Origin of the sequence: Micromonospora sp. NPDC000207 (genome assembly GCF_040300925.1) — a bacterium.
GTDB lineage: Bacteria > Actinomycetota > Actinomycetes > Mycobacteriales > Micromonosporaceae > Micromonospora.
The window spans coordinates 1-50,235 of record NZ_JBEPEQ010000032.1 but is presented as its reverse complement, the minus strand read 5'-3'; the positions used below and the strand labels follow the sequence as shown (position 1 = coordinate 50,235).

The 50,235-nt window shown below is 71.9% G+C and carries 48 protein-coding genes, 1 tRNA gene and 1 pseudogene; 20 read left to right on the top strand and 30 right to left on the bottom strand.

Features of this window, described 5'->3' with window-relative positions; translation table 11 throughout:
- Nucleotides 1-1,797 (top strand): SCO7613 C-terminal domain-containing membrane protein (locus ABT336_RS10770; RefSeq protein WP_502891151.1); only part of this gene is annotated, 1,797 nt, incomplete at its 5' end.
- Between the two features lie 15 nt (nt 1,798-1,812).
- Here the strand turns inward: ABT336_RS10770 and purE are convergent.
- The 3 genes from purE to ABT336_RS10755 all read right to left on the bottom strand — a co-directional run bounded on the left by purE (nt 1,813) and on the right by ABT336_RS10755 (nt 5,671).
- Complete coding sequence (gene purE / locus ABT336_RS10765) at nt 1,813-2,304, bottom strand: 5-(carboxyamino)imidazole ribonucleotide mutase (protein WP_350896311.1); 492 nt, start codon at nt 2,302-2,304, stop codon at nt 1,813-1,815.
- A gap of 17 nt (nt 2,305-2,321) precedes the next feature.
- Nucleotides 2,322-3,482 carry a 5-(carboxyamino)imidazole ribonucleotide synthase gene (locus tag ABT336_RS10760; RefSeq protein WP_350896310.1) on the bottom strand — a complete coding sequence of 387 codons (1,161 nt, stop codon included), beginning with the start codon at nt 3,480-3,482 and terminating at the stop codon, nt 2,322-2,324.
- A gap of 107 nt (nt 3,483-3,589) precedes the next feature.
- The gene (locus tag ABT336_RS10755; protein ID WP_350896309.1) at nt 3,590-5,671 is read right to left on the bottom strand and encodes a thioredoxin domain-containing protein; all 2,082 of its coding nucleotides are present in this window, start codon (nt 5,669-5,671) and stop codon (nt 3,590-3,592) included.
- 152 nt (nt 5,672-5,823) lie between these two features.
- Between ABT336_RS10755 and ABT336_RS10750 the strand changes: the two genes are divergently transcribed.
- Together ABT336_RS10750 and ABT336_RS10745 are read left to right on the top strand one after the other, a co-directional pair.
- Nucleotides 5,824-6,258, top strand: coding sequence for a restriction system modified-DNA reader domain-containing protein (locus tag ABT336_RS10750; protein WP_350896308.1), 435 nt, complete (start codon nt 5,824-5,826; stop codon nt 6,256-6,258).
- A gap of 194 nt (nt 6,259-6,452) precedes the next feature.
- Nucleotides 6,453-7,130, top strand: a complete 678-nt coding sequence (locus tag ABT336_RS10745) for a hypothetical protein (protein ID WP_350896307.1) — start codon at nt 6,453-6,455, stop codon at nt 7,128-7,130.
- Between the two features lie 109 nt (nt 7,131-7,239).
- On the opposite strand, the pseudogene ABT336_RS10740 reads toward ABT336_RS10745, so the two are convergent.
- A pseudogene (locus ABT336_RS10740) lies at nt 7,240-7,395 on the bottom strand (DUF255 domain-containing protein); the annotation flags it as partial.
- A gap of 138 nt (nt 7,396-7,533) precedes the next feature.
- Between ABT336_RS10740 and ABT336_RS10735 the strand changes: the two are divergent.
- Nucleotides 7,534-8,580, top strand: coding sequence for a phosphatidylinositol-specific phospholipase C domain-containing protein (locus ABT336_RS10735; protein WP_350896305.1), 1,047 nt, complete (start codon nt 7,534-7,536; stop codon nt 8,578-8,580).
- Nucleotides 8,581-8,599: 19 nt separating this feature from the next.
- On the opposite strand, the gene ABT336_RS10730 is transcribed toward ABT336_RS10735, so the two are convergent.
- The 3 genes from ABT336_RS10730 to mca form a co-directional block, all read right to left on the bottom strand.
- Nucleotides 8,600-11,131, bottom strand: coding sequence for a putative bifunctional diguanylate cyclase/phosphodiesterase (locus ABT336_RS10730; protein ID WP_502891150.1), 2,532 nt, complete (start codon nt 11,129-11,131; stop codon nt 8,600-8,602).
- Between the two features lie 181 nt (nt 11,132-11,312).
- Nucleotides 11,313-11,615 carry a hypothetical protein gene (locus ABT336_RS10725; RefSeq protein WP_350896304.1) on the bottom strand — a complete coding sequence of 101 codons (303 nt, stop codon included), beginning with the start codon at nt 11,613-11,615 and terminating at the stop codon, nt 11,313-11,315.
- A gap of 51 nt (nt 11,616-11,666) precedes the next feature.
- Nucleotides 11,667-12,548 (bottom strand): mycothiol conjugate amidase Mca, encoded by an 882-nt coding sequence (gene mca / locus ABT336_RS10720; RefSeq protein ID WP_350896303.1) that lies wholly within the window; start codon nt 12,546-12,548, stop codon nt 11,667-11,669.
- A gap of 132 nt (nt 12,549-12,680) precedes the next feature.
- Between mca and ABT336_RS10715 the strand changes: the two genes are divergently transcribed.
- Both ABT336_RS10715 and greA read left to right on the top strand, forming a co-directional pair.
- A complete protein-coding gene (locus ABT336_RS10715) occupies nt 12,681-13,121 on the top strand; it encodes a DUF4307 domain-containing protein (protein ID WP_350896302.1) in 441 nt (146 codons plus the stop codon).
- 147 nt (nt 13,122-13,268) lie between these two features.
- On the top strand, nt 13,269-13,769 hold the full coding sequence (greA, locus tag ABT336_RS10710; RefSeq protein WP_350896301.1) for a transcription elongation factor GreA: 501 nt from the start codon (nt 13,269-13,271) through the stop codon (nt 13,767-13,769).
- 117 nt (nt 13,770-13,886) lie between these two features.
- On the opposite strand, the gene ilvA is transcribed toward greA, so the two are convergent.
- The 3 genes from ilvA to ABT336_RS10695 are packed head-to-tail and all read right to left on the bottom strand — an operon-like array spanning nt 13,887 to nt 17,711.
- Nucleotides 13,887-15,113: a threonine ammonia-lyase gene (gene ilvA, locus ABT336_RS10705; protein ID WP_350896300.1), complete on the bottom strand. Its 1,227-nt coding sequence runs from the start codon at nt 15,111-15,113 to the stop codon at nt 13,887-13,889.
- Between the two features lie 38 nt (nt 15,114-15,151).
- Nucleotides 15,152-16,552 (bottom strand): amidase, encoded by a 1,401-nt coding sequence (locus ABT336_RS10700; protein ID WP_350896299.1) that lies wholly within the window; start codon nt 16,550-16,552, stop codon nt 15,152-15,154.
- A 16-nt stretch (nt 16,553-16,568) separates the two neighbouring features.
- Nucleotides 16,569-17,711 carry a cystathionine gamma-synthase gene (locus tag ABT336_RS10695; protein WP_350896298.1) on the bottom strand — a complete coding sequence of 381 codons (1,143 nt, stop codon included), beginning with the start codon at nt 17,709-17,711 and terminating at the stop codon, nt 16,569-16,571.
- 78 nt (nt 17,712-17,789) lie between these two features.
- Here ABT336_RS10695 and ABT336_RS10690 point away from each other — a divergent pair, with 78 nt between their 5' ends.
- The 7 genes from ABT336_RS10690 (at nt 17,790) to ABT336_RS10660 (ending at nt 26,031) form a co-directional block, all read left to right on the top strand.
- On the top strand, nt 17,790-18,233 hold the full coding sequence (locus ABT336_RS10690) for an HIT family protein (RefSeq protein ID WP_350896297.1): 444 nt from the start codon (nt 17,790-17,792) through the stop codon (nt 18,231-18,233).
- Nucleotides 18,234-18,381: 148 nt separating this feature from the next.
- Nucleotides 18,382-19,044 (top strand): peptide-methionine (S)-S-oxide reductase MsrA, encoded by a 663-nt coding sequence (gene msrA, locus ABT336_RS10685; RefSeq protein WP_350896296.1) that lies wholly within the window; start codon nt 18,382-18,384, stop codon nt 19,042-19,044.
- Between the two features lie 302 nt (nt 19,045-19,346).
- Nucleotides 19,347-21,131 (top strand): N-acetylglutaminylglutamine amidotransferase, encoded by a 1,785-nt coding sequence (locus ABT336_RS10680; protein WP_350896295.1) that lies wholly within the window; start codon nt 19,347-19,349, stop codon nt 21,129-21,131.
- 2 nt (nt 21,132-21,133) lie between these two features.
- A complete protein-coding gene (gene ngg, locus ABT336_RS10675; RefSeq protein ID WP_350896294.1) occupies nt 21,134-23,035 on the top strand; it encodes an N-acetylglutaminylglutamine synthetase in 1,902 nt (633 codons plus the stop codon).
- Complete coding sequence (locus ABT336_RS10670) at nt 23,032-24,216, top strand: osmoprotectant NAGGN system M42 family peptidase (protein ID WP_350896293.1); 1,185 nt, start codon at nt 23,032-23,034, stop codon at nt 24,214-24,216. Before ngg ends, ABT336_RS10670 begins: the two co-directional genes overlap by 4 nt.
- 380 nt (nt 24,217-24,596) lie before the next feature.
- Nucleotides 24,597-25,511 carry a ribonuclease Z gene (locus ABT336_RS10665; RefSeq protein WP_350896292.1) on the top strand — a complete coding sequence of 305 codons (915 nt, stop codon included), beginning with the start codon at nt 24,597-24,599 and terminating at the stop codon, nt 25,509-25,511.
- A 10-nt stretch (nt 25,512-25,521) separates the two neighbouring features.
- Nucleotides 25,522-26,031: a GNAT family N-acetyltransferase gene (locus tag ABT336_RS10660; RefSeq protein WP_350896291.1), complete on the top strand. Its 510-nt coding sequence runs from the start codon at nt 25,522-25,524 to the stop codon at nt 26,029-26,031.
- A gap of 88 nt (nt 26,032-26,119) precedes the next feature.
- Here ABT336_RS10660 and ABT336_RS10655 read toward each other — a convergent pair whose 3' ends face one another.
- Both ABT336_RS10655 and ABT336_RS10650 read right to left on the bottom strand, forming a co-directional pair.
- Nucleotides 26,120-27,490, bottom strand: a complete 1,371-nt coding sequence (locus tag ABT336_RS10655; RefSeq protein ID WP_350896290.1) for a cystathionine beta-synthase — start codon at nt 27,488-27,490, stop codon at nt 26,120-26,122.
- A gap of 75 nt (nt 27,491-27,565) precedes the next feature.
- Nucleotides 27,566-27,922 (bottom strand): YkvA family protein, encoded by a 357-nt coding sequence (locus ABT336_RS10650; protein ID WP_350896289.1) that lies wholly within the window; start codon nt 27,920-27,922, stop codon nt 27,566-27,568.
- 179 nt (nt 27,923-28,101) lie between these two features.
- On the opposite strand from ABT336_RS10650, the gene ABT336_RS10645 reads away from it, so the two are divergent.
- The 3 genes from ABT336_RS10645 to ABT336_RS10635 all read left to right on the top strand — a co-directional run bounded on the left by ABT336_RS10645 (nt 28,102) and on the right by ABT336_RS10635 (nt 31,397).
- Complete coding sequence (locus ABT336_RS10645; protein ID WP_350896288.1) at nt 28,102-29,247, top strand: SGNH/GDSL hydrolase family protein; 1,146 nt, start codon at nt 28,102-28,104, stop codon at nt 29,245-29,247.
- A complete protein-coding gene (locus ABT336_RS10640) occupies nt 29,244-30,047 on the top strand; it encodes an SGNH/GDSL hydrolase family protein (protein WP_350896287.1) in 804 nt (267 codons plus the stop codon). Before ABT336_RS10645 ends, ABT336_RS10640 begins: the two co-directional genes overlap by 4 nt.
- A gap of 87 nt (nt 30,048-30,134) precedes the next feature.
- Nucleotides 30,135-31,397 carry an acetyl-CoA C-acetyltransferase gene (locus ABT336_RS10635; protein ID WP_350896286.1) on the top strand — a complete coding sequence of 421 codons (1,263 nt, stop codon included), beginning with the start codon at nt 30,135-30,137 and terminating at the stop codon, nt 31,395-31,397.
- Nucleotides 31,398-31,409: 12 nt separating this feature from the next.
- On the opposite strand, the gene ABT336_RS10630 is transcribed toward ABT336_RS10635, so the two are convergent.
- The 3 genes from ABT336_RS10630 to ABT336_RS10620 form a co-directional block, all read right to left on the bottom strand.
- Nucleotides 31,410-31,730 carry a hypothetical protein gene (locus ABT336_RS10630; RefSeq protein WP_350896285.1) on the bottom strand — a complete coding sequence of 107 codons (321 nt, stop codon included), beginning with the start codon at nt 31,728-31,730 and terminating at the stop codon, nt 31,410-31,412.
- Between the two features lie 202 nt (nt 31,731-31,932).
- A complete protein-coding gene (locus ABT336_RS10625) occupies nt 31,933-32,754 on the bottom strand; it encodes a Bax inhibitor-1/YccA family protein (protein WP_350896284.1) in 822 nt (273 codons plus the stop codon).
- Between the two features lie 109 nt (nt 32,755-32,863).
- A tRNA-Leu gene (locus ABT336_RS10620) sits at nt 32,864-32,944 on the bottom strand.
- 207 nt (nt 32,945-33,151) lie between these two features.
- Here ABT336_RS10620 and ABT336_RS10615 point away from each other — a divergent pair.
- Nucleotides 33,152-35,074, top strand: coding sequence for a hypothetical protein (locus tag ABT336_RS10615; RefSeq protein ID WP_350896283.1), 1,923 nt, complete (start codon nt 33,152-33,154; stop codon nt 35,072-35,074).
- A gap of 127 nt (nt 35,075-35,201) precedes the next feature.
- Here ABT336_RS10615 and ABT336_RS10610 read toward each other — a convergent pair whose 3' ends face one another.
- Nucleotides 35,202-36,536 (bottom strand): NAD(P)/FAD-dependent oxidoreductase, encoded by a 1,335-nt coding sequence (locus ABT336_RS10610; protein ID WP_350896314.1) that lies wholly within the window; start codon nt 36,534-36,536, stop codon nt 35,202-35,204.
- Nucleotides 36,537-36,887: 351 nt separating this feature from the next.
- Between ABT336_RS10610 and ABT336_RS10605 the strand changes: the two genes are divergently transcribed.
- Complete coding sequence (locus ABT336_RS10605) at nt 36,888-37,934, top strand: chymotrypsin family serine protease (RefSeq protein ID WP_350896282.1); 1,047 nt, start codon at nt 36,888-36,890, stop codon at nt 37,932-37,934.
- A gap of 136 nt (nt 37,935-38,070) precedes the next feature.
- On the opposite strand, the gene ABT336_RS10600 is transcribed toward ABT336_RS10605, so the two are convergent.
- The 11 genes from ABT336_RS10600 to ABT336_RS10550 form a co-directional block, all read right to left on the bottom strand.
- On the bottom strand, nt 38,071-38,625 hold the full coding sequence (locus ABT336_RS10600; protein ID WP_350896281.1) for a hypothetical protein: 555 nt from the start codon (nt 38,623-38,625) through the stop codon (nt 38,071-38,073).
- Nucleotides 38,626-38,756: 131 nt separating this feature from the next.
- Complete coding sequence (locus ABT336_RS10595; protein WP_350896280.1) at nt 38,757-39,317, bottom strand: hypothetical protein; 561 nt, start codon at nt 39,315-39,317, stop codon at nt 38,757-38,759.
- A gap of 52 nt (nt 39,318-39,369) precedes the next feature.
- Nucleotides 39,370-40,728 carry a DUF58 domain-containing protein gene (locus ABT336_RS10590; RefSeq protein ID WP_350896279.1) on the bottom strand — a complete coding sequence of 453 codons (1,359 nt, stop codon included), beginning with the start codon at nt 40,726-40,728 and terminating at the stop codon, nt 39,370-39,372.
- Nucleotides 40,728-41,732: an AAA family ATPase gene (locus tag ABT336_RS10585; protein ID WP_350896278.1), complete on the bottom strand. Its 1,005-nt coding sequence runs from the start codon at nt 41,730-41,732 to the stop codon at nt 40,728-40,730. Before ABT336_RS10585 ends, ABT336_RS10590 begins: the two co-directional genes overlap by 1 nt.
- Nucleotides 41,729-42,316 carry a hypothetical protein gene (locus tag ABT336_RS10580; protein ID WP_350896277.1) on the bottom strand — a complete coding sequence of 196 codons (588 nt, stop codon included), beginning with the start codon at nt 42,314-42,316 and terminating at the stop codon, nt 41,729-41,731. Before ABT336_RS10580 ends, ABT336_RS10585 begins: the two co-directional genes overlap by 4 nt.
- A gap of 138 nt (nt 42,317-42,454) precedes the next feature.
- Complete coding sequence (locus ABT336_RS10575; RefSeq protein WP_350896276.1) at nt 42,455-43,189, bottom strand: DUF4129 domain-containing protein; 735 nt, start codon at nt 43,187-43,189, stop codon at nt 42,455-42,457.
- An 84-nt stretch (nt 43,190-43,273) separates the two neighbouring features.
- Nucleotides 43,274-44,014 (bottom strand): uracil-DNA glycosylase, encoded by a 741-nt coding sequence (locus ABT336_RS10570; protein WP_350896275.1) that lies wholly within the window; start codon nt 44,012-44,014, stop codon nt 43,274-43,276.
- On the bottom strand, nt 44,007-44,690 hold the full coding sequence (locus ABT336_RS10565; RefSeq protein ID WP_350896313.1) for a dienelactone hydrolase family protein: 684 nt from the start codon (nt 44,688-44,690) through the stop codon (nt 44,007-44,009). Before ABT336_RS10565 ends, ABT336_RS10570 begins: the two co-directional genes overlap by 8 nt.
- A gap of 198 nt (nt 44,691-44,888) precedes the next feature.
- Nucleotides 44,889-45,971 (bottom strand): HAAS signaling domain-containing protein, encoded by a 1,083-nt coding sequence (locus ABT336_RS10560; RefSeq protein ID WP_350896274.1) that lies wholly within the window; start codon nt 45,969-45,971, stop codon nt 44,889-44,891.
- On the bottom strand, nt 45,968-46,300 hold the full coding sequence (locus ABT336_RS10555) for a PadR family transcriptional regulator (RefSeq protein WP_036374274.1): 333 nt from the start codon (nt 46,298-46,300) through the stop codon (nt 45,968-45,970). The genes ABT336_RS10560 and ABT336_RS10555 overlap by 4 nt, the downstream gene beginning before the upstream one ends.
- A gap of 346 nt (nt 46,301-46,646) precedes the next feature.
- Nucleotides 46,647-46,871, bottom strand: coding sequence for a winged helix-turn-helix domain-containing protein (locus ABT336_RS10550; RefSeq protein WP_350896273.1), 225 nt, complete (start codon nt 46,869-46,871; stop codon nt 46,647-46,649).
- A 470-nt stretch (nt 46,872-47,341) separates the two neighbouring features.
- Here ABT336_RS10550 and ABT336_RS10545 point away from each other — a divergent pair, with 470 nt between their 5' ends.
- Nucleotides 47,342-47,599, top strand: coding sequence for a DivIVA domain-containing protein (locus ABT336_RS10545; protein ID WP_350896272.1), 258 nt, complete (start codon nt 47,342-47,344; stop codon nt 47,597-47,599).
- Nucleotides 47,596-47,853, top strand: coding sequence for a hypothetical protein (locus ABT336_RS10540; RefSeq protein WP_350896271.1), 258 nt, complete (start codon nt 47,596-47,598; stop codon nt 47,851-47,853). Before ABT336_RS10545 ends, ABT336_RS10540 begins: the two co-directional genes overlap by 4 nt.
- Here ABT336_RS10540 and ABT336_RS10535 read toward each other — a convergent pair.
- The 3 genes from ABT336_RS10535 to ABT336_RS10525 form a co-directional block, all read right to left on the bottom strand.
- Nucleotides 47,850-48,509: an endonuclease V gene (locus ABT336_RS10535; protein WP_350896269.1), complete on the bottom strand. Its 660-nt coding sequence runs from the start codon at nt 48,507-48,509 to the stop codon at nt 47,850-47,852. The genes ABT336_RS10540 and ABT336_RS10535 overlap by 4 nt on opposite strands.
- Nucleotides 48,510-48,544: 35 nt before the next feature.
- On the bottom strand, nt 48,545-49,474 hold the full coding sequence (locus ABT336_RS10530) for a Ppx/GppA phosphatase family protein (RefSeq protein WP_350896312.1): 930 nt from the start codon (nt 49,472-49,474) through the stop codon (nt 48,545-48,547).
- A 121-nt stretch (nt 49,475-49,595) separates the two neighbouring features.
- Nucleotides 49,596-50,132, bottom strand: coding sequence for an amino-acid N-acetyltransferase (locus ABT336_RS10525; protein WP_350896268.1), 537 nt, complete (start codon nt 50,130-50,132; stop codon nt 49,596-49,598).
- Nucleotides 50,133-50,235 lie beyond the last annotated feature (103 nt).

The following is a 50,235-nucleotide window of genomic DNA, read 5'->3' as shown; positions in this document are numbered from 1 at the left end:
GCGGCCGGGGCAGCGCTGCTGGCCGCCCCCGGTGCGGTCGCCGCGCTCGCCGCCGGGTTCGGCAACTCCCCGCAGGTAGTGGTGACCTCGGCGCTGGCCGCCACGAGCCTCGGACTGGCGGTGGTCGGTGCCTTCCGCCGTCGGATCCCGCAGTACCTGCCGTACGTGAGCGCCGGCGTGGCCGTCGGTGCCACGATCAGCGCCCTGGCGAGCGTCTTCGCCGGTCTCCCCTTCGGGGTGTACGCCGCAGTGGCGGGTCTGCTCGGAGTGCTGGCCGAACTGCTGCGCGCGGCCACCGACCCGCCGGTCGAGACCGCCCGGCCGCTACACCGCTGGTCGATGCTGCTCGACGGGGCGCTGCGTCGCGGACCGGACGACGGTGCGCCCCGATGGCGGGTCAACCCGGCCGCCGGGGCGCTGGCCGCCGCCGCGCTCCCCATCGTCCTGGCCGTCGTCTCCGTCGCACCGGCGCTGCTGGCCGCGCTGGTGCAGCCGTACCGGACGCTGACCCGGATCTGGCAGGGTCCGCCGCCGGAGCTGCTCACCCCGCCCCCTGGTGCGGTGAACGCCACCCACGTGTTGACGGCGCTGCTGCTCACCGGCACTGCGGCGCTCGCCGCGACCGGGTTCACCGCCGGCCGGTGGGCCCGGGCCGTCCCGGTGGTGCTCCCCGGGGTGGCGGTGACGCTGCTGATCACCCCGGTCTCCCTCGGTCGGCCCTGGCCGGCGGGGGCGGCCGCCGGACTCGTCGTCTTCGCCCTCACCATGTTGGCGTTGGCGCTGGCCCGTCCCCCGTCCCGGCTGGAGCGGGCCCGTTCGCTGCGCTCGGCGCGGGTGTTGGCCTTCGTGATCGGGTTGGCCGCCGGAGGTGCCGGACTGGCCGGGGCGCTGGCCACCCAGGGACTGACCCTCCAGGCCCTGGGTGGTGGGGCCGCAGTGGGTACTGTCGTCGCCCTGTTCGGCCGGACCCAACGGGCCCGCATCCTCGGCTGGCTCTTCGCCTCGCTCAAGGCGCAGCTCTTCGTGCTCACCCTCGGTCTGGTCGTCGGCCTGGCCCCGGTCTGGTCCGCGTTCGGGGTGCTGGCCGTCGGTGCGGCGTTGCAGGTGGTCGCCGCGACCCTGCCCCGGCTGCGCCGTCCCCAGGCGTACCGGGAGGCGGCCACCGTGGAGTGGAGCGGGTACGCCGCCGCGCTCATCGCGTTGGCACTGGCCTTCGACTCCCCCCGGCACATCGCCGCCCTGCTCGCCGCCTGGGGGGCGCTGCTCGGGCTGGCGGCCACCCGTCCGAGGCGACGGCCGGTGGAGCGGCAGATCCTGTTCTGGGGTGTGGTCCTCTGCGAGATCACCGCCTGGTGGATCCTGATGCGGGTCGCCGAGGTGGCGCTGCCCGAGGCGTACACTCTGCCCTTCGCGGTCCTGGCCCTGCTCGTCGGGCTCCTGGAGCTTCGGCAGCGACCGGACCTGAGCAGCTGGGTGGCGTACGGGCCGGCGTTGGTCGCCGCCTTCCTCCCCACCTGCGCGATCGTGCTGGCCACCGATTCGAGCATGCTCCGTCAGGTGTTGCTCCTGCTCGGGGCGGTGGCGGTGCTGATCTTCGGTTCGGTACGGCAGCAGCAGGCCCCGGTGGTGATCGGGGCGGTGGTGACAGTCGTCGTGGCGGTGCACGCCCTGTTCAGCCTCGGGCCGTGGCTGGTGCTGATCCCGGTCGGCCTGGTCCTGCTCGTCCTGGGCGCGAGCAACGAACGCCGTCGCCGCGCCCAGGAACGTCTCCAGACCGCGCTGCGCGGGATGCGGTGAGGAGCCGGGTGTGGCTCAGCCGAGGGTGGCGTGCAGTGCCGCTTCCTTCTCGGCCACCAGCTTCTCCAGGCTCTCCTGGTACACCACCATCCGGCCGCGCAGCTCCTCGTCGGCGGCGGCGAGGATCCGGACCGCGAGCAGCCCGGCGTTACGGGCGTTGCCGATGGACACGGTGGCCACCGGTACGCCAGCCGGCATCTGCACGATCGACAGGAGCGAGTCCATCCCGTCGAGGTGCTTCAACGGCACCGGTACGCCGATCACCGGCAGCGGGGTGACCGAGGCGACCATGCCCGGCAGGTGGGCGGCACCCCCGGCCCCGGCGATGATCACCTTGAGGCCCCGGTCCACTGCGGTCCGGCCGTAGTCGATCATCTTGCCGGGGGTGCGGTGGGCGGAGACGACGCCCACCTCGTAGCCGACCCCGAACTCGGTCAGGGCCTCTCCGGCTGCCTTCATGGTCGGCCAGTCCGAGTCGCTACCCATGATCAAACCGACGGTGGTCATGCGGGTCCTCTTCTCGTTCACGGACGGCCGACGGTCAGCCAGCGGGCGGCGCGGGCCGCACGGGCCCGTACGTCGGTCAGGTCGTCACCGAGGACCGTCACGTGCCCGATCTTGCGGCCGGGACGGACCTGCTTGCCGTACAGGTGGACCTTGGCACCGGGCTCGGCGGCGAAGAGGTGGTGCAGCCGCTCGTCGAGCGTGATGCCGCCCGGCTCGCCACCGAGGACGTTCGCCATCACCACCACCGGGGCGGTCAGCCCGGTGTCACCCATCGGGTAGTCGAGCACCGCCCGCAGGTGCTGCTCGAACTGGGAGGTCCGGGCCCCCTCGATGGTCCAGTGCCCGGAGTTGTGCGGGCGCATCGCCAGCTCGTTGACGACCAGCCCGGCGGGGGTCTCGAAGAGTTCGACGGCGAGCAGGCCGACCACCCCGAGGGCGGTGGCCAGGTCGATGGCGAGCTGCTGGGCGGCGACCGCCCGCTCCTCGGACAGCCCGGGGGCCGGGGCCAGCACCTCGACGCAGATCCCGTCGACCTGCACCGTCTCCACCACCGGGTACGCCGCCACCTGCCCGAACGGGGATCGGGCCACCTGCACTGCGAGTTCCCGGCGCAGGGCCACCTTCTCCTCGACGATCAGCTTGGTGCCCCCGGCGAGGAGGGTGGCGACCAGCTCGGTGGCGTGGGCGGCGTCGTCGACCAGCCAGACGCCCCGCCCGTCGTACCCGCCCCGAGCCGCCTTGAGCACCACCGGCCAGCCCTGCTCGTCGCCGAAGGCGGTCACGTCGGCGGGGTCGGCCACCGGCCGCCAGGCCGGGTTCGGCGCACCCAGCTCGCCGAGGCGCTCCCGCATCACCTGCTTGTCCTGGGCGTGCACCAGGGCGTCGGCCGGCGGGAAGAGCTTCACCCCCTCGGCGGCGAGCGCACCGATGTGCTCGGTGGGTACGTGCTCGTGGTCGAAGGTGACCACGTCACACCCCTTGGCGAAGGTGCGCAGGGCCGTCAGGTCGGTGTGGTCGCCGTACTGCACGTCGGCGGCGACCAGGGCGGCGCCGTCGTCGGGAGACTGGGCGAGTACGCGTAGCGACTGGCCGAGGGCGATCGCGGCCTGGTGGGTCATGCGGGCCAGCTGGCCGCCCCCCACCATGCCGACAACGGGAAGTCCGGTTCGGGTGTCCATCTCGCCGGCAAGCCTAACGGCGTCCCCGTCGGCCTTCGGCCGGAGGTGGGCAAGTGTGAGAAGGGCACCCCTGTCGAAAGTACGCGTCGACAGGGGCCGGCCCTTCCCTACAGCTGGTCGAGCAGGTGGTCGACGGTGGTCACCGGCTGGCGGCAGACGAACCCCTGGCAGACGTACGCGGTGGGCTGTCCGTCCTGCATCGGCCGGTCGGCGAGCAGCGGCACCCCCTGCTGGTCGGCGGCTCCGGCCACCACCACCGCCCCGGGCGGGGCGTGCCGGATCGCCGCCGCGACCAGCGGATCACCGGCCGGGTCGGCGGTGACCACCGCGATCTCGTACGGCCCGGCGAGCAGCCCCTCCCCCACTGTCGCCGCGTACCCGGTGAACCGGGCGTGTCGGCCGACGATCGGGGCGACGGTGGCCAACGCCGCCTCGGCGGCCTCCCGGTACCGGGGCTCCCCGCTCAACGCCGAGTACGTCACCAGCGCCGCGGCGATCGCCGACCGGCCCGACGGGGTGGCGTTGTCGGTCGGGTCGGCCGGTCGGGCGACCAGCTGCTCGGCGTCGTCGGCGGTGTCGTAGAACCCGCCCCCGGGGGCGGCGAACCGGGCCAGGGCGGTGTCCAGGAGCTGCCCGGCCAGGGTGAGCCACCGGCCCTCCCCGGTGAGCTGGTGCATGGCGCAGAACGCCTCGGCCACGCACCCGTAGTCCTCCAGGACCCCGGCGGGTTCCCCGACGACGCCGTCGCGGGAGACCCTGCGCAGCCGTCCGTCGACGACGTGCACCCGGGCCAGGTGTTCGGCGGTGTCCCGCAGCGCCCCGTCGGCGACGATCGCCACCCCGGCGAGGAGGTTGTCCGCGCTGCCCAGGGCGGGCCGGTCGGTCGGGTTCGGGGTGCCTGCGGCCGACTCCGGGCCGGCCGCGTTGTCGATCTCGACGAACCGGACGAACTCGGTGAGGGCGGTGACGGCCAGGCCGTTCCAGGCGGCCACCACCTTGTCGTCGCGGGCCGGCTGGGGTCGGGTGTCCCGGGCGGCCAGGAGTCGACCGACCACCTCCTGCCACCGGCTGCGCACCTCCGGGGCGGCGTCGTCGACGTCCCGGGCCAGCCGGAGCACGCTCATGCCGTCCTCAAAGGTGCCGGCGTCGGTGACCGTGAACAGGTCGGCTGCCCACCGGCCGTCGGTCTCCCCCAGGGCCTCGACGAGCTGGGCGGGCGTCCAGGCGTAGGTCAGCCCCTCCACCCCGTCGGTGTCGGCGTCGAGGGCCGAGGCGAAGCCCTGACCGGGGCGGTGCAGCTCGTCGGCGAGGAACCGGGCGACGTCCCGGGCCACCCGCTTGGCCAGCGGGTCACCGGTGAGCCGCCACAGCTGGGTGTAGACCCGCAGCAGCAGGGCGTTGTCGTAGAGCATCTTCTCGAAGTGCGGGACCGTCCAGTGCCCGTCCACCGAGTACCTGGCGAAACCGCCGGCGAGCTGGTCGTACAGGCCGCCTCGGGCCATCGCCTCGCAGGTGTGCCTGACGATCTCCAGGCTCTCGGCCGACCCGGTCCGCTGGTGGTGCCGGAGCAGGAAGAGCAGGTTCATGTGCGGGGGGAACTTCGGGGCCCCGCCGAACCCGCCGTTCTCCCTGTCGTACTCCTTGGCGAGCTGGGCGGCGGCGGCGTCGAGCAGGTCGGCGGTGAGCGGGGCGGTGGGACCGCCGACGGCCTGCGCGCCGCCGATCGCCTCGACCACCGCGGCCCCCTGCTGGAGTACGGCGTCGCGCTGCTCCCGCCAGGCCGTCCCGACCGACTCCAGCAGCCGGACGAAGTTGGGCTTCGGGAAGTAGGTGCCGCAGAAGAACGGGGTGCCGTCCGGCGTGGCGAAGACGGTCATCGGCCATCCGCCCTGCCCGGTCATCGCCTGGGTGGCGGTCATGTAGACGGCGTCGACGTCGGGGCGTTCCTCCCGGTCCACCTTGATCGCCACGAACCCGGCGTCGATCAGCGCCCCGACCGCCTCGTCCTCGAACGATTCGTGTGCCATCACATGGCACCAGTGACAACTCGAATACCCGATACTGATCAGCACTGGTACGTCTCGTCGTCTGGCTTCTGCAAAGGCGTCTTCTCCCCACGGCCACCAGTCCACCGGGTTGGCGGCGTGCTGGAGAAGGTAGGGGGAAGTGCTGTCAGAGAGCCGGTTCACGACTCCCACCCTCTCACGCCAAGGCATCACGTTGCCGGCATGGCGTCCTCCTCGGTCCCCGCAGTCGGTCAGCGACGCGGCGAGCACAGCCTCATCTCCCAATCGTCAGGTACGATAGCAGAGTTGTGACGATCGGGAGACTGGGGGGCTGAATGGCTAGACGCACCATCGAGGTCGATGACGAAGTGTTCGCCTTCCTGCAGCAGCACTGCGAGCCACTGATCGACACACCGAACGATGTGCTGCGCCGCCTGCTTCTCAGCGGAGACTCGGAGGAACCACCAGAGAAGCCCGCACCAACCAGGCCGCGCTTGCTGCGACGACCAGGAGCCCTGCTGCCGTTGATCAACGCCAACGTTGTCGCGCCCGGGGACGTTCTACGGCACGAGCAGCCGAGACGGCGCATGGTTCACGAGGCAACCATCACGCCACGAGGCTGGCTCAAGCTTGCGGACGGAAGGTCCTTCTCGACTCCGTCACGAGCGCTTGCGGAGCAAACCGGGACAACGATCAACGGCTGGATTTATGTCCACGTGCCAAGCGGGAAGCCGCTTTATGTACTCCGGCGCCAAGTCGAGCACGGCTAGGAGTTGCACTCCCAATCGTCAGTCTCTACGATTTAGAGAGTTAGCCTGGCAGTCACTCACAGGGACAGCCATGGAGTACATCTGATCGGAACTCAGCGCATACAAAACCCCGGCGGCATGCCCTCGCAGGCAGAGGCGGACCGGGGTCTTCGTGGTGAATCATAGCGCACTTTGACCAGGAGCGGGAGACGGGCATGCAGGTGGAAGAGCTGACGGTGCTCGAACAGCGCCTCTCACCTGAGCGCCTGGGTCCGTACAAGGCGGAGTGCGGCGGCGATCTGCGGGCAGCACTCGCGCTGTATCGGTGGAACGTCGAGGCCACGGCAGCGCTCTCGGCAACCTTGGGCCACGTCGAGGTGCTGTTGCGAAACGCCCTACACTTCGAACTCGAAGCCTGGTCTGCCCCAACCTTCGGCGAGCCACGCTGGTACCTCAATCCCCGATCTTCGGCGTTACCGAACGGTTTCCTGTTCGCTGAGGCTGTCGATGACATCGCCAAGGCGAGGGCTCGTGCCGTACGTAACGGGCGCCCCGAAACGCCTGGACGCGTCGTCGCAGAACTAAACCTTGGTTTCTGGCGGTTCCTGCTCGCTCGTCGGTACGACCGTGGACTGTGGCATCCCTGCCTTCACAAGGCTTTTCCTCGTCAGCGACGAGCAGCGGTCTTCGATGCGGTCGGCGCGCTGCACGAGGCACGAAACCGGATGGCCCACCACGAACCGATGTTCAATCGACCCCTGGTCAGCCTGTACCAAACTTCGCTGCAAGTCGCCGACTGGATCTGCCCCACGAGTCGACGCTGGGTCGAGCAGGGCAACCGAGTCATCACCATTCTCACGGCCCGACCGCCCGTAGCCGGCAACCCACGATGACTGACGTGGCATAACGAATCACTAGCGAAGCGTCACGGGCGGTGTCGCCTGATACGACGGGCTTCGCTGTCATGCCGGCTGACGCTCTACTGGGTTGCGATGTTCACTGGCACCAGTGGCACGCGGAATACCCGATGGAGATCAGGACCGGCACGTCACGCCGCTTGGCCTCGGCGAACGCCTCGTCGCACCAGGGCCACCAGTCCACCGGGTTGTCGGCGTGCTGGAGCAGGTAGGGGCTGGTGGCGTCGACGAGTCGGCTCACCCGACGACCATATCCACCCGGGAGCGGGTCCGCCCGCCTGCCGGCGATCACCGGACGACCTTCCCCCGTTCATCCTCATGCATTTATATCTGTGCATGTGTCGGCGTCTCGCCGACCAGCCCCTCGAAGGAGGCACACATGCGCGGATTCCGTCCCCTGGCTGCGCTCACGTCGGTGGCGGTGGTCGCGGCGGTACTGACCGCCGCCCCCACCCCGGCCCTCTCCGCCCCCGGGTCCGCCGCCGACCCGGCCGCCCGGATCTCGGCCACGACCGCCGTCGGCACCCACAACGCGTACGAGAAGGCCACCTACCCCTATCTGGCGCAGGCCCTCGACTCCCGGGTCGGCATGATCGAGCTGGACGTCTGGCCGGACATCATCAGCAGGGTGTGGCGGGTCAGCCACTCCAACCCGCTCGGCAACGACAACAACTGCGTGCAGGCGTCCACCCCGGCCCAGCTCTACACCGGCCTCCGGAACCGGAACCTGGACCACTGCCTGGACAACGTCCGCCTCTGGCTGGACGCCCACCCGGACGCCGGACCCCTGATGATCAAGATTGAGTTGAAGACCGGGTTCAGCAGCCGCACCGGCCAGGGACCGGCCCAGCTCGACGCCCTCCTCGCCGCCCGCCTCGGTGACCGGGTGTTCCGCCCCGCCGACCTGCTCGGCACCCATCCCACACTGGACGCGGCGGCCCGCGCCGACAACTGGCCGACCCGGGCCCAGCTCGCCGGGAAGGTCATCGTCCACCTGATCCCCGGAACCGTCGAGCAGGGCAATCCGACCGACCTCCTCTGGACCGACGTCGAGTACGCCCGCCACCTGGTCGCCCTGCGCGCCGCCGGCACCCTCGGCTCGGCCCGGGCCTTCCCCGCCGTACTCCGTGCCCAGGCCGGGGACCCCCGCACCCGGTACGCCGAGACCGCCCTGCGCCCCTGGTTCGTCGTCTTCGACGGCAACACCTCGGCCTACCTCGACGGCGGGATCGACACGTCCTGGTACCACGCCAACCACTACCTGCTGGTGATGACCGACGCCCACAAGCTCGCCCCGGCGGTCGGGAACGACCCGGTGGCCGCCGCCGCCCGGGTGGCACTCCTGGCCCGGTCGTACGCCACCATCGCCTCGGCCGACTGGGCCGCCCTCCCCACGGTCCTCGACGACGTCGTCCCCCGGGGCTGACCGACCGACGGCCACCCGCTCAGGAGGCGCCGTCGGCCCGGAGGGGGAGGACGTTCGGGCGGGTGGTGTCGATCATGGAGCCGAGAACCGCGCTGATCTTGTCGGCCGGGATCGGCTTGCAGAAGTGGTACCCCTGAGCAGCGGTGCAGCCCAGCTCGGCCAGGGCGAGCCGCTGCTCGGCGGTCTCCACCCCCTCGGCCACCACCCGCAACCCGAGCTCGTGGGCGAGCCCGACGGTGGTCCGGACGATCGCCGCCGCCTCCGGCGAGTCGACCATCCTGATCACGAAGGACCGGTCCACCTTCAACTCGTCCACAGTGATCCGGGTGAGAAAGGTCAGCGAGGAGAAGCCGGTCCCGAAGTCGTCCACGGCGAGTTGGACGCCCATCGCCCGCAGCGCCGCCAGCACCTCGTCGATGACCTTCAACTCGCTCATCACCACCGTCTCGGTGATCTCCAGGACCAGACGGCGGGGCGGAACCTGGTGACGGCGCAGGAGGTCGGCGATGTCGGCCGGGAGGCGGGCGTCCAGCAGGCTGCGGGCCGACAGGTTCACCGAGATGGGGACGTTGATCCCCTCCCGCGCCCAGCCGGCCGCCACCGCGAGGGCCTTGTCCAGGACGTACCTGGTGAAGGCACCGAGCTGCTCCGAGTGCTCGACCGGACGGATGAACTCCGTCGGGTTCAGCCAGCCCCGCCGAGGGTGCTGCCACCTGATCAACGCCTCCACCCCGGTCGGGGCGCCGGTGGTCAGGTCGACAGCCGGTTGCAGAGCCAGGACCAGCTGGTCGTCGGTGGCCAGGGCCTCCCGCAGCTCCGCCAGGAGGGCCAGCCGGTCGGTGCTCGCCGCGTCCCGGGAGGCGTCGTACGCGGCGATACTGCCACCACCCCCCTTGGCCTGGTACATGGCGATGTCGGCCCGACGCAGCAGCTCGGTCAGGTCGGCCGAACCGGCGGCGGCGACCACCACGCCGACCGAGACCTCGACCGACATCCGCACCCCGGCGACCTCGGTGGGAGCGGCGAGCCGCTCGGCGACCTCCCGCGCCCGACGCAGCGCGTACGCCATCGGAGCCCCCCGGTCGTTGATCACCGGAACCGCCGTGACCAGCAGGGCGAACTCGTCCCCACCGAGCCGACCGAGCAGCTCACCGGGGCGGGCGATGCCACCCAGCCGGTTCGCCGTCAACCGGAGCAGCTCGTCACCGGCGGCATGCCCGAGGGTGTCGTTGACCTCCTTGAACTGGTTGATGTCAAGGAGCAGGAGCGCCACCGGGTGTTCGTGGGCGAGTTGACGCAGCGACAGGTCGCCCTGGCTGAGCATGGCGGCCCGGTTGAGCCGCCCGGTGAGCGGATCGTGGACCGCCTCGTACGAGGAACGTTCGGTGACCAGGCGCAGCTCCCGGTGGGTCGCCGCGTCGTGCAGGGCGGCGGCGAGGGCGTCGCCGAAGGCGGCGACGGCGTCCCGTTCCCAGGAGCCGGGTGGAGCCGTACGCGGAAAGACCAACCGCAGCTCGCCGACCTCGGAGTCCCCGACGACGAGCGGCCTGACGAGTTCGTGCTCGGGGGGTTCGGCGGGGCCGCGCCGGACGGTCTCCCCCACCGTCACCTGACCGTCGGCGAGGCACCTGTGACACCGCCACCCCCCGTCGGGGCGGGCCACCCCCACCTCGGCCGACTCGGCACCGAACAGGTTCAGGGCACCGGTCGCGGCGGCGGTGGCGACGCCGCGTTCGTCGAGCTGGTTGAGGGCCGCGGTGGCCTCGGCGAACGCCCGCCAGTTGCGGTGCTCCTGGTCGGCTTTGAGCCGGTGCCGGTACGTCTGCTGGAGCAGCCACAGCGGCGGCGGAAGCAGCAGCAGCCACCGGGCGTCGATCTCCAACAGGGCGACCACCAGGAGACCGACAGCGACGTTGCCGACGAACATCAACAGCTTGCCCCGCAGCGCGGCGACCAGCGGGGTGCCGATCGGCGCGCTGTGCCTCAGCCCGACCAGGACCCCACCCAGCACCGCGCTGACCAGCAGATACGTCACCGCACCCGCCACCAGGGCGAGTGCGGTGCCGACAGTCGGCGGGGCGAGCAGGGGGCTGCCGATCGCGGTGGCGACCGACGCGGCCAGGGCGGTGGCCGCCGCCAGCGAGGCGGCGATCCGGACGATCTCCACGGCGGGGCGGCGGTCCCGCAGCGACGACATCGCCCACCAGGCACCACCGGCCCCGAGCAGGACGGCGGAGGGCAGCCAGCCGGCGGGAACCAGGTGGAGGCAGACGATCAGGGCGGCCTCGCCCCAGGTGATGCTCACCATCCCGCCCGAGGTCCGGAACCGGATCCGAGCCAGTTGGGCCACAGCGAAGGCGGCCACTGCGATACCGAACCGGGCCGGGGCGGGCAGCGGGTCGTCGTCGGGCAGACCGGTGGGCAGGGTCAGGCCTAGCACTGCGGTCGCCGACGCCGTCACCAGGACCGCTGCCGTGAGCAGGAGCACGCGGAGCGGGGTGCCGCGCAGGCCGAGCCGGTCGTGCACATCACCGGCCCGGTCGGAGGTCACCGATCCCCTCCCTCGGCAGGCCGCCGGAGGACACGGAGGGTAGCCACTGTGGTGACAGGCATCGGCTTCCCCCTTCCGCGCACGGCTCGGGGAACGTCTGGTCCCCCCGGCGGAAGGCTAAGCCAAACCGGATGGTCGCAACAGGGGGCGACCATCCGGTTCGGCGTGAATCACGAATGAACTACCCGTTCCGGTCCTGCTGGGCACCGTTGGCGGCATTCCGTGAGGATTCCTGTGCCGTTCCCTCGTCTGTCGGATCGAGGACTTTCGCCCCGACCGGGACGGCCTCGGCCTGCTCGGCCTGCTGCTCCGAGGGGTCGAAGCTGGTCGGCAGACGCCGCAACCGAGCGTTCATGTTCCGGATCAACAGCACCGTCACGGCGGCCAGGACCAGGATGATGAACAGCCCCATCGGACCGGTCAGCCCACCCGTACGGGTGTTGCCGAAGTTGTTCTGGGCGAGCACCTGGGCGGCGGTCAGCATGGGATCCCTCCGGGGTACGGCTGACCACCAGGGTAACCCCGGGCGAACCGGTCAATTGACATGGGCGGTCTCCCGCACCCCGGCGAACAGGTCCGACTCCGGCAGCGGACTGTCGACCAGCGACCGGGCGAGCTGGAAGTCCTCGGTGGGCCAGGCCCGCTGCTGGAGGTCCATCGGCACCTGGAACCAGAAGCCGTCCGGGTCGATCTGGGTGGCGTGCGCCCGCAGCGCGTCGTCGCGGACCGGGAAGTACTCGGCGCACTCGATCCGGGTGGTGATCCGGGGCCCCTTGTCCGGGCGGTCCTCCCACCGCTCCAACCACTGCGCGTACGGCGACTCCAGGCCGGCCGCCCGCATCGCCTCGTCCAGCGCCAGGATCTTGGCCTTGGAGAACCCGATGTCGTAGTAGAGCTTCGACGGCTGCCACGGCTCACCCAGCTCCGGATAGCGCGACGCGTCCCCGGCCGCCTCGAACGCCGCCACGCTGACCTTGTGACACATGATGTGGTCGGGGTGGGGGTAGCCGCCCTCCTCGTCGTACGTGGTGACCACGTGCGGACGGAACTGGCGCATCAGCCGCACCAGCGGCCCCGCCGCCACCTCGACCTCCTGGGCGGCGAAGCAGCCCTCCGGCAGCGGCGGAAGGGGGTCGCCCTGGGGCAGGCCCGAGTCGACGAAGCCCAGCCAGGCCTGGTCGACACCGAGGACGTCCCGGGCGGCGTCCATCTCGGCACGCCTGATGTCGGCGATGTCGGCCCACACCTCGGGCCGGTCGAGCTTGGGGTTGAGGACGCTGCCGCGTTCTCCGCCCGTACAGGTGACGACCAGGACGTCGACCCCCTCCGCGACGTACTTCGCGGTCGTCGCGGCACCCTTGCTCGACTCGTCGTCAGGGTGCGCGTGCACGGCCATGAGACGCAGTTGCTCTGCCAACGTCGGCGCTCCTCGTCTGTGCCCACCCGGCGGGGACGACCTGCCATCCTTGGCTCAGTCCCGGGCTGGGAGAATGGACTCGCAGCCATTCTTGCCGATGCCGCCGACAACGACGCCAGGAGATGCCGACCGGTGAACGAGACGCACGCCACAATCTCCTCCGGTGCCCCGAATTTCCCTTCCGGGCGCTATGGTCGCCGGCGCGATCCCCGGCGGGGTCGGGGCCGCCCGCTGCTGATCGGCCTCGCCGTGGCGGTGGTGGTGGCCGGGCTGACCCTGGTCTCGATCCAGCAGTACCGGATGTACGGCGACCCGACGTACGACGCCGAGGTGATCACCTACACCGAGATCACCGACGACCAGATCCTCGTCGACTTCCGAGTCACGGTCCCCGAGGGCGGGTCGGCGATCTGCACCCTGCGGGCGCGGGACAAGGACGGTTTCGAGGTGGCCCGGGAACAGGTGACCGTGAACGCGCCCCCCGGGGAGCAGCATCTGACCGCCCGACACCGGCTGACCACCACCAGCCGACCCTTCATCGGTGAGGTGATGCGCTGCCGCGAACCGGCCTGAGGCGTGTCCGGACGCCCCGCCTACGGCCTGGCGGGAGCCCGAGCCCGGTAGACGACGGCCGACGATCGACCACACCCTCAGGTGCGCCGCACTGGTAGCTTTGATGTTTACCTGTCAGCCAGTACCGCACAACTGAGGAGACCGCCTGTGTCCACCACTGACAACAAGGCGCCCGCCACCTGGCTGTCCCAGGACGCGCACGACCGCCTCAAGGGCGAGCTCGACGAGCTGATCGCCAACCGGCCGGTCATCGCGGCCGAGATCAACGCTCGGCGCGAGGAGGGCGACCTGAAGGAGAACGGTGGCTACCACGCTGCACGCGAGGAGCAGGGCAAGCAGGAGGGGCGCATCCGCTACCTCCAGGAGCTCCTGCGCACCGCCCAGGTGGGAGAGGCCCCGACCGCCGACGTGATCGCACCCGGCACGGTCGTGACGATCTACTTCGACGACGACGCGGACGACACCGAGACCTTCCTGCTCGGTTCCCGCGAGATCTCCGCCACCACCGACCTGACCGTCTACAGCCCCGAGTCGGCGCTCGGTCAGGCGATCCTCGGTGCCCGGCCCGGCCAGGCGGTCACCTACACCGCGCCGAGCGGGGCCGACATCAAGGTCACCGTGGTCAGCTTCGAGCCGTTCGGCGGCTGACGTCGGGCCCGGTGCCCCGCCGCCCACCGGCCGCGCGGCACCGGGCCGAACCGGCCCCACCGGACCGGGCCGAACCGGCCCCACCGGACCGGCGGTGACCTCCGGCACCCTCGGAGGTCACCGGGCTCCCTGGCCGAGCAGACCCACCTCGTAACCGCTGGCCCGCAGCGCGCTGATCAGCGCGTCGGAGTGTTCCATCCCCCGGGTCTCCACAGACAGCGCCACCTCCACCTCGCCGAGGTGCAGGTGAGGGTTGGCCCGCTGGTGCACCACGTCCACCACGTTGGCCCGGTGCTCGGCGATCTGGGCCAGCAACGAGGCGAGCTGGCCGGGCCGGTCCGAGCAGCGGACCGTCACCCGCAGGTAGCGCCCGGCGGCGGCGAGCCCGTGCTCGATCACCCGCAGCAGCAGCAGCGGGTCGATGTTGCCGCCGGAGAGCACCGCCACCGTCGGGGTCTCCACCTCCACCACCCCGGCCAGCAGGGCCGCCACCCCGGCCGCACCTGCCGGTTCGACCACCTGCTTGCCCCGCTCCAGCAGCATCAGCAGGGCCCGGGAGATGTCCTCCTCGGTGACGGTGACGATCTCGTCGACGAGTTCCCGTACGTGGGTGAAGGTGATCTCACCCGGGCAGCCGACAGCGATCCCGTCGGCGATCGTGGAGAAGGCCGACAGGGCCCGCGGCTCCCCCGCCGCGAGCGAGGGTGGGAACGCCGCCGCGGCTGCCGCCTGGACCCCCACCACCCGGATGTCGGGGCGCAGCGCCTTGGCCGCCACGGCGATCCCCGAGACCAGCCCACCCCCGCCCACGCCGGTGACGATGGTCCGCACGTCCGGGCACTGTTCGAGGATCTCCAACGCCACAGTGCCCTGCCCGGCGATCACGTCCCGGTGGTCGAAGGGGTGGATCAGCAGCGCACCGGTCCGCTCGGCGAAGTCCCTGGCAGCGACCAGGGACTCGTCGACGGTGTTGCCCACCAGTTCGATCTGGGCGCCGTACCTCTTGGTGGCGGCGACCTTGGGCAGCGGCGCGTTCACCGGCATGAAGACAGTGGCGTGGGTGCCGAGCAGCCCGGCGGCGAGCGCCACCCCCTGGGCGTGGTTGCCGGCGCTGGCCGCCACCACCCCCCGGTCCCGCTCCCGCCTCGACAGTCGGGAGATCCGCACGTACGCCCCGCGCACCTTGTACGACCCGGCTCGCTGGACGTTCTCGCACTTGAGCCAGACCGGCCCGCCGAGCGCCGCGCTCAACGGACGGGAGGGCTCCAGCGGGGTTTCCCGGACGACACCGGTGAGTAGCTCCCGTGCCGCCCGTACGTCGTCGAGGCTGACCAGTTCCGTCATGTCCCCGATGGTCCACCAGGCCCTGTCGGGCCGGTCGGTCAGGGGGTGGCGGCGGGCACCCGGGGGTAGCCGGGGGCGTGCCGGGGCCAGGGGGCGGCCAGTTCGAACTGACCGGCGACCCCGAGCAGCAACAACTCCGACCCGGGCGGCCCGACCAGCTGCACCGCCACCGGCAGACCGTCCGGACGACGCCCCACGGGCACCACCAGGGCGGGCAGACCGGCCATGTTCCACGGCGCGGCGTACGGGGCGTACCTGACGTTCGTCAGCAGGTTGGACCGCCAGGACCGGCGCGACCACCCGTCGGCCTGCGGCGGGGTGCCGGCCAGGGCAGGGGTGAGGAGCAGGTCGACACCGTGGTCGGCGAAGAACCCGATCGAGCGGTCCCGCCAGGCGGCCCGGTCGGCCTCCCGGACGTACCCCCGACGTCGGGCCCAGTCCCCGAGCGCGATGTGCCGACGGCTGCGCCGTTGGAGGCTGCCCCGTGCCACACCGCTCGCCTGGACCTCGACCGCAGCCGCCGCGAACCAGGTCGCCAGCCCCTGGAGGCCCAACGCGGTCGGGTAGACCGGATCGGCCCGTAGGGTGTCGTGTCCGGCGGCGGCCAGGAGCCGACCGGCGGTGGTGACGGCGTCCCGGTTGGGCGCGTCCGGCTGCACCCCGACCACCGGGGAGCGCAGCGACACCCCCACCCGCAGCCGCTGCGGCGGCACCAGCGTCTCCGGTCGCCGCCCGGCGAGGATGGCGAACCCGACGGCCGCGTCGGCGACGGTGGTGGCGAGCATCCCGTGCTCGGCGAGACCGAACCAGTCGTCGGCACCGAGTTGACAGGGGACCACACCCCGGCCGGGCTTGAGGCCGACCAGCCCGCAGCAGGCCGCCGGGATCCGGATCGACCCCAACCCGTCGTTGCCGTGTGCGATCGGCACCAGCCCGGCCGAGACCGCCGCGGCGGCCCCACCGGAGGAGCCACCCGGGGTCCGGGTGAGGTCCCACGGGTTGCGGGTCGACCCGGTCTCGTCGTCGGTGCTGCCCCACAGGCCCAGCTCCGGCATCCGGGTCACCCCGAGGATCACCGCGCCCGCGCCACGCAGCCGCCGGACCACCTCGTGGTCGGCCTCGGCGACGGAGGTACGCACCGCCGCCGAACCGTTCCAGGTGGGCAGCCCGGCGACGGGGGTGTTCTCCTTGACCGCGACCGGCACCCCGGCCAACGGAAGGTTCGCCAGATCGTCCTGCTCGTCGACCTTCTCCGCCTCGGTGACCGCCTCCCCGCCCCGTACCGCGCGGAACGCGGCCAGCTCGGAGTCCACAGTGGCGACGTGGTCCAGGTGGTCGGCGACGACCTGGGTCGCGGAGACGTCTCCACGTCGTACGCCCCGGGCGATCTGTTTGGCGGTCGCCCCGACCCAGGTCGGCATGATGTCCTGCACGGCCATCCTCCCCAGCCAGCGGTCAGCCCAGCGCCTGCTCCAGATCGGCGAGCAGGTCGTCGACCGTCTCGATGCCGACAGACAGTCGCACGAGATCGGCGGGAACTTCAAGCGGCGAGCCGGCCGCGCTTGCGTGTGTCATCCGACCCGGGTGCTCGATCAGGGATTCCACCCCGCCCAGCGACTCGGCGAGAACGAAGAGTCTCGCTCTGTTGCACACCTCGACGGCGTGCTCCTCACCACCGGTCGCCCGGAAGGAGATCATGCCACCGAAGCGGCGCATCTGCTTGCCCGCGATCTCGTGGCCGGGGTGCGACGGCAGCCCGGGGTAGAGCACCTGAGCCACCTTCGGGTGCCCGTCCAGGTAGGAGGCGATCCGCTCGGCGTTGTCGCAGTGCCGGTCCATCCGTACCCCGAGGGTCTTGATCCCCCGCAGGGTGAGCCAGGCGTCGAACGGACCGTTGATCGCCCCCATCGCGTTCTGGTGGTAGCGCAGCTCGTCACCGAGGTCGGGGTCGGCGGCGACGAGCGCCCCACCGACCACGTCGGAGTGTCCACCGATGTACTTCGTGGTCGAGTGGACCACGACGTCGGCGCCGAGCAGGAGCGGCTGTTGCAGGTAGGGCGAGGCGAAGGTGTTGTCCACGGCCAGCAGCGCCCCGGCGTCGTGCGCGACGCCCGCCAGGGTGGCGAGGTCGGCGATGCCGAGCAGCGGGTTGGTCGGCGTCTCCACCCAGACGACCTTCGTGCTCCCGGGTCGGATCGCGGCCCGCACCGCGTCCGGGTCCGAGACCTTCGCCGGGGTGTACTCCAGCCCCCACCGCTGCGCCACCCGGGCGAAGAGCCGGTACGTCCCGCCGTACGCGTCGTCCGGGATCACCACGTGGTCACCCGGGGCGCAGACCGTCCGCAGCAGGGCGTCCTCGGCGGCCAGACCACTGGCGAACGCCAGACCCACCCGGCCCGCCTCCAGCGCGGCCAGGCACTCCTGGAGGGCGTCGCGGGTCGGGTTGCCCGAGCGGCTGTACTCGTAGCCCAACCGGGGGGCGCCGACGGCGTCCTGGGCGTACGTGCTGGTCTGGTAGATCGGTGGGATCACCGCGCCGGTCCGCGCCTCCGGGTCCTGACCGGCGTGGATGGCGAGCGTTTCAAAGCCGTGACTCATTCCCGTGAGGCTAGTCCGATCGTCCGACACCCCGGAGGCGTACCCGACAACGTGGCCGACACCGTGCAGAATTCGACGATGGCCGGGACCGGATCGGTGCTTGACGGGTGTGTGTTCTGCAAGGTGGTGGCCGGGCGGGCACCGGCGTCCCGGGTGGCCGACGAGCCGGACGGGGTGGCGTTCCTGGACACCCGACCGGTCTTCAGGGGGCACGTCCTGGTGGTGCCCCGCCGTCACCTGGTGACGCTCGGCGACCTGCCGGCCCCGACGCTGCCCGGCTACTTCGCTCTGGTCCGGCGGATCTCGCTGGCGGTGGAGTCCGGTCTGGGGGCCGGCGGCACCTTCGTGGCGATGAACAACAGGGTGTCCCAGTCGGTGCCGCACCTGCACACCCACGTCGTCCCCCGGACCCGTGGCGACGGTCTGCGCGGGTTCTTCTGGCCCCGGACCCGCTACGCCGACGACACCGAGGCCCAGGGGTACGCCGCCCGGATCGCCGCAGCCCTGACCGCCGGGGCCTGAGCCGCAGCCCTGGCCGGGGCCTCAGACCGCAGCCCTGGCCGGGGCCTCAGACCGCAGCCCTGGCCGGGGCCTGAGCCGCAGCGGGGCGGGTAAGGAAGCCGGGTCCGCCGGTGTTGCACGCGGGGAGAGGTACGAAAGGAGTTCCATCGTGTTCCTTCGCCGCATGAAGGCCGATCTACCCACCCCTGACCAGGCTCTGCCCGGTCGCCCGCTGGCGATGCCGGTCGCCGACCGCCACGAGGTGCTGGGCACCCCGCTGAAGCCGCCGTTTCCGCCGGGCACCCAGGTCGCCGTCTTCGGAATGGGCTGCTTCTGGGGCGCGGAGCGACTGTTCTGGACGCTGCCCGGGGTCGTCACCACCTCCGTCGGCTACGCCGGTGGGATCACCCCGAACCCGACGTACGAGGAGGTGTGCTCCGGCGGGACCGGGCATGCCGAGGTGGTCCAGGTGGCGTACGACCCGTCGACGATCAGCTACGAGGATCTGCTCAAGGTCTTCTGGGAGAACCACGACCCGACCCAGGGCATGCGCCAGGGCAACGACGTGGGCACCCAGTACCGCTCGACGATCTACGTGACCACAGACGACCAGTTGGCCACCGCGCAGGCGTCCCGGGACGCGTTCGCACCGGTCGTGGCGCGGGCGGGCAGGGGTGAGATCACCACCGAGATCGACCGGTTGGGTGACTACTACTTCGCCGAGACGTACCACCAGCAGTACCTGGCCCCGTCGAAGAACCCGGACGGCTACTGCAACCACGGCCCGAACGGGCTCAGCTGCCCGGTGGGTGTGGCCCGGACCAACTACTGAGCACGGCCCGGCCCCGGCGGCATCCGGGAAGCCGGGATCGGGCGGGTGACCCTGATTGTCACCCGCCCGATCCGGGTCCTGGAGTCGCGGTCACGGGCTCGGCGGGAGCCCTTATCGAACAGAACGAATCGGTGCCCTTTGTCACATCCAAATCGGCACGGAACCTGACATTTCTTCGGTGGCCGACAGCCGCCGCCCGCTTGACCTCTTAACTAGAAAAATTCTGAATCGTATCAGACGGATTGGCCTGTGCCAGCCCCCCGAACGGGCAATCTTCGCGCACCCCTGGCAGCATTTCCTCCATGTGCGGACTGTCAGGGGAGTTCCGACGTGACGGTTCCCGTGCCGACGTGTCGGCCGTGGAACGCATGGCGGCGACGATGAGCGACCGGGGCCCGGACGACGGCGGGGTGTGGTCCCAGGGGCGGGTGGCGCTCGGCCACCGCCGGCTGAAGATCATCGACCTCTCCGCCGCCAGCGGCCAGCCCGTCGTGGATCCGGGTGCCGGACTCACCGGCGTCTTCAACGGCTGCATCTACAACTACCGGGAGCTGCGGGCGGAGCTCCAGAGCAGGGGCCACCGGTTCTTCTCCTCCGGCGACAGCGAGGTGGTGCTCAAGGCGTACGCCGAGTGGGGCACCGACTTCGTCGACCACCTGGTCGGCATGTTCGCCGTCGCGATCACCGAGCGGGCCACCGGCCGGCTCGTGCTGGCCCGGGACCGGCTCGGCATCAAGCCGCTCTACCTGACCGAGACCCCGACCACCGTGCGGTTCGCCAGCACCCTGCCCGCCCTGCTCGCCGGCGGCGGCGTGGACACCACCATCGACCGGGTCGCGCTCGCCCACTACCTCAGCTTCCACAGCATCGTGCCGCCGCCCCGGACCATCCTGCGCGGGGTCGCCAAGCTTCCCCCGGCCACCGTCCGGGTCTACGAGCCCGACGGCCGGGTCGACGAGCGGATCTACTGGTCCCCCTCCTTCCTCCGGGTCCCCGAGCGGGCCGACTGGACCGAGCGGGACTGGCAGGACGCCCTGTCCGACTCGTTGACCACCGCCGTCCGGCGCCGGATGGTCGCCGACGTGCCAGTCGGTGTGCTGCTCTCCGGTGGGCTGGACTCCAGCCTGGTGGTGGCGTTGCTGGCCGGGGAGGGACAGCGGGACCTGTCCACCTTCTCCATCGGGTTCGACGCGGTGGGCGGCCGGGAGGGCGACGAGTTCCGGTACTCCGACGTGGTGGCGAAGACCTTCGGCACCGACCACCACCAGATCCGGGTCGCCGCCCAGGACCTTGTCGGACCCCTGGAGGCCGCCGTCGGTGCGATGGCCGAACCGATGGTCAGCCACGACTGCGTGGCCTTCTACCTGCTCAGCCAGGAGGTTGCCAAGCACGTCAAGGTGGTGCAGTCCGGCCAGGGGGCGGACGAGATCCTCGGCGGCTACCACTGGTATCCGCCGCTGGCCCGGGTCGACCGCGACGCCGCCCTCGACACGTACGCCTCGGCGTTCTTCGACCGGGACGCGGCAGGGCTGGCCCGGGTCCTCGACCCGGCCTGGCTGGCCGACGGCGACCCGGCCCGGGAGTTCGTGGCCGGGCACCTGTCCCGCCCCGGGGCCGAGACGGCCGTCGACGCCGGCCTGCGCCTGGACACCCAGATCATGCTCACCGACGACCCGGTCAAGCGGGTCGACAACATGACCATGGCCCACGGCCTGGAAGCCCGGGTCCCCTTCCTCGACCACGAGTTCGTGGAGCTCGCGGCGACCTGCCCACCGGAGCTGAAGCTCGCCCAGGGCGGCAAGGGCGTCCTGAAGGAGATCGGTCGACGGGTCCTCCCGCACGAGGTCATCGACCGGCCGAAGGGTTACTTCCCGGTCCCCGGCCTCACCCACCTGGAGGACAAGCTCCTCGACCGGGTCCACGACGCGCTCACCGCACCGGAGGCCCGGCGACGGAACCTGTTCCGTTCCGACTACGTGAAGAACCTGCTCGACGCCCCGAACGCCGAACTCACCCCGTTGAACGGAAACAAGCTGTGGCAGCTCGGACTCTTGGAAATGTGGCTTCAGAGCCACGGAATCGACTGACCGTGACTGACACCCTGGCCACCGGCGTGGCGCGAACCGACCGGGCACGCGGCCGACGCAGGTACGAACGGGTCGGCCCCGGCGGGGACCCGGTGGCCCCGCTCAACGGCGTGGCCCACCGCGAACACCCGGCCGACGACCCGAGCGTGGTACTCGACTGCGGGTGGGGGCGGCTGGTCTTCGGGCAGACCTTCACCGACCAGGCAGCCGTCGCCGACGTCCTGCGGTCCGAGGCTGCCGGGGCCCGGGACATCTGCATCTACCTGCGCGATCCCCACGTCCTGGTGTCCCGCCTGCCGGACGAGCTGTTCATCGACCCCTCGTTGACCTTCCGGCTGCCCCTCGGCCCGGGCCGGGTGAGCGGGGCAGACGCCCCGGACGGCGCGGACGGCATCGGCGACCCGGGCCGTCCGGCCGTCGAGGACACCGCCCAGGCGGCCGAGCACGGGGACGTCCCCGGGCTGCGGATCCGGCGGCTGCGCGACGTGGCAGACGCGGACGCGGTGAACCGGATCTACGCCCGCAACGGCATGGTCACCGCCCCGGTCGAGGTCCTGGTGGACAACGCCGGCACCGACCGGTTCCTGCACCTCGTCGCCGAGACACCCAACGGGGAGATCGTCGGCACCATCACCGGCGTCGACCACGTGGCGGTCTTCGGCGACCCCGACAACGGGGCGAGCCTGTGGTGCCTGACCGTGGACTTCAACCAGGCACCGCCGGGGACCGGTCAGGCTCTCCTCCTGGAGCTGGCCGCCCGGTTGACCGACCGGGGGCGGTCCTTCGTGGACCTCTCCGTCCTTGCCGACAACGACGGGGCGATCCGGCTCTACGAGCGGCTCGGCTTCTTCCGGACCGCCACCCTCTGCGTGAAGCGGAAGAACCCGATCAACGAACGGCTCTTCCTCCCGGCCACCCCGCAGGGGTACGACGAGCTCAACCCGTACGCGAAGATCGTCGCCGACGAGGCGATGCGGCGGGGCATCCGGGTCGAGGTCACCGACCCGATCTGGGGTGAGCTGCGGTTGAGCACCGGAGGCCGGACCGTACACACCAGGGAGTCGCTGTCCGAGTTGACCTCGGCGGTGGCGATGAGCCGCTGTGACGACAAGCGGGTCACCCGACGGATCCTCACCTCGGCCGGGCTCGACGTGCCCCGGGGTCGGACCGCCACCCGGGACGACGGGGACGCGGCCTTCCTCAGGGAGGCGGGCCCGGTCGTGGTCAAGCCGGCCCGGGGTGAGCAGGGCAACGGCATCACCGTCGGGGTACGCACCCCGCAGGCGCTGGCCGACGCCCTCGACCTGGCCGCCCGGTTCTGCCCGGAGGTGCTGATCGAGGAGATGTGCACCGGGGAGGATCTCCGGGTCATCATGATCAACCACGAGGTGGTGGCCGCCGCCATCCGCCGACCCGCCGCGATCACCGGGGACGGGGTCCACTCCATCGAGGAGCTGATCGAGCGGCAGAGCCGTCGGCGGGCCGCCGCCACCGGCGGTGAGTCACGGATCCCGGTCGACGACATGACCCGGGAGGTGGTGACCGAGGCCGGGTACGCGATGGAGGACGTCCTGCCCCAGGGTGAACTGCTCACCGTCCGCCGGACCGCCAACCTGCACACCGGTGGGACGATCCATGACGTGACCGAGGAACTGCATCCGGCGGTCGCCGAGGCGTGCGTGGCGGCCAGCCGGGCGCTGGACATCCCGGTGACCGGGCTGGACCTGCTGGTGCCCGCCCACGACCGGCCGGAGTACGTGTTCATCGAGGCCAACGAGCGCCCGGGGCTGGCCAACCACGAACCGCAGCCGACCGCCGAACGCTTCGTCGACCTGCTGTTTCCCGGCACGAGGGCACCGCAGCGGCTGTGGTCTCCGGCCGGTGCGGCACCATCGGGAGAATGACGGTACGCGACATCGCCCCTCTCAAGATCGATCTTGACTACCTGCAGCAGGTGCTGTGGGAACTGTTGGAGATCCCCAGCCCGTCGGGACGGACCGACCACATTCAGCAGTACGTGGGTGAACGACTCTCGGCGCTGGGGATCCCCTCCACGCTGACCCGCCGGGGCGCCCTCAACGCCCACCTCCCCGGCCCCCGCGACACCGGGGCCGACCGGGCGATCGTGGTGCACACCGACACCATCGGGGCGATGGTGAAGCGGCTGAAGGAGAACGGCCGGCTGGAGGTCAAGCCGATCGGCACGCACAGCGCCCGCTTCGCCGAGGGTGCCCACGTCCGGATCTTCACCGACGACCTGGACGAGGTGATCACCGGTCAGGTCCTGCCGTTGAAGGCGAGCGGGCACCGCTACAACGACGGTGTGGACGACCAGGGCGTCGGCTGGGAGCACGTCGAGGTCCGCATCGACCAGCGGGTCGAGAACATCGCCGGGCTCCGGACGCTCGGCATCGACGCCGGCGACTTCGTGGCGATCGTGTCCACCCCGACCTTCACCCCCACCGGGTTCATCAAGTCCCGTCACCTCGACGACAAGGCGGGAGTGGCGGCGGTGCTGACCGCCTTCAAGGCGCTCGTCGACGCCGGAGTGACGCCGCCGGTCACCGCCCACCTCCTGATCACCGTCACCGAGGAGATCGGGCACGGGGCCAGCCACGGCCTCGACCCGGACGTCGCCGAGATCGTCTCGGTGGACGCGGCGGTCGTCGCCCCCGGCCAGCAGTCCCGGGAGGAGACCGTGACCCTGGCCATGGGCGACGGGGTAGGGCCGTTCGACTACCACCTGACCCGGAAACTGGCCGAGATCGCCGCCGAACACGACGTCAACCTGGTCCGGGACGTCTTCGACTACTACCGCTCCGACGTGGCAGCGGCGGTGGAGGCCGGGGCGCACGCCCGGGTGGCGCTGCTCGGCTTCGGGGTCGACGCCACCCACGGTCACGAACGCACCCACCTGGAAGGGCTGCGTCACCTGACCCAACTCCTCTGCCTCTACCTCCAGAGCGACCTGGTCTTCCCGGAGTGGGACGCCGAGCCGGAGGGCGACCTGGCGGACTTCCCGTCCCTGTCGGTCCAGTCGGCCGACGAGGACGGCCCCAAGGCGGGGCCGATCGGGGTCGACTGACCCAGCCGGGCGGGCTCCACCCGGCCGACCCGCGACCCCATGGTCACTGTCCGTGACCTTCCCCACCTCGACCGGAATCTGCGAAAAATCAGTACCGGAGGGGGCCTGATCGTGGGTAGCGTGGCGGTACACGGGAAAGGAGGTGGTCCAGACTTGTATAGCAATCGGACTCGTGAGGTGGCTGTCCGCTAGCCGCTGTCCTCGACAGTGAACCCCGTCCGCCGCGAGGCGGGCACCAGCACCATCGTCGAGACCGTGTGGCAGCGGTGCGGCGAAACCACGACAGCCACCCGACCCCCGGGGTGCCGGCCCAAGTCCAGTCGGCCCGCGCGAGAGCGCGGAAGCCCCGGGGGTCGCTTCATTGTCTGCGGAGGCCCGCCGTGTCCATGCGTGAGCTGGTGGTGCTCGGAACGGCCAGCCAGACGCCGACCCGACGCCGCAACCACAACGGGTACGTCCTGCGCTGGGACGACGAGGTGATCCTCTTCGACCCGGGCGAGGGCAGCCAACGTCAACTCCTGCACACCACTGTCACCGCCACCGACCTGACCCGGATCTGCGTCACCCACTTCCACGGCGACCACTGCCTGGGGCTGCCCGGAACCATCCAACGGCTCAGCCTGGACCGGGTCCCGCACCCGGTGGCGGTGCACTTCCCCGCCACAGGTGCCGAGTACTTCGCCCGGTTGCGGCACGCCAGCGCCTTCCACGAGACCGCCGAACTGGCCGTCGAGCCGATCCACGCCGACGGGCAGCGGATCCCGCTGCGCTGCGGCACCCTGGAGGCCCGTCGGCTGCACCACCCGATCGAGACGTACGGCTACCGGCTCGTCGAACCCGACGGCGTACGGATGCTGCCGGGGCGGCTGGCCGCGTACGGGATCACCGGACCGGCGGTCGGTGAGCTGTCCCGCCTCGGCCACCTCGACGTCGACGGACGACGGGTCACCCGGGACGAGGTCAGCGAGCCCCGACCCGGGCAGCGGTTCGCCCTCGTCATGGACACCGGGCTCTGCGACGGGGTCTACGCCCTGGCCGAGGCGGCCGACCTGCTGGTCATCGAGGCGACGTTCCTGAACTCCGAGGCCGCCCTCGCCGCCGAGGTCGGGCATCTCACCGCCGCCCAGGCCGCCCGGGTCGCCACCGAGTCGGGGGTACGCCGCCTCGTGCTCACCCACTTCTCCCAGCGGTACGCCGACCCGACCCGCTTCGTCGACGAGGCCCGCGAACACTTCACCGGGGACCTCGTCGTCGCCGAGGATCTCGCCACGGTGCCGGTCCCGCCCCGGCGGTAGCCTCGACCAGGTGACCATCACCCTGCGCGACGCCACCGTCGAGGACCTCACCTCGGTCGGGGCGTTGCACCACAGGTCCCGGGTGGCCACCTACTCCGCCTTCCTGCCGCCCGAGGCGCTGGCCGCCCCGTCCGGCGAGGCGATGGGGTGGTACTGGGCCGAGCGGTGGGGGTGGGAACGGGACGACCACCTGATGACGGTCGCCGAGCGGGACGGTCGACTCGTCGGGTTCAGCTACGTCGGCCCGGACGACGAGGGCGACCCGGACGCCGGCCTGCTCCACGCCATCCACCTCGACCCCGCCGAACGGGGCCGGGGGACCGGCCGAGCCCTGATGATCGACGCGTTGGACGCCATGCGGGCGCAGGGGTGGCACCGGGCGGGGCTGTGGGTCCTGGAAGGCAACACCGGTGCCCGCCGGTTCTACGAGCAGGGTGGCTGGCAACCCACCGGCGAGAGCCGGCCCGAGGTCTTCGGCGGCACCCCCACCACCCACCTCCGCTACACCCGCCCGCTGTAAGGAAGGGCCCCTTCTTAACGCATACGGTCGAGAAGGGGCCCCTTCTCACCGGGCGGGAGCAGCGGCGCGGCTCGGTCCGGGGTACGGGTCAGCGGGCCCCGAGATGGGCCAGCAGGTCCTGTCGGGTGAGTACGCCCTTGGGCTTGCCGTCGACCAGGACCAGGGCCGCGTCGGACTTCTCCAGCAGGCCGACCGCCTCGCTCACCGGCTGCCCGCCACCGATCATCGGCAACGGGTCGGCCATGTGCCGCTCGATCGTGTCGTGCAGGTGGGCCTGCCCGGTGAAGAGGGCGTCGAGGAGGTCCCGCTCGGCGATCGAGCCGGCCACCTCACCGGTGACCACCGGGGGCTCCGCCTTGAGCACCGGGAGCTGGGAGACGCCGTACTCGCGCATGTAGTCGATGGCGTCCCGGACCGTCTCGGTCGGGTGGACGTGGACCAGCTCGGGGATACCGTCGGGCTTGTCGAGCAGGGCGTCGGCCACCGTGGGCTCGGCCTCCTCGGTGGTGAGGAAGCCGTACCGGGCCATCCAGGCGTCGTTGAAGATCTTGGAGAGGTAGCCCTTGCCGCTGTCCGGCAGGAGCACCACGATCACGTCGTCGGGGTCCGCCTCGCGGGCCACCTCCAGCGCGGCGACCACAGCCATCCCGCAGGAACCACCGACGAGCAGCCCCTCCTCGCGGGCCAGCCGCCGGGTCATCTCGAACGACGCCTTGTCAGACACCTCGACGATCCGGTCCGCGACGCTCCGGTCGTACGTCGTCGGCCAGAAGTCCTCTCCGACCCCTTCGACAAGGTAGGGGCGACCGGTGCCGCCGGAGTAGACCGAGCCCTCGGGGTCGGCGCCGACCACTGACACCCGCCCCTGCGAGGACTCCTTGAGGTAGCGGCCGATGCCGGAAATGGTCCCCCCGGTGCCCACCCCGGCCACGAAGTGGGTGATCCGTCCGCCGGTCTGCTCCCACAGTTCCGGGCCGGTCGTCTCGTAGTGCGAGCGCGGGTTGGCCGGGTTGCTGTACTGGTCGGGCTTCCAGGCGCCGGGGATCTCCCGGGCCAGCCGGTCGGAGACGTTGTAGTAGGAGCGGGGGTCCTCCGGGGCGACGGCGGTCGGGCAGACCACCACCTCGGCCCCGTACGCCCGCAGCACGTCCTGCTTGTCCTGGCTGACCTTGTCCGGGCAGACGAACACGCACCGGTAGCCCTTGAGCTGTGCCACCAGGGCCAGCCCGACACCGGTGTTGCCGCTGGTGGGCTCGACGATCGTGCCGCCCGGCCTGAGGATCCCGGCCTCCTCGGCGTCCTCGACCATCCGCAGCGCGATCCGGTCCTTCACCGAGCCACCCGGGTTGAGGTACTCGACCTTGGCCAGGACGGTGGCCCGGATCCCGGCCGTGACGTTGCGCAAGCGCACCAGCGGTGTGTTGCCGATCATCTCGACGACGTTGTCGTAGTACTGCACCTCGTTGTGTCCCTTGCGTCGGCACCGGCGACAGCGCCGGGCAGTCGGCTGCTCCGCAGCCCAGGGTACGGGGGATCAGCCGACGGCATGACCCGGGATGACGGAGCCGCCGGCGGCCTCCCACTCCAGGAAGCGCTCGGTCTCGGCGAGCACGGTCCCGGCCAACCAGGTGATCACCACAGCGTCGTCGACCAGCCCGAACACGGTGAGCATCAACTCGGGCACGAGGTCGACGGGCGAGGCCACGTACGCCACGGCGGCGGTCATCATGGCCAGCCGGAGGCCACCGTCGTAGTCGCCCTTGACGCTGGCCCTGATCATCCGGGGCACCGCCGCGATCCGAGTCCCCAGCGGCGGCCCGCCCCGGGTTCCCGCCGCCAACGCCCGGCCCAGTGCGGTGAACGCCGCGGTCCGCTTCAGAGTCCTGCCCATCTCGACACCTCTTCTCTACCCCCGACCATCGTGGGCCATCGAAGCACGCGCCCGCCACCCGGTCGTACCCGCCGACGTCTGGCACTGTCGGAAACCCGTACCCCGATCGTCGCCATCCCGGCACCCACCGGCCACGACGAGTGCGGCAGGGTGTCGTACGGACGAGATAATGTCGCGGTATGGGGGTCGCTGCTGGTTCTGTCGCACCGACGGGGGCCGCCCCACGCCGACAGCTGGCCCGGCGGATCGTCCGGGTCGCCGCGATCGGCACGGGCGCCACGGCGGCGACGTTCGCCGCCACCACCGGTGTGCTCTTCGGGCAGGCCCGCGCAGCACGCCGGTCGATTCCCGCCGCCGAGGCCCCGCCACCCCGCTGCGACGGTGTCTACGGGGCGAGGTTCCCCGGCCCGCCGCTAACTGTGGTGGTCCTCGGGGACTCGATCGCCGCCGGGTACGGCGTGCACCGCCGCCGGGAGACCCCTGGCGCGCTCCTGGCCACCGGGTTGTCCCGCCGGCTGCGCCGCCCGGTGCGGTTGCACCGGTTCGCGGTGGTCGGGTCGCTCTCCGCCGGGCTGAAGCCGCAGGTCGAATCGGCCCTGGAGCACTCGCCGGACGTCGCGGTCATCCTGATCGGCGGCAACGACGTCACCAACCGGAGCCCGTTCGCGGTGGCCGTACGCCACCTGGTCGACGCGGTCCGGACCCTGCGGGAGTCGGACTGCGCTGTGGTGGTCGGCACCTGCCCGGACCTGGGGGCGATCCGGCCGATCCAGCCCCCGCTGCGCTGGCTGGCCCGCCGGTGGAGTCGCCAGTTGGCCGCCGCCCAGACGGTGGCGGTGGTGGAGTCGGGTGGGTGGACGGTGTCGCTGGCCGACCTGCTGGGTCCCCGGTTCACCGCCGAACCCACCCGGATGTTCGCCTGGGACCGGTTCCACCCCTCCGCCGAGGGGTATGCGATGGCCGCCGCCGCGTTGCTGCCGACCGTGTTGGCAGCGCTTGGCGGTGGGCCGGAACGGCGTCCGCTCACCCTCGGTGAGGGGGTCCGGTCGCTGCCGCAGGCGGCCAGGGAGGCGGCCCGCAACGCCGGCACCGAGGTCAGCGGCACCGAGGTCAGCGGGCGGGAGCGGGGGCCCGCGGGACGATGGGCGCAGTTGCGTCGCCGTACCCTCTTCGGTGCGGGCCCCGATCCTCGGGCCGGCAGCCACGGGGACGAGGGGGTCACGACCGGCGGGGCCGATCCGGCCTCGACCGCCACCGGGGTCGGCCGACAGCCGGGCCCGGGGACGGCCACCGCCGAAACACCCACAGTGGAAGGACTGACATGAACAGTCACGTCATCCCTGGTCGGCTCGCCGCCCGGCTCGGTCGAGCGGCGGCGCTGTCAGTGGTCGCCGGAACGGTGGGGGGCGCGGCGGTGCTCGCCGGTGAGGCGCTCATCGCCCGCCACCGCCGGTACGCCCAGCCGGAGCTGGGGCTCGCCCTGCGCGCCACAGTCGGTCGTCCCGGCGCTCCGGTGCTGCGTCTGGTGCTGCTCGGGGACTCGTCGGCGTTGGGCGTCGGGGTCGCCCGGTTGGAGGAGACAGTCGGCGGTCAGCTGGCCCACCTGCTCGCCGAGGGGCCGACCGGTCGGCGGGTGCACCTGTCCAGCGTCGGGGTCTCCGGTTCGCGCTCGGTCGACCTCTCCACCCAGGTCGCCCGGGCGCTGCTCGGCGAGCGGCCGGACGTGGCCCTCGTCCTGATCGGGGCGAACGACGCGACGGGCTTCGGTCGACCCGCCGACATCGCCGCGCACCTGGGCCTGGCCGTGCACAGGTTGCGGGAGGCCCGGGTCGAGGTGGTCGTCGGGACCTGCCCGGACCTGGGTGCGGCTCGGGCGATCGCGCCGCCGCTGCGCCAGGTGGTCGGCTGGTCCGGTCGGCGGGTCGCGGACGCCCAGACGGTCGCCGTGCTCGACGCCGGGGGCACGGTGGTGGACCTGGCCGCCGAGACCGGCCCGGTCTTCCGGGCGGATCCGGGTACGTTCTGCCACGACGGCTTCCACCCCTCGGCCGACGGATACCGGCTCTGGGCCCACGCGCTGCTGCCCGCCGTGGTCGCCGCCGCCGCTGTCGCCACCCGGCAGTGACCGGCCCCGCCGGGGCGAGCCCGGGGTGACGGTTCCCGCGACGGCAGTGACTTCCGCCAGATATTACCGGCGAGTTAACGTTGGCTCATGCCGACCGAGTCGTCCCGCGACGCCGTCATCGTCGCCACCGCCCGCTCCCCCATCGGGCGGGCGCACAAGGGATCCCTGCGTGACGTCCGCCCCGACGACCTCGCCGCCACCATCGTCCAGGCCGCCCTGGACAAGGTGCCCCAGCTCGACCCGACCGAGATCGACGACCTCTACCTGGGGTGCGGCCTCCCCGGCGGGGAGCAGGGCTTCAACCTGGGCCGGGTGGTGGCCACCCTCCTCGGGCTGGACACCCTGCCCGCCGCGACCCTGACCCGGTACTGTGCGTCGTCGTTGCAGACCACCCGAATGGCGATGCACGCCATCCGGGCCGGCGAGGGTGACGTCTTCGTCTCCGCCGGGGTCGAGTGCGTCTCCCGGTACGCCCGGGGCAACTCCGACGGGCTGCCGCCCGAGGCGCAGGCGTTGGTCGGGGGCGGCTGGGAGAACCCCCGCTTCGCGGCGGCCGGTGACCGGTCCGTCCGGCGAGCAGGGGGCGGCGCGGAGGTCTGGACCGATCCCCGCGAGGCCGGCGACCTTCCCGACATCTACCTGACCATGGGGCAGACCGCCGAGAACCTCGCCCAGCTGTACGACGTGACCCGCGCCGACATGGACGCCTTCGGCGTCCGCAGTCAGAATCTCGCCGAGAAGGCGATCGCCGACGGCTTCTGGGCCCGGGAGATCACCCCGGTGACCACCCCGGACGGCACGCTGGTCGGCGTCGACGACGGCCCCCGGGCCGGGGTGACCCTGGAGGGGGTGGCCGGGCTCAAGCCGGTCTTCCGCCCGGACGGTCGGATCACCGCCGGAAACTGCTGCCCGCTCAACGACGGGGCGGCAGCCGTGGTCGTGATGAGCGCCCAGCGGGCCCGGGACCTCGGGCTGACCCCGCTGGCCCGGATCGTCTCCACCGGGGTCACCGCCCTCTCCCCCGAGATCATGGGGCTGGGTCCGGTCGAGGCGTCCCGGCAGGCGCTCGCCCGGGCAGGCATGACTGTCGACGACGTGGACCTGGTGGAGATCAACGAGGCGTTCGCCGCGCAGGTGATCCCCTCGTACCGGCAGCTCGGCATCCCGCAGGAGAAGGTGAACGTGATGGGCGGCGCGATCGCCGTCGGTCACCCGTTCGGTATGACCGGTGCCCGGATCACCGGGACCCTGCTCAACGCCCTCGACTGGCACGACCGGACCGTCGGCCTGGAGACGATGTGCGTCGGCGGCGGGCAGGGCATGGCGATGGTCCTGGAACGCCTCAACTGACAGGTCGACGGGTCAGAGGGCCCGGCGGGTGGCGTTCAGCGTCTCGGTGGCGCGGGCCAGGACGTGGGCGGGTGGGTCGGCGGCGACCAGGTCGGCGACCACCACCCGGAGCTGGTCGGGGAGGCTGAGGTCGTTCTCCGCCCGGGGTACGGCCCGCCGTGGCCCGCCCTCCGCGTCGGCGGCCAGGTTGGCGATCTCCTGCACCAGCCGGTGCACCAGGTCGACCCGGGAGACGTTGCCGCCGGCAGCGGTGGCCGCCCACCGGGGTTGCTGCCAGTGCCCCACCTGATTGATCAGGAGATCCCTCGCCCGGGTCAGGTCCGCTGCACTCATCGACGTCGAGTCTACGGCCGGCCCCGTCCCGGGGCCGAAACGACCGACGCCGGATCGCGGTGCCGGAGACGACCGACGCCGGATCGCGGTGCCGGAGACGACCGACGCCCCGCCCTCGCTCCGAGGCCGCGGTGCCCGGTCCGGAACGACCGACGCCCGCCGCCGCAGGGTCGCGGGGCGGGCGTCGGTCGACGGCGACGTGTCAGTCGTCGCCCTGGAAGTAGCTGAGCAGACGCAGGATCTCGATGTAGAGCCAGATCAGGCTGACCAGGATGCCGAAGGCGGCGGTCCAGGAGTAGCGCTGAGGCAGCCCCATCCGGACGCCCTCTTCCACCTCGTTGAAGCTGAGCACGAAGCTCAGGGCGGCGACGACGATGCAGACCAGGCTGAACCCGATGGCCAGCGGGCTACCGTCGCGCAGGCCGGTGTTGACGCCGAACAGGGCCAGCACCAGGTTGATCAGCATGACGGCGAAGAGGCCCGCCATCACCGCGATCATGCCCTTGACGAACTTCGGGGTGGCTCGGATGACGCGCGCCTTGTAGAGCATCGTCATCAGGAAGAACACACCGAAGGTGGCGGTCACGGCCTGCAGGACGATGCCGCTGTAGAGCGCCTCGAACGTCTTGCTGATCATGCCGACGAAGACGCCCTGGACGACTGCGTACGCGACCACCAGGGCCGGGTTCGCCATCCGGGAGAACGAAATGATCATGCCGAGGACGAGGCCGACGACGGCGGCACCGATCCACGCGATGCCGAGCAGGGCATCGGGCATGAGCACCCAGGCCGCAGCGGCCGAGGCACCCACGATGGCCAGCAGCATGACCGTCTTGACCACCACGTCGTCCAGCGACATCGGTGTGACGGTCGGCGGTGCGGCCGGATAGCCGACGGGGGCACCCGGGTACTGCTGCTGTGGATAACCGGGCTGTCCGTACGGCCCGGTCGGAGCGTACCCGGCGGCCCGCTCCTGCTCGGCCGCCTTACCGAGGCGGGCGAGCACCGGGTTCGAAGTCTTCACTTTCAGGCCTCCCTCAGGGGGTCGTCGCACGTGAACGTGCACCCCAAGAGTAAACGGCCGAGGCTGCCGGGTGGGGATCGGTAAGCTGAAGGGAAGCTGAGAGTGTCGGTGCCCGGGGCGGGGGTCGAACCCGCACGCCTTGCGGCAGCCGCTTTTAAGGCGGCCGTGTCTGCCGTTCCACCACCCGGGCAGGGCGGCGCACCACCCGAGGGAGCCGCTCCCCCGCCGGTGTCGGAACCGCTCGCCCCGCCGGGGTCAGAGCCGCCCGCCCCGCCGAGGAGCGCAACGCCGACACACCAGATTACGGTCATGCCGGCACGCGGTGGTGCAGTGTCACCGTAGCGGGTCCGGATGAACCGGGCGTACCCGCTCGGCTCCGCGACACTACTGTCAATCCGTGACCAGCGAAGCCCCCACGGACATCGAGGACGGCACCGCTCCGACGGCACCGCAGGCCACGCCGGGCCCCCGTCGCGCCAGGCTCCTCGCCGCCCTGGCCGGGCGTCGCCGAGCCCTGGCCGCCGCGCTCGTACGCCACCGCGCCGACCTGCTGGTCGCCCTCGCCTTCGTCCTGTTCGCCGGTTGGCTCACCCACGGGCTGTGGCCGGACCCGGGTCGGCGGGTACTCGCGCTCAACCCGGCTGACCAGGCGCTTTACGAATGGTTCCTGACCGTGGACGCCCGGGCGCTGCTGGGCGACTTCGGATTGGTGACCGACAAGCTCAACGCCCCGTACGGGGTCAATCTGATGGCCAACACCTCGGTCGTCGCACTCGGTGTCGTCTTCGCCCCGGTCACCCTGATCTTCGGCGCCCCGGTCACCTTCGCGCTGCTCGCAGCGGGTGGGCTGGCGGGCACCGCGATCGCCTGGTACCTGCTGTTCGTCCGGGTCCTGCGGGCTCGACGGCTCGCCGGCGGCATCGGTGCGGCGGTGGCCGGGTTCGGGCCGGGGATGGTGTCGCAGACCAACTCCCACCTGCACATGACCGTCCAGTGGCTGGTTCCGGTGCTGCTCTGGCTGGTGGTCCGGCTCCTCCGGGCCGCCGACCCGGGGCCGGACGGACCGGACCGGCGAGCGGACGGACCGGACCGGCGAGCGGACGGACCGGACCGGCGACGGTTGGTCACCTCCGCGCTCGGACTGGCCGCCGTGGTCAGCACCCAGATCTTCGTCGGTGAGGAGGTGTTGTTCCTCACCGCCCTGGTCCTGGTCGTGATGACTGTCACCTACGCGGTCTCCGACCGCGCCCTGTTGCGGCGGGCGCTGCCGGGTTTCGCCGGTGGAATCCTGGTCGCCGCCGGGCTCTCCCTGCTGGTGGTGGGCTACCCGCTCTGGGTGCAGTTCGCCGGCCCCCTCGGCGTCGCCGACGGGATCTTCAGCCCGTACCACTTCTCGGCCGACCTGGCCGGTTGGTGGACGTACTCCCCGCTGTCGGTGGCCGGTGGCCCCGAGGCGGACCGGCTGACCACCGGTCCGGCCGAGTACAACACCTTCCTCGGGTGGCCACTGCTGGCGGCCGGTACGGCGGCGACGGTCTGGCTGCTGGCGGGGGCCCGTACGCCCGAACGGGTCGGGCAGCGCCGGTTGGTGCTCGCCTGCCTGGTGGCGGCGGTGGTGATGGCGACGCTCTCGCTCGGCCCCACAGTCGTCGTCGACGGGGAACCGACCGGGATCCCCGGGCCGTACCGGCTGTTGGCCGGGCTGCCGGTGGTGGACGGTGCCCTCCCGATGCGTTTCGCCCTCGCCGTCCTGCCGCTGCTGGCGACGGTGTCGACCCTCGCCGTCGACAGGGCGCTGCGCGCCGACGGGTGGGTACGACGACTCGTACCGGCGGCGGTGCTCGCGGCGGTGCTGCCGGTGACGCCGACCCCGCTGCCCACAGCGGACCGGCCGCCGCTTCCGGAGTTCGTCACCGGCGGGCACTGGCGGGAGTGCGTGTCCCCCGGCGGGGTGCTGGTCCCGGTGCCGCTGCCGACGCCGAGGCAGCCGTGGCCGATGCGCTGGGCGACCGCCGCCGACGCCGAGTTCCGCCTGCCGGAGGGGTTCTTCATCGGCCCGTTCGGCAAGAACGCGACGGCGGCGATGGGGGTCTGGAAACGTCCCACCTCCCGGCTCCTCGACGCGGTGGCCGAGGACGGCGTGCCGTCGCTCGGCAGCGAGCAGGAGCGACGCCAGGCGGCCCAGGACGCGCGGTTCTGGGAGGCCGAGTGCGTGGTCGTGACCGACGACGCCCCGAACGCGCCGAGCCTGCGGGTCACGTTGGATCAGCTCTACGGTCCGGGCACCCGGATCGCCGACGCCTGGACCTGGCGGCCCTGATCGCCTCGCGGGGGCCTGCGGTCACCCCGCCCTTCACGGCGAGAAGGACTCCGCGACGGAAAGGACCCCGCAACGGAAAGGACCCCGCGCCACCGCGATCCGGTGACGGGGGTCCTTCCGCTGGAAATCAGGCCTGACCGGCGCGGGCCGGGGGTTGGCTGGCGACCTCGAACTCCTCGCGCGGGTCGTGGAGCTGGCCGAGGGCGACCACCTCGCGGCGGAGGAAGAAGGCCAGGCTCCAGTCGACCACCACCCGGACCTTCCGGTTGAACGACGGGATCCGGCTCATGTGGTACGTCCGGTGCATGAACCACGCCGGCCACCCGGTCATCTTGATCCCGTACACCTGGGCGACGCCCTTGTGCAGGCCGAGGCTGGCCACGCTGCCGGCGTGCTTGTGCTCGTAGTTGACAGGTTCCCGACCCCGGATCACGTTGACGATGTTGTCGGCCATCCGGGACGCCTGGCGGACCGCGTGCTGGGCGCTCGGCGAGCAGAAGTTGCCGGGCTCCTTGGTCAGGTCCGGCACCGCCGCGCAGTCCCCGGCACTCCAGGCACCCTCGACCGCCGTGTCGCCGTCCACGATCTGCAGGGTCGGCAGGCAGGTGACCCGACGACGCTCGTCACGCGGGAAGTCGGTGGCGTCCAGCATCGGCGAGGGCTTGACCCCGGCGGTCCAGACGATGGTGTCGGAGCGGAAGCTGTCCCCGTCGGAGAGCACCACCTGCCCGTCGACACAGGACTCCAGCCGGGTGTCCAGCCGGATGTCCATGTTCCGCTTCAGCAGCTGCTGCACCGTGTAGGCACCCATGTCCCGGTCGACCTCGGGCAGCACCCGCTGGGTGGCCTCGACCAGGACCCACCGCATGTCCTCGGGCTTGAGCTCCGGGAAGTACTTGAGGGCGTCCCGGGCCATGTCCTCCATCTCGGCGAGCGCCTCGATGCCGGCGTACCCACCACCGACGAAGGTGAAGGTCAGGGCGGAGCGGCGAACCTCCTCGTCGAGGGTCGCCGCCGCCACGTCCAGTCGGTCCAGTACGTGGTTGCGCAGGTAGATGGCCTCGCCGATGGTCTTGAACCCGATGCCGTGCTCGTGCAGGCCGGGAATCGGCAGGGTCCGGGACACCGAACCCGGTGCCACCACCACGTGGTCGTAGGAGATCTCCCGGGGCGGGCCGACGATCGACTGCACGGTCGCGACCTTGCGGTCGTGCTCGATCCGGGTCACCGCGCCGGCCACGATGGTGCACTTGCGCAGCTCACGCCGCAGCGGCACCACGGAGTGGCGAGGAGAGATGTTGCCGGCCGCCGCCTCGGGCAGGAAGGGCTGATACGTCATGTGCGGCTGAGGGTCCACCACGATGACCTCGGCCTCGCGGCTGCTGAGCTTCTTCGACAGACGCAGGGCAGCGTAGAGCCCGACATGGCCGGCACCGACGACAAGGATCCGCTTCGGATTCACGTCATCCATCTTTCCCCGCCCGGCTCCGCCGACACCGCTCACGGCCCCCTTCTGTGACGGAGCACAACCCTGTGACCTGCACGACCCCACACAGGGTGACCGGCGCCACCGGTTTCGCCCCGCTCACGACACCGGAGAGCGAGGTACGCCCCTCTTCGGTGGACCGGGGGGATCCGGGTGGGTTACGGCCGAGGTGTCTGGGTCGGCACACTCGTCCCCCGCTGCGCCTTTTCGCAGCCTGAGGGCACCGCCGCCTGTCAAAACCCTTACTCCGGTCTACCGCATCGAGGCCGGCGGATTTCTCATTGTCTCAGCCAGGCCACAACCGCACGTCCGACCGAAAGGATCCAGATGCCCAGGACGAACAGGACGATCTTCGGCGCGGCAGTCGCCGTCACCGCTGTCCTGACGCTGCTCACCACCGGCCCCGCCCAGGCGGGACCGGGCAAGGACAAGGCCCCCACCGGCACCGCCGCCGTCGCCCTCGACGAGAGCCGCGCCCCGGACCGGACCGCCCGCACCGACGTCGTCTCCGCGCCCGCCGCCGAGGCGGCCCTGACGACCATCCAGTCCCGGATCGCCGACTACGTCGCCACCCACGGCACCCGGTACTCGTTCGCCAGCTACGTCGACGCCACCACCGGAAAGATCGTCCTGCGCACCGACGCCCCGGCCGACGTGGTGTCGAGGGTGACCGACCTCTCCACCGGGAAGGCCGCGCAGCGGCAGGCGGCCGGCCAGATCCAGGTCAGCCGGTCCACCACCACCGACAGCTGGCACCGTCGCGACGACGTGCCCGCGTACTACGGCGGCGGCGGACTGCTCTCCGGGAGCGCCCTCTGCTCCGCCGGGTACGCCGTGCAGAACTCCGCCGGAACCCGGTTCATGACCACCGCCGGACACTGCTACGCCAACGGGGCGACCGTCCTGACCGAGTCCGGCGCCAACACGTACGGCACCGTCTCCAACCGGCGGCTGCCCACCGTCACCGGTCACGCCATGGACTTCGAGCTGATCGGCGGTTCGTCGTACGCCGGTCGGGTCTTCACCGGTGGCGTCACCAGCACCAGCAGCATCCCGGTCGTCTCGGCCGGGGGTGCCGTCGTCGGCTTCGCCGACTACTGCCACAGCGGCCGGACCACCGGTGAGAACTGCGGACACACCGCCACCAGCGTCACCGCCCAGGTGTGCACACAGACCGGCTGCAAGTCGCCCGTCATCGCCTTCACCGGCGGAACCCTGAGCGCGGGTGGGGACTCCGGTGGGGCCTTCTACGTCAAGGACGCCTCCGGTGCCTGGATCCGGGGCAACGTGATCGCCGGGGGCGGCGGCACGAGCTACGCCCAGCCGTGGACCGTCCTCTCCACCGAGTTGGGCGTCAGCATCGTCCTCGGCTGATCCACAGCAGCACACGGCCCGAGCCCCGCTGCTCGTCCGAGGCTGGGAACCGCGACGTCGGTTCCCAGCCGCTGCCGTCCCGGTCCGCTCCCACCGTCGCGGGTCCACTCCCGCCGTCGTGGCCCGCGCCGCGTCGTCAGCGGACCGTCAACGGCCAGGGGCCGCCGTAGGACTCCACGACCGCCCCCTCGTCGGTCGTGACCACCACCCGGGCGTACAGCTCGTAACTGCCCGCCGGGGCGGGGCCCCCACCCGACTCGCAGAGCACCAACGGGACCCCGCCGGGGAGGGTTCGGGCCTCACCGGGCCGCAGATCCCACCGGACACCCACCGCATCCTGCGGACCCGGCAGGGCCACCACCCGGCCCTCCCGGACGAGGAACACGTCGGCAGCCCCGGGGGCGACCACCCGTACGGCGTCCCGGCTCTCGACCTCGACCTCCCCCTCGACCACCTGCCGACCCGCCGACACGGTGGCGGGGAACCGCCCGGTCACGGTCAGCCCCCCGGCGGTCGTGGGGCGCAGGGCCTGTCCGCACGCCACGACGGCGGGACCCGTGACGCCGGTGGGGTCCACCGGTGCCGGCTCCCGCGTCTCGGACTCCGCTCCGCCGCCCGCCGGTTCCCCCGCGCCACCTGTGGCACCACAGGCGGCCGAGGCGAGAACGAGCACGAGCCCGACCAGGACCATTCGACAGGCACCTCTCACCCGGTGGCGCATGGCGGCACTTCCCCTCACGACTGGACACGTCACCTGTTGGACCCGTCCGACGCCGCAGGGGTTCCCACCGCCACCGACCCACCCGATCGGGTGACCGGGGGTCAGCGACGGCGCAACAACCATCCCAGCAGGCCGCTCAGCCCCACCGCCACCAGCAACCCGACGATGGTGGCGGCCCGGAAGCCCTCACCCGACCGGAGCGCACCGGCCTCGGCCAGCAGGACACCGAGGACTGCGGAGGCGAGCACCACCACCCCCGCCCGCAGCAGCCAGCCGACGATCAACTCCGGGTCGACCACCGCGTCGTACGGCAGCAGAGCCGCCAGGGCGCAGAGGGTGTGCGCCAGGTACAACGTCGCCGCGAGGGCCAGGAGCTGCCACAACACGATCGAGCGGCCGAACCCGGCGGTGGCGAGCAGCCACCCGGCGACGGTGAGCAACGCCGCACAGGTCGGCCAGAGCCGACCGGGGCCGAACGCCGGCAGCAGGGCGGCGACGACGAGCGCCACCATCCCCCGCCCGGCGAGCACCTCCGGTGGGTAGGCCAGGAGGAACCCCACCAGGGTGGCCACGAAGATGCCGAGCCGGACGAGCAGGGGGATCAGTGTGATCCGGGTGATCGCGTGTCGCCAGGCCCGTACCCGTGCGGTGATCGCGGTCATCGTCCCCACCCGTCTCCACGGCCGACGGCAGGGAACCCGCTCCGACAGGCCGTCACCGGGCACCCACCCGGGGGGCGGTGGCCAGCCGGGCCACGTCCCGCAGCACCTCGTCGAGGCTGCCCGCCCCGGCCCACTGGACCACCGGGACCCCGTGCTCGCGGAGCTGCCGGACCATGGTGTCCCGGTCCAGCGACCACAGCCGGTACGCCACCTGGTCCCAACCCTGGGTGGCGGGCGGGGTGAGGCCGGTGGGCAGGGTGTCCACCGCCACCACGAACCGACCCGACCCGGCCAGCCGGGCCAGCATCTGGGCCGACCGCTCGTCCAACAGCGGAGTGAGGACCACCACCAGGGCGTCCGAGGAGAGCAGGTGCGGGCCGAACACCTGGTCGTACGGCTCGTGCGGGGACGACTCGGCGTGCACGTCGAGCAGCCACTCCAGCACCGTCAGGTACTGACGACGACCGGAGGCCGGACGCAGGCGGCGGGCGGAGGGGCCGTACTCCAGCAGCGACACCCGGTCGCCCCGATGCAGGTAGTGCTCGGAGATGGCGGCGGCGGCCCGGACGGTGGTGTCGAGCACCGACGCCGCCCCCTCGATCCCACCGGAGCGACCCGCCTCGGCGAGGAGGTCGAGCAGGACCACCACCTCGGCGTCCCGGTCCGACAGGGTGGCCGCGACGTGCAGTTTCCGAGCCCGCAGGGAGACCCGCCAGTCGATCCGACGCAGCCGGTCACCCGGGGCGAAGACCCGTACCCCGGCCAACTCGCCCCCCTCACCCGGCCGCCGCGAGTGGTGCGCGCCGACCAGGCCGGCGGCGCGGGGCATCGCCTCCACCGCGTCGAACGGGTCGGTCCGGGGATAGACCCGGACGTGTTCCGGCTCGACCACTGCGATCCGGGACATCAGCAGGCCACCACCGGCGGCGGCGCGGGCACCCGCCGGTCCGACCGGGTGCCGTCCCCACCGTCGGGCCGTCCCCTCCACCGTCACGTCCACCACCTCCTGCGCCGGTACGGAGGTCACGAGCGGCCGGTCCACGCCACGCCCGCCACCCAGATCCAGCCGTACGCCGCCGAAGGCGAGCCGGGTGCTGCGCAGCCACGGGCTCACCCGGGTCCGGACCACCGCCAGGTCGTACCCTGTCGAATCCGGGTTGCCGACGCTGATGACGCTGCGGACGTCACCCCCCTCGACCAGGTGCTCGTCGTCGGTGGTGAGCCAGACCTGCGGTGTGGCCGACGGCCGTCGACGCAGCCCGTACGCGGTGCCGAGGGCGAACGGGGTGGCCAACACCACCAGATCCACCCGGCCGAGCAGCACCCCGGCGATCAGCAGCAGCCCGGTGAGCAGGATCGCCCGTCCCAACGCCCAGGTGGGCGCCCAGCCGGTCGCCGACTCCCCGCCCATCAGCGTCCGGGCCGACCGGCGTGGTTGGGCAGGGCACCGCTGGCCGGGGCCGGGGTGGCGTCGAGGACCTCACCGACCACGAAGGACGGATCGACCCGACGGAGCCACATCTCCGGGCGGAGGGTGATCCGGTGGGCCAGGGCCGGCACCGCCACCTCCTTGACGTCCTCCGGAACGACGTAGTCCCGCCCGGCCAGCGCCGCGCGGGCGCGGGCGAGCAGCAGCAGCGCCAGCGAACCCCGGGGGGAGGCACCGACCAGCACCGACGGGTGCTCCCGGGTGGCGGCGGCCAACGACACGACGTACCGGCCGACGGAGTCCTCGACCGCCACGTGCTCCAGGGCCGCCTGCATCGCCAGCAGGGTCCGGGCGTCGACCACCGGTTTGATCACCGCCTCCTCCCGGCGACGGGCCATCCGCCGCTGCAGGACGTCCCACTCCTCGTCGTGGTCGGGGTAGCCGAAGGAGACCCTGATCAGGAACCGGTCCAGCTGCGCCTCGGGCAGCGGATACGTGCCCTCGTGCTCGATGGGGTTGGCGGTGGCGAGGACGTGGAAGGGCTCCTCCAGGCGGTAGGTGACCCCCTCCACCGAGACCTGCTTCTCCTGCATCGCCTCCAGCAGGGCGGACTGGGTCTTGGGCGGGGTCCGGTTGATCTCGTCCGCGAGGAGCATGTTCGTGAAGATCGGCCCGGCCCGGAAGGAGAAGTCCCCGTTGCTCTGGTCGTACAGGAAGGAGCCTGTGACGTCGGCGGGCAGCAGGTCCGGGGTGAACTGGAGACGACGGAAGTCCAGCCCCAGCGCCTGGGCGAAGCACCTGGCGGTGAGCGTCTTGCCCAGACCGGGGAGATCCTCCAGCAGGACGTGCCCACCGGCCAGGACACCGGCGAGGACCAGTTCGAGGGCGTCCCGCTTGCCGACCACGACCGAGCCCACCGCATCCAGCACCTCGCGGGCGAGGTGGCCGACCTCGGCGGGGGGCATGATCCGGTCTGCGTCGTTCATATCTTCTCCAGGTCGGCGACGATCACCGCGAGGTCGCGCGGCGACGGGGTGCGTCGGGGCGGATTGTTGAGAAAGGTCCAGAGTCGGTCGCCGAGCAGGACCTGCGCCCGCCCGGGGTCGGATTCGCGGGTCAGGCCGTGCCGCTGACGAAGCCGCTCGTCGGCCAGCTCGCCCAGCCGGGGCAGGATCACCTCGGCGAACCGCTCCGGCCGACGCGCCGACCCCTCCAGGGGCTGCGCCCACCTGTTCACCGCCGTCCGCAGCGCGTCGCTGGCCCCCCAGTTCCAGGTACCCGGCTCCTCACCGGAGTTCAGCCGGTTGCTGGAGCGCCGAGGCGGCGGGGTCAGCCCACCGGTGATCCGGTGGACGAACTGGACGGCGAGCACGCCGACGACCACCACCTCGAAGCTGACGATCAGACCGACGGCGCGCAGGACCGCCACCACGACGGCGGTGATCGCCCCGGTGGCGACGAGGAACTTCAGTACCGTACGGGCCCGTCCACCCCGACGACGCTCCGGACGCGCCGGGCGCTCCTCGGCGGAGCTGAACAGGTCGTCGATCCCCCCAACCGACTCGCTCATGCCGTCACCTCGCTGCGCTCGGCGTCGCCACGAGGACCGACACCCACGATTCGCTCGCACGACTCGCTCATGCCGTCACCTCGCGACGCTCGGCGTCGCCACGAGGACCGACACCCACGATTCGCTCGCAGCGCTCGCTCATGCCGTCACCTCGCTGCGCTCGGTGGTCAGCTCGGTGCGGAGTCGGCGTAGGGCGTTGCGGGCCTGGTCGCGGGTGTCGGTGTCGACGGGGCGGGTGGCGTACCGGGCCTCCCGGTAGACGTGGGCGAACCCGGCCAGCACGTCGGCGCTGACGATCACCGGTACCCCGGTGGACGAGTCGCCCCTCAGCAGGCGGGTGACCAGGTCGGTGGGGGTGTCGCCGGTCCGGCGGGGCACCCCGGCCGCCCCGGCGGCCTCCTCCAGGCGTACCCAACAGGCGATCACTGCGGTACGCGGGTCGGTGGCGGCGTCGTCCAGGTCGACGAGCCCGGCGTCGAGGGCGGCGACCACCTCACGGGTGGTCCCCTCGCTGCTGCGCCCGGCCCGGCGCTGCGGCAGGGCCCGGCGGGTACGGCGGACCGCCCCCCGGAGCAGCACCCGGGCGACGATCCCGAGCGCGACCGCCAGCACGACGGCGAGGACGACGAGCGCGGCGGTGGTGAGCCACCGGGGGATCTCCGGTCGGGTGGACTCGGCGGCGTCTCGGGGCTCCACCGGGATCTGCGACTCGGTGACGTGCTCCGGGTACTCCGGAACCAGGGGGATGGTGTCGGTGGCGGGCGGCACCCGGGAGGCACCGATCGTCGAGTTCCCGGCGGCCAGCGCCGCCACGGCGAGCAGGGCGACCACCAGCGCGACCGGCCACCACCTGCGCAGCACGTTGAGCTCCACCGGCCGTTACCTCCGGACCACCGGCACACAGGACCCGACGGGCGCAGACACTCCGTCCGTCATCGACTTTCCGCCCCCGCCGTCTCAGTCCACCCCGGCCACCTGCTTCGCCCGGGCGAACACGTCGTCCAGCATCCCGGGCGTCAACCGACCGGTGAACGTGTTCTGCTGACTGACGTGGTAGCAGCCGAGCACTTCCGGTGCGGTTGCGCCGGACCAGTGTGCCCCATGGCCGAACCTCGGTCGCGGGCTGGGCGGGCGGAGCCCGTACGTGTCCCGCAGGATCGGCCACCACGCCGCCCAGGCGAACGCGCCGAGCGCGACGACGACCCGCAGGGTGGGGCGAATCAGTTCGACCTCCCGGTGCAGCCAGGGGGCGCAGGTGTCGCGTTCGACCGGGGTGGGCTTGTTGTCCGGGGGCGCGCACCTGACGGCGGCGAAGATCCGGGTGTCGGTCAGGGTGAGCCCGTCGTCGGCGGCGACGCTCGTCGGCTGGTTGGCCAGGCCGGCCCGGTGCAGGGCGGCGAAGAGGACGTCACCGGAGCGGTCCCCGGTGAAGATCCGACCGGTCCGGTTCCCGCCGTGCGCGGCGGGTGCCAGGCCGAGGATGCCGATCCTGGCGTCCGGCGCGCCGAATCCGGGAACCGGTCGCCCCCAGTACTCCTGGTCCCGGAAGGCCGCCCGCCTGGTCCGGGCCACCTCCTCCCGCCAGGAGACCAGCCGGGGGCAGGCGAAACAGTCGGAGACAGCCGCGTCGAGGTCGGCCAGGTCGGTCGCCCGCGCGGCACTGCGGGCGACCTCGACCGGGGTACGCGGTTCAGCCAAGCCGGGCCCGGAACAGTTCGAGGGTGCGGGCCCAGGAGCTGGCGGCGGCCGGCTGGTCGAACACGTCGGGACGGTCGTCGTTGAAGAACGCGTGCCCGGTGCCCGGGTAGTCGTAGGTCTGGCAGGCGCCCCCGGCAGCCTCGACGGCCCGGCGCAGGTCGTCCACCCCGTCCGAGGTGGATCCGGTGTCAGTACCGGCGCGGTGCACGAGGGCGCTCTTGCCCGCGTACTCGGCCCAGTCGGTGTCAGTCCCGTCGGCGGGCAGGGTCGGGTAGAAACCCACGGCGGCCACGATCCGGTCGGACCGGGTGGCCGACCACAGCGCCAGGGTGCCACCGGCGCAGAATCCGACGCAGCCCACCTTCGCCGTCACCTCGGGGCGGGAGGCGAGGTGGTCGGCGACGGCGGCGATCCGCTGCGCGGCCTCGTCCAACTCCGGGCCGGCCATCAGGTACGTCCCGTCCGGCCCCTCGGTGAGGCTGCCCGGTCGCAGGTCCGGCGCGAAGGCGACGAAACCCGCCTCGGCGAACCGGTCCGCCACCGAGGTGATGTGACCGACGATCCCCCACCGCTCGGGGATGACGATGACGGCGGGGCTGGTCGTGCCGGTGGCTGGGACGGCCAGGTACCCCTGGCCCAGAACCTCGTGGTCGCGGTGGCTCGTCGATACGCCCATCAGCTCGTCCTCCTCGCGGTCAGTCGTCATTGGCTGGTCGCACAGTGGCGATGATTGGGCGTAGCCTCGCACGCCGTACCCGCCGCCGGAAGACGCTGGAACAGTGGCATTCACCTCCTGTTCGCTGCTGGGAACGACTTGCGCGGACGCCGACTTCCCCCACGTCGGCACCCGCGCGTCGCCCCCGGTCGGCGCTGGTCAGGAGGTTGGTTCGGGCGTCGGGACAGCCGGCGGGGCGGGCAGCGGCGGGACCGCGCCACGCGGCGTGGGGACCGACTCGGGCGGCGTGGGGACCGACAGGGTCGGGTCCGTCGCCGTCGGTTGCGGGGTCGGGGTGGACGTCGGGTTGGCCGGTTCGGACGACCCGCTGCCGGACGGGTCCGGGCCCGAGGTGGGTGATCCGGTGTTCTCCGACGTTCCCGGTGCGGCCCGGAACGGTTCCCGCTGCGGGCAGTGCGGATACGTCGGCACCCGCTGCTCGTCTGCCGCGCGCGCCGGGTCCGTCGCGTACTCGCAGTACGGGTTGCCCAACCGGATCGGGTTGCCGTCCTGGTCGAACAGGCGGGCGTCGGGAACCAGCCGTCCGTCGCTGTCGTAGACGAAGACGTCACCGATGTAGGGCGTCTCCACCGAGATCGTCCCGTAGTCGCCGCCGCCCCAGTGCCGCCGCGAGCCGTCCAGGTCGGCGAAGGCGGCCAGCGCGAAGACCACGAGCACTGCGGTGCCGGCCCCCACCGCCCGTCGGGGCCACCGCCCCAGTCCCGGGGTACGCCGACCGAGCCAGACCGAGGCGACCACACAGACCGCGAGCAGCAGCAGAGCGGCAAGGGTGCTCCCACCCAGCCTCGGCAGCAGCCCGAACGAGCCACCGGTGGTGGCCACTGTGACCAGCATGGCCGCCAGGTATCCGCGCAGGATCCACCAGGCCGGACGGAGCAGCCGCAGGTACTCGCTCGCCGAGGCGTACCCGAGGAGTGGGCCGAGACGGCGGTCGGCCCCGCGCAGCCGGGTACGGGCCCCGGCCCACGCGGCGGCGGCCCGCTGGTCCAGGTTTCGGCTGCCGGCCGGACCGGTCGCCCCGGCGGCGACCCGCAACTCGGCCGCGTACGCCTCGGGTGCGCCGAGCCTGTCGACGAGGGTCCCCTCGGTCTCGGCGGCCACCTCCCGCAGATGCTCCGGAAGGTCCTCGGTCAACTCGTCGCGGGTCTGCGCCGGAAGGTCCGCCAGGGCACCCCGGACCCGCTCGACGTACGCCGTGATCTCCTGCTCAGTGACGGTCATGCCGCCATCCCCCGATCGTCGAGCAGCGTGTCCATGGTGGTGGCGAACGAGCGCCAGAGCTTGCCGGAGCGGGTCAACTGGTCACGGCCGGCGGCGTTGAGCGAGTAGTACTTCCGGTGCGGCCCGGACTCGCTCGGCACCACGTACGTGGTCAGCAGACCGGCGGCGAAGAGCCGCCGCAGGGTCCCGTAGACCGAGGCGTCGCCGACCTCGTCCAGGCCGGCCTCCCGGAGTCGGCGCAGGATGTCGTAACCGTAGCCGTCCTCCTCCCGGAGCACGGCCAGGACCGCGAGATCCAGCACGCCCTTGAGTAGCTGCGTGGTATCCACGCATCGCACACTACTGTGCAATCCACACTACCGTCAACGAACCTCCCCACCACACCCACACCCAGCCCCAGCCCCAGCCCCAGCCCCAGCCCCAGCCCCAACCCCAACCCCAACCCAACCCAACCCAACCCAACCCAACCCAACCCAACCCAACCCAACCCAGCATGATCGTTTGCGGTTAACCGACGCACTGCCCGGCGTGTCGCGCACCTTTACAGCCAACGATCATGAGAACCAACCGAAAACGAGGATCTTGGAAGATTTCGGCCCCCGGAGGGCCTGAATAGCCCCAGGAGGGGCACTTACGCTCCAAGATCTCTTGTTGGGCGCGGCGGATCAGCTCACCTCAGTCGTCCGAGGACTCCGCCACGAACACGCCCACCCCGTGCGCGCTCGTCACCAGCCCCTCGGTTCGCAGGGCGTGCATCGCATAACGGATGACGGAATCGGACACGTTGTGTTCCGCCTTGAGCTGGGCTGTGGACGGCAGCTTGTCGCCCGGCTTCAACTCCCCAGCCCTGATCTGGGTCCGGATGTGGTCAGCGAGCTTTTCCCACTTGGTGGCAGGCATGGGCACTCCTCGGTCTCCACCGATCATCAGAGCACGCACCAACTTCCGGCGGCAAGTTGCCGGTACAGCGAACTAGTTCCTTGACCTAAGCGGACTAGTTCGCTTAAGTTCTCCACGGCGGGGCACTCACCGGTCTCCAACCTCACGAGGTTCCGCCCAGTGGTCGGGGCGGGCGAACCCCGATGGTTCGCTCCGACCACTGGTACAGCTCTGTCGTCGTACTGCCACGAGGGCTGCGGCGGCAGGGCGGGCGGTCCGGCCGTATCCCGGGCACGGCCGGACCACCCATCCGAGGCACTGGTCCAGCTCGACAAGAGGGTGAATCCGTGTTGCGTGACCTCCTGAGATCCCTGTCCGACCGACGACGGCGTGCGCAGCCCAGCCATCGTCGCCGGGAACACCCGCCGACCCCGCCGACGATCGTCAGGTCATCGGTCGACAGTCCGACGCCCACACCGACTCTCACACCCATGGCCGGAACCGCCGGGGTCTACCGGTCCTGGGCGTACCGTCCGCTGCGGCCGTGGCAGGTGCGCAGCCGTACCTTCACCGTCAGGCGGCGTGGCCTGGACCCCGCCGAGGTCGCCGCCTTCCTCGACCGGGTGGCCGACGACCTGGCCGCCGCCCACGCGGCGCTGGCCACCTCCCGGCAGGAGACCACGCAGATCCGGGACGCGTTACGGAAGTGGCAGTCCCGTCAGGCGTCCGGTGTGGCGGGTTCGGCGTGAGCCCCGCCGAGAGGTACGTCATCCATCTGCCGGTGGTGGCGGCGGACCTGGTCCGGGCCCGGATCCTGGCCCGGACCGCAGCCCGCTCCCTGGCCTTCCTCACCCAGGTCGACCCGGGGGAGACCACCGTCTCGGCCGAGGACGACCAGGGGGTACGACACCGGGTGTTCTGCGACCGTCTCCTCAAGAACGGGCGACGGTGCATCCTGCGCGCCGACCACGAGGTGTCCTGCGCCGCCCGTCCACCCCGTTAGTCGGGCGGGGGGAGGGCGCGGAGGGTGGCGCGGGAGAGCAGGTCGGCCTGGCGGGTGGCCTCCGGGATCCGGTGCCGGGGTGCCAGCGCCAGGGTCAGGTCGGTCGCCTGGGGCAGAGCGATGCGGTGCCCCACCGAGACGAACACCGGCTTCACCCCGGCTCGGGTACGCACCGCCCGGCCCACCGTCTCGTCCCCGTCGACCAACGGCGACCAGGACCCCCGGGCCGGGTCGGGCCTGTCGAAACGGGCGGTGAAGGGGGTCTTCGCCACCCCGAAACTGGGCAGCCCGGTGAGCACCCCCAGGTGACAGGCGAGCCCGAACCGCCTCGGGTGCGCGATCCCGTACCCGTCGCAGACCAGCACGTCCGGGCGGACCGTCAGCCTCTCCAGCGCGGCCAACAGGAACGGCACCTCACGGAACGCCAGCAGCCCCGGCACGTACGGGAAGGTCACCTCGCCGACGACGAACTCCGCCTGACGGACCTGCACGGAGTCGACGTCGAGCAGGACGGCGGCGGCGACCACCCGGTCGCTGCCCACCTCGTACGACACGTCGAGTCCGGCCACGGTGGCCGGTCGACCCGGAAGCGACGACAGCAGGTCGACCTCGCGCCGCAACTCCTCCTGCACCCGCTCGGCCTCGGCCACTCCCATCGTGCCGTCACCCGTCGGGAGGTGCCTCGACACGGCTAGGCGAGGCTCCAGGCGATGCCGTCGAGGATGTCGTGTTCGCTGGCGACCACCGACGACATCCCGGCCCGCTCCATGATCACCTGAAGGACCAGGGCACCGGCACCGATCACGTCGGCCCGGCCCGGGTGCATCACCGGGATCGTCAGCCGCTGCTCGCTGGTCCTCGCCAGCAGGTCGGTGGTGACCTGGGCTACCTGGTCGTACGAGACGCGGGCGTGGTGGATGCGCTCCGGGTCGTACCCGGGGAGGTCCTGGGCGATGGCGACCACTGTGGTGACCGAACCGGCGAGGCCGACCAGGGTGGCTGCGTCGCGGCCCGGGACGGCGGCCAGTGCCCGGTCCACGACGGCGGCGATGTCGGCGCGGGCGGCGGCGACCTGCTCGGCGGTGGGTGGGTCACCGGCCAGGTGCCGCTCGGTCATCCGGACGCAGCCGATGTCCATCGACACCGCCGCCTCGACCCCGCCGTTACGGGTCCCGACCACGAACTCCGTCGAACCGCCCCCGATGTCCACCACCAGGTACGGTTCGGCCGCGTCGGCGGGAAGCCCCCGGACCGCCCCGGTGAAGGAGAGTCGGGCCTCCTCGTCGCCGGTGACCACCTCCGGAGCCACCCCGAGGGTACGGCTGACCATCTCACGGAACTCGTCGGCGTTGGAGGCGTCCCGGGACGCCGAGGTGGCGCACATCCGGACCCGCTCCGCGCCCAGCTTCTCGATCTCGGTGGCGTACCCGGCCAGCGCCGCCCGGGTCCGCTCGATCGCCTCCGGGGCGAGCCGACCGGTCCGGTCCACGCCCTGACCGAGCCGGACGATCTCCATCCGGCGGGTCAGGTCCGTCAGCGGGGCCTGCGGACCGGCGGCGGGTTCGGGAAGGTCGGCCACGAGCAGCCGGATCGAGTTGGTCCCACAGTCGATGGCAGCCACACGCGTCGTCACGTCGGCAACCTTACGACAGACCACCCACCCGGGACCGTCGACGGCGTGGGTGTGGGAAGGGAACCCTTCTCTACGCCGTGGGCGTCGGGAAGGGGCCCTTCCTGGCAGGCTAGAGGCGCAGGAGCATCCGGGTGTTGCCGAGGGTGTTCGGCTTGACCCGTTCCAGGCCGAGGAACTCGGCGACGCCCTCGTCGTACGAGCGCAGGAGCTGTTCGTAGACGATCTGCGGGACCGGGGCGCCGTCGATCGGCTCGAACCCGAACGAGCCGAAGAAGTCCGTCTCGAAGGTGAGGACGAAGATCCGGGCGACGCCCAGCTCCCGGGCTGCGGCGATCAGCTCGCCGACGATCCGGTGACCGAGGCGCTGCCCCCGGCAGGACGGGTCGACGGCGACGGTACGGATCTCGGCGAGGTCCTCCCACATCACGTGCAGCGCCCCGCAGCCGACCACCTCCCCGTCGGTGGGGCGTACGGCGACCCGGAACTCCTGCACGTCCTCGTAGAGGGTGACAGTGGCCTTGCTCAGCAGCCGCCGGTCGTTGGTGTACGTGTCGACGAGTCGGCGGATCCCCCGCACGTCCCGGGTGCGGGCCCGCCGGACGACGACGGCCGGTGCCTCGGCGGCACCGGCCGGTTCCCCGTTCACGCCTCGGTCTCCCGGCCGGCGGTCGAGGGCGACCCGGTCTCCCGGTCGGCGTTCGGGGGCGAGCCGGTCTCCCGGTCGGCGTTCGGGGGCGAGCCGGTCTCCC

Coding starts and splice junctions, on each gene's coding strand:
- purE (WP_350896311.1), bottom strand. CDS start 2,304: ATGACCACCGTCGGTTTGATCATGGGTAGCGACTCGGACTGGCCGACC.
- ABT336_RS10690 (WP_350896297.1), top strand. CDS start 17,790: ATGGCCGGGACCGGATCGGTGCTTGACGGGTGTGTGTTCTGCAAGGTG.
- ABT336_RS10605 (WP_350896282.1), top strand. CDS start 36,888: ATGCCCAGGACGAACAGGACGATCTTCGGCGCGGCAGTCGCCGTCACC.
- ABT336_RS10590 (WP_350896279.1), bottom strand. CDS start 40,728: ATGGGCGGGGAGTCGGCGACCGGCTGGGCGCCCACCTGGGCGTTGGGA.
- ABT336_RS10735 (WP_350896305.1), top strand. CDS start 7,534: ATGCGCGGATTCCGTCCCCTGGCTGCGCTCACGTCGGTGGCGGTGGTC.
- ABT336_RS10670 (WP_350896293.1), top strand. CDS start 23,032: ATGACGGTACGCGACATCGCCCCTCTCAAGATCGATCTTGACTACCTG.
- ABT336_RS10630 (WP_350896285.1), bottom strand. CDS start 31,730: ATGAGTGCAGCGGACCTGACCCGGGCGAGGGATCTCCTGATCAATCAG.
- ABT336_RS10645 (WP_350896288.1), top strand. CDS start 28,102: ATGGGGGTCGCTGCTGGTTCTGTCGCACCGACGGGGGCCGCCCCACGC.
- ABT336_RS10580 (WP_350896277.1), bottom strand. CDS start 42,316: ATGAGCGAGTCGGTTGGGGGGATCGACGACCTGTTCAGCTCCGCCGAG.
- ABT336_RS10750 (WP_350896308.1), top strand. CDS start 5,824: ATGGCTAGACGCACCATCGAGGTCGATGACGAAGTGTTCGCCTTCCTG.
- ABT336_RS10640 (WP_350896287.1), top strand. CDS start 29,244: ATGAACAGTCACGTCATCCCTGGTCGGCTCGCCGCCCGGCTCGGTCGA.
- ABT336_RS10695 (WP_350896298.1), bottom strand. CDS start 17,711: ATGAGTCACGGCTTTGAAACGCTCGCCATCCACGCCGGTCAGGACCCG.
- ABT336_RS10545 (WP_350896272.1), top strand. CDS start 47,342: ATGGCCGGAACCGCCGGGGTCTACCGGTCCTGGGCGTACCGTCCGCTG.
- ABT336_RS10650 (WP_350896289.1), bottom strand. CDS start 27,922: ATGGGCAGGACTCTGAAGCGGACCGCGGCGTTCACCGCACTGGGCCGG.
- ABT336_RS10760 (WP_350896310.1), bottom strand. CDS start 3,482: ATGGACACCCGAACCGGACTTCCCGTTGTCGGCATGGTGGGGGGCGGC.
- ABT336_RS10560 (WP_350896274.1), bottom strand. CDS start 45,971: ATGACCGTCACTGAGCAGGAGATCACGGCGTACGTCGAGCGGGTCCGG.
- ABT336_RS10535 (WP_350896269.1), bottom strand. CDS start 48,509: ATGGGAGTGGCCGAGGCCGAGCGGGTGCAGGAGGAGTTGCGGCGCGAG.
- ABT336_RS10725 (WP_350896304.1), bottom strand. CDS start 11,615: ATGCTGACCGCCGCCCAGGTGCTCGCCCAGAACAACTTCGGCAACACC.
- ilvA (WP_350896300.1), bottom strand. CDS start 15,113: ATGACGGAACTGGTCAGCCTCGACGACGTACGGGCGGCACGGGAGCTA.
- ABT336_RS10565 (WP_350896313.1), bottom strand. CDS start 44,690: ATGGGCGTATCGACGAGCCACCGCGACCACGAGGTTCTGGGCCAGGGG.
- ABT336_RS10745 (WP_350896307.1), top strand. CDS start 6,453: ATGCAGGTGGAAGAGCTGACGGTGCTCGAACAGCGCCTCTCACCTGAG.
- ABT336_RS10680 (WP_350896295.1), top strand. CDS start 19,347: ATGTGCGGACTGTCAGGGGAGTTCCGACGTGACGGTTCCCGTGCCGAC.
- ABT336_RS10700 (WP_350896299.1), bottom strand. CDS start 16,552: ATGGCCGTGCAGGACATCATGCCGACCTGGGTCGGGGCGACCGCCAAA.
- ABT336_RS10550 (WP_350896273.1), bottom strand. CDS start 46,871: ATGCCTGCCACCAAGTGGGAAAAGCTCGCTGACCACATCCGGACCCAG.
- ABT336_RS10595 (WP_350896280.1), bottom strand. CDS start 39,317: ATGACCGCGATCACCGCACGGGTACGGGCCTGGCGACACGCGATCACC.
- ABT336_RS10600 (WP_350896281.1), bottom strand. CDS start 38,625: ATGGTCCTGGTCGGGCTCGTGCTCGTTCTCGCCTCGGCCGCCTGTGGT.
- ABT336_RS10585 (WP_350896278.1), bottom strand. CDS start 41,732: ATGAACGACGCAGACCGGATCATGCCCCCCGCCGAGGTCGGCCACCTC.
- ABT336_RS10635 (WP_350896286.1), top strand. CDS start 30,135: ATGCCGACCGAGTCGTCCCGCGACGCCGTCATCGTCGCCACCGCCCGC.